Source organism: Oceanobacillus sp. AG (assembly GCF_009746545.1).
Lineage (GTDB): Bacteria > Bacillota > Bacilli > Bacillales > Amphibacillaceae > Oceanobacillus > Oceanobacillus indicireducens.
This window is the reverse complement of the sequence record NZ_WOWT01000009.1, coordinates 57,672-115,342: the sequence shown is the minus strand read 5'-3', so window position 1 is coordinate 115,342 and position 57,671 is coordinate 57,672. Positions and strand designations below refer to the sequence as shown.

Annotated in this window: 55 protein-coding genes, 1 other RNA gene and 1 pseudogene (2 of these 57 cut by a window edge); 6 read left to right on the top strand and 51 right to left on the bottom strand. The window is 40.5% G+C overall.

Features of this window, described 5'->3' with window-relative positions:
• The 6 genes from GN217_RS06160 to GN217_RS06135 all read right to left on the bottom strand — a co-directional run.
• Positions 1-618, bottom strand: the 5' portion of a protein-coding gene (locus tag GN217_RS06160; protein WP_156855787.1) for a PspA/IM30 family protein. The gene continues 21 nt to the left of window position 1, outside the view; only the first 618 of its 639 coding nucleotides appear in the window; the start codon lies at positions 616-618; its stop codon lies off the left edge, out of view.
• A gap of 26 nt (positions 619-644) precedes the next feature.
• The gene (locus tag GN217_RS06155) at positions 645-989 is read right to left on the bottom strand and encodes a lmo0954 family membrane protein (RefSeq protein ID WP_156855786.1); all 345 of its coding nucleotides are present in this window, start codon (positions 987-989) and stop codon (positions 645-647) included.
• Between the two features lie 225 nt (positions 990-1,214).
• On the bottom strand, positions 1,215-1,820 hold the full coding sequence (locus GN217_RS06150; RefSeq protein WP_156855785.1) for a DedA family protein: 606 nt from the start codon (positions 1,818-1,820) through the stop codon (positions 1,215-1,217).
• A gap of 99 nt (positions 1,821-1,919) precedes the next feature.
• Positions 1,920-2,906 (bottom strand): LLM class flavin-dependent oxidoreductase, encoded by a 987-nt coding sequence (locus GN217_RS06145; protein ID WP_156855784.1) that lies wholly within the window; start codon positions 2,904-2,906, stop codon positions 1,920-1,922.
• A gap of 272 nt (positions 2,907-3,178) precedes the next feature.
• Positions 3,179-4,249: a M42 family metallopeptidase gene (locus GN217_RS06140; RefSeq protein ID WP_232334350.1), complete on the bottom strand. Its 1,071-nt coding sequence runs from the start codon at positions 4,247-4,249 to the stop codon at positions 3,179-3,181.
• Between the two features lie 189 nt (positions 4,250-4,438).
• On the bottom strand, positions 4,439-5,008 hold the full coding sequence (locus tag GN217_RS06135) for a DUF1836 domain-containing protein (protein ID WP_156855783.1): 570 nt from the start codon (positions 5,006-5,008) through the stop codon (positions 4,439-4,441).
• A gap of 128 nt (positions 5,009-5,136) precedes the next feature.
• On the opposite strand from GN217_RS06135, the gene trhA reads away from it, so the two are divergent.
• Entirely contained in the window at positions 5,137-5,784 is a 648-nt protein-coding gene (trhA, locus tag GN217_RS06130) for a PAQR family membrane homeostasis protein TrhA (RefSeq protein WP_156855782.1), read from the top strand.
• 42 nt (positions 5,785-5,826) lie between these two features.
• Here the strand turns inward: trhA and GN217_RS06125 are convergent, their stop codons facing one another.
• From GN217_RS06125 to GN217_RS06095, 7 genes are all read right to left on the bottom strand, one after another.
• The gene (locus tag GN217_RS06125; RefSeq protein WP_156855781.1) at positions 5,827-8,079 is read right to left on the bottom strand and encodes a carboxypeptidase-like regulatory domain-containing protein; all 2,253 of its coding nucleotides are present in this window, start codon (positions 8,077-8,079) and stop codon (positions 5,827-5,829) included.
• Positions 8,069-8,383: a hypothetical protein gene (locus GN217_RS06120; RefSeq protein ID WP_156855780.1), complete on the bottom strand. Its 315-nt coding sequence runs from the start codon at positions 8,381-8,383 to the stop codon at positions 8,069-8,071. The genes GN217_RS06125 and GN217_RS06120 overlap by 11 nt, the downstream gene beginning before the upstream one ends.
• Positions 8,373-8,924: an RNA polymerase sigma factor gene (locus GN217_RS06115; RefSeq protein WP_156855779.1), complete on the bottom strand. Its 552-nt coding sequence runs from the start codon at positions 8,922-8,924 to the stop codon at positions 8,373-8,375. The genes GN217_RS06120 and GN217_RS06115 overlap by 11 nt, the downstream gene beginning before the upstream one ends.
• A 148-nt stretch (positions 8,925-9,072) precedes the next feature.
• Positions 9,073-9,468, bottom strand: coding sequence for a transcriptional regulator SpxA (gene spxA / locus GN217_RS06110; RefSeq protein WP_156855778.1), 396 nt, complete (start codon positions 9,466-9,468; stop codon positions 9,073-9,075).
• Positions 9,469-9,657: 189 nt separating this feature from the next.
• Positions 9,658-10,935: an isocitrate lyase gene (aceA, locus tag GN217_RS06105; RefSeq protein WP_156855777.1), complete on the bottom strand. Its 1,278-nt coding sequence runs from the start codon at positions 10,933-10,935 to the stop codon at positions 9,658-9,660.
• Complete coding sequence (gene aceB / locus GN217_RS06100) at positions 10,935-12,539, bottom strand: malate synthase A (RefSeq protein ID WP_156855776.1); 1,605 nt, start codon at positions 12,537-12,539, stop codon at positions 10,935-10,937. The genes aceA and aceB overlap by 1 nt, the downstream gene beginning before the upstream one ends.
• A 383-nt stretch (positions 12,540-12,922) precedes the next feature.
• Positions 12,923-13,405, bottom strand: a complete 483-nt coding sequence (locus GN217_RS06095; protein WP_156855829.1) for a ribonuclease H-like YkuK family protein — start codon at positions 13,403-13,405, stop codon at positions 12,923-12,925.
• Between the two features lie 324 nt (positions 13,406-13,729).
• On the opposite strand from GN217_RS06095, the gene yidA reads away from it, so the two are divergent.
• Positions 13,730-14,545, top strand: coding sequence for a sugar-phosphatase (gene yidA, locus GN217_RS06090; protein ID WP_156855775.1), 816 nt, complete (start codon positions 13,730-13,732; stop codon positions 14,543-14,545).
• Between the two features lie 292 nt (positions 14,546-14,837).
• The gene (gene cypC, locus GN217_RS06085; RefSeq protein WP_156855774.1) at positions 14,838-16,079 is read left to right on the top strand and encodes a CYP152 family fatty-acid peroxygenase CypC; all 1,242 of its coding nucleotides are present in this window, start codon (positions 14,838-14,840) and stop codon (positions 16,077-16,079) included.
• Positions 16,080-16,180: 101 nt separating this feature from the next.
• Here cypC and GN217_RS19175 read toward each other — a convergent pair whose 3' ends face one another.
• The 6 genes from GN217_RS19175 to GN217_RS06060 form a co-directional block, all read right to left on the bottom strand.
• Positions 16,181-16,306 carry a hypothetical protein gene (locus GN217_RS19175; RefSeq protein WP_255454351.1) on the bottom strand — a complete coding sequence of 42 codons (126 nt, stop codon included), beginning with the start codon at positions 16,304-16,306 and terminating at the stop codon, positions 16,181-16,183.
• A 119-nt stretch (positions 16,307-16,425) separates the two neighbouring features.
• The gene (locus GN217_RS06080) at positions 16,426-17,472 is read right to left on the bottom strand and encodes an enoyl-CoA hydratase/isomerase family protein (RefSeq protein WP_156855773.1); all 1,047 of its coding nucleotides are present in this window, start codon (positions 17,470-17,472) and stop codon (positions 16,426-16,428) included.
• A gap of 237 nt (positions 17,473-17,709) precedes the next feature.
• Positions 17,710-18,495: an enoyl-CoA hydratase-related protein gene (locus GN217_RS06075; protein WP_156855772.1), complete on the bottom strand. Its 786-nt coding sequence runs from the start codon at positions 18,493-18,495 to the stop codon at positions 17,710-17,712.
• Positions 18,496-18,512: 17 nt separating this feature from the next.
• Positions 18,513-20,024, bottom strand: a complete 1,512-nt coding sequence (locus GN217_RS06070) for a CoA-acylating methylmalonate-semialdehyde dehydrogenase (RefSeq protein WP_156855771.1) — start codon at positions 20,022-20,024, stop codon at positions 18,513-18,515.
• 107 nt (positions 20,025-20,131) lie between these two features.
• Complete coding sequence (locus GN217_RS06065; RefSeq protein WP_156855770.1) at positions 20,132-21,028, bottom strand: NAD(P)-dependent oxidoreductase; 897 nt, start codon at positions 21,026-21,028, stop codon at positions 20,132-20,134.
• Between the two features lie 142 nt (positions 21,029-21,170).
• Positions 21,171-22,862, bottom strand: a complete 1,692-nt coding sequence (locus tag GN217_RS06060) for an acyl-CoA dehydrogenase family protein (protein ID WP_156855769.1) — start codon at positions 22,860-22,862, stop codon at positions 21,171-21,173.
• Between the two features lie 435 nt (positions 22,863-23,297).
• Here GN217_RS06060 and GN217_RS06055 point away from each other — a divergent pair, with 435 nt between their 5' ends.
• Both GN217_RS06055 and GN217_RS06050 read left to right on the top strand, forming a co-directional pair.
• Positions 23,298-23,540 carry an ROK family protein gene (locus GN217_RS06055; RefSeq protein ID WP_156855768.1) on the top strand — a complete coding sequence of 81 codons (243 nt, stop codon included), beginning with the start codon at positions 23,298-23,300 and terminating at the stop codon, positions 23,538-23,540.
• Positions 23,541-23,649: 109 nt separating this feature from the next.
• Positions 23,650-23,955, top strand: coding sequence for an iron-sulfur cluster assembly accessory protein (locus GN217_RS06050; RefSeq protein WP_156855767.1), 306 nt, complete (start codon positions 23,650-23,652; stop codon positions 23,953-23,955).
• 135 nt (positions 23,956-24,090) lie between these two features.
• Here GN217_RS06050 and GN217_RS06045 read toward each other — a convergent pair whose 3' ends face one another.
• The 20 genes and pseudogenes from GN217_RS06045 to secG all read right to left on the bottom strand — a co-directional run bounded on the left by GN217_RS06045 (position 24,091) and on the right by secG (position 42,490).
• Positions 24,091-24,327 (bottom strand): glutaredoxin family protein, encoded by a 237-nt coding sequence (locus tag GN217_RS06045; protein WP_156855766.1) that lies wholly within the window; start codon positions 24,325-24,327, stop codon positions 24,091-24,093.
• A gap of 131 nt (positions 24,328-24,458) precedes the next feature.
• Positions 24,459-24,818: a rhodanese-like domain-containing protein gene (locus GN217_RS06040; RefSeq protein ID WP_156855765.1), complete on the bottom strand. Its 360-nt coding sequence runs from the start codon at positions 24,816-24,818 to the stop codon at positions 24,459-24,461.
• A 4-nt stretch (positions 24,819-24,822) separates the two neighbouring features.
• Entirely contained in the window at positions 24,823-25,119 is a 297-nt protein-coding gene (locus GN217_RS06035; RefSeq protein WP_156855764.1) for a rhodanese-like domain-containing protein, read from the bottom strand.
• A gap of 99 nt (positions 25,120-25,218) precedes the next feature.
• Positions 25,219-25,998 carry a sulfite exporter TauE/SafE family protein gene (locus tag GN217_RS06030; RefSeq protein ID WP_156855763.1) on the bottom strand — a complete coding sequence of 260 codons (780 nt, stop codon included), beginning with the start codon at positions 25,996-25,998 and terminating at the stop codon, positions 25,219-25,221.
• A 63-nt stretch (positions 25,999-26,061) separates the two neighbouring features.
• On the bottom strand, positions 26,062-26,289 hold the full coding sequence (locus tag GN217_RS06025) for a sulfurtransferase TusA family protein (protein WP_156855762.1): 228 nt from the start codon (positions 26,287-26,289) through the stop codon (positions 26,062-26,064).
• Between the two features lie 56 nt (positions 26,290-26,345).
• On the bottom strand, positions 26,346-27,473 hold the full coding sequence (locus GN217_RS06020; RefSeq protein ID WP_156855761.1) for an MBL fold metallo-hydrolase: 1,128 nt from the start codon (positions 27,471-27,473) through the stop codon (positions 26,346-26,348).
• An 80-nt stretch (positions 27,474-27,553) separates the two neighbouring features.
• A complete protein-coding gene (locus GN217_RS06015) occupies positions 27,554-27,949 on the bottom strand; it encodes a DsrE/DsrF/DrsH-like family protein (RefSeq protein WP_156855827.1) in 396 nt (131 codons plus the stop codon).
• Positions 27,950-27,961: 12 nt separating this feature from the next.
• Positions 27,962-28,513, bottom strand: a complete 552-nt coding sequence (locus GN217_RS06010) for a sulfurtransferase TusA family protein (protein WP_156855760.1) — start codon at positions 28,511-28,513, stop codon at positions 27,962-27,964.
• A gap of 354 nt (positions 28,514-28,867) precedes the next feature.
• Complete coding sequence (locus GN217_RS06005; protein ID WP_156855759.1) at positions 28,868-29,833, bottom strand: metal ABC transporter solute-binding protein, Zn/Mn family; 966 nt, start codon at positions 29,831-29,833, stop codon at positions 28,868-28,870.
• A gap of 315 nt (positions 29,834-30,148) precedes the next feature.
• Positions 30,149-31,006: a metal ABC transporter permease gene (locus GN217_RS06000; RefSeq protein WP_156855758.1), complete on the bottom strand. Its 858-nt coding sequence runs from the start codon at positions 31,004-31,006 to the stop codon at positions 30,149-30,151.
• Entirely contained in the window at positions 31,007-31,750 is a 744-nt protein-coding gene (locus GN217_RS05995) for a metal ABC transporter ATP-binding protein (RefSeq protein WP_156855757.1), read from the bottom strand.
• A 475-nt stretch (positions 31,751-32,225) separates the two neighbouring features.
• Positions 32,226-33,794: a BCCT family transporter gene (locus GN217_RS05990; RefSeq protein WP_156855756.1), complete on the bottom strand. Its 1,569-nt coding sequence runs from the start codon at positions 33,792-33,794 to the stop codon at positions 32,226-32,228.
• Between the two features lie 314 nt (positions 33,795-34,108).
• Positions 34,109-35,956 carry a copper-translocating P-type ATPase gene (locus tag GN217_RS05985; protein WP_370459733.1) on the bottom strand — a complete coding sequence of 616 codons (1,848 nt, stop codon included), beginning with the start codon at positions 35,954-35,956 and terminating at the stop codon, positions 34,109-34,111.
• A 428-nt stretch (positions 35,957-36,384) separates the two neighbouring features.
• A pseudogene (locus GN217_RS18905) lies at positions 36,385-36,500 on the bottom strand (response regulator transcription factor); the annotation flags it as partial.
• Positions 36,501-36,794: 294 nt separating this feature from the next.
• Positions 36,795-37,154, bottom strand: a transfer-messenger RNA (tmRNA) gene (ssrA, locus tag GN217_RS05980).
• Positions 37,155-37,239: 85 nt separating this feature from the next.
• Positions 37,240-37,704, bottom strand: a complete 465-nt coding sequence (gene smpB, locus GN217_RS05975) for an SsrA-binding protein SmpB (RefSeq protein WP_156855754.1) — start codon at positions 37,702-37,704, stop codon at positions 37,240-37,242.
• A 73-nt stretch (positions 37,705-37,777) separates the two neighbouring features.
• On the bottom strand, positions 37,778-38,584 hold the full coding sequence (gene zupT / locus GN217_RS05970; protein ID WP_156855753.1) for a zinc transporter ZupT: 807 nt from the start codon (positions 38,582-38,584) through the stop codon (positions 37,778-37,780).
• 304 nt (positions 38,585-38,888) lie between these two features.
• Complete coding sequence (rnr, locus tag GN217_RS05965) at positions 38,889-41,120, bottom strand: ribonuclease R (protein WP_156855752.1); 2,232 nt, start codon at positions 41,118-41,120, stop codon at positions 38,889-38,891.
• 49 nt (positions 41,121-41,169) lie between these two features.
• The gene (locus GN217_RS05960; protein ID WP_156855751.1) at positions 41,170-41,916 is read right to left on the bottom strand and encodes an alpha/beta hydrolase; all 747 of its coding nucleotides are present in this window, start codon (positions 41,914-41,916) and stop codon (positions 41,170-41,172) included.
• 343 nt (positions 41,917-42,259) lie between these two features.
• A complete protein-coding gene (secG, locus tag GN217_RS05955) occupies positions 42,260-42,490 on the bottom strand; it encodes a preprotein translocase subunit SecG (RefSeq protein ID WP_156855750.1) in 231 nt (76 codons plus the stop codon).
• A gap of 145 nt (positions 42,491-42,635) precedes the next feature.
• Here secG and GN217_RS05950 point away from each other — a divergent pair, with 145 nt between their 5' ends.
• Entirely contained in the window at positions 42,636-43,547 is a 912-nt protein-coding gene (locus tag GN217_RS05950; RefSeq protein WP_156855749.1) for an alpha/beta hydrolase, read from the top strand.
• Positions 43,548-43,811: 264 nt separating this feature from the next.
• Here the strand turns inward: GN217_RS05950 and GN217_RS05945 are convergent, their stop codons facing one another.
• The 12 genes from GN217_RS05945 to GN217_RS05890 form a co-directional block, all read right to left on the bottom strand.
• Positions 43,812-44,387: a nitroreductase family protein gene (locus GN217_RS05945; protein ID WP_156855748.1), complete on the bottom strand. Its 576-nt coding sequence runs from the start codon at positions 44,385-44,387 to the stop codon at positions 43,812-43,814.
• Positions 44,388-44,576: 189 nt separating this feature from the next.
• Positions 44,577-45,863 carry a phosphopyruvate hydratase gene (gene eno, locus GN217_RS05940; protein WP_156855747.1) on the bottom strand — a complete coding sequence of 429 codons (1,287 nt, stop codon included), beginning with the start codon at positions 45,861-45,863 and terminating at the stop codon, positions 44,577-44,579.
• A 34-nt stretch (positions 45,864-45,897) separates the two neighbouring features.
• Entirely contained in the window at positions 45,898-47,436 is a 1,539-nt protein-coding gene (gpmI, locus tag GN217_RS05935; protein WP_156855746.1) for a 2,3-bisphosphoglycerate-independent phosphoglycerate mutase, read from the bottom strand.
• Positions 47,429-48,190: a triose-phosphate isomerase gene (gene tpiA / locus GN217_RS05930; RefSeq protein WP_156855745.1), complete on the bottom strand. Its 762-nt coding sequence runs from the start codon at positions 48,188-48,190 to the stop codon at positions 47,429-47,431. Before tpiA ends, gpmI begins: the two co-directional genes overlap by 8 nt.
• 17 nt (positions 48,191-48,207) lie before the next feature.
• Positions 48,208-49,389: a phosphoglycerate kinase gene (locus GN217_RS05925; protein ID WP_156855744.1), complete on the bottom strand. Its 1,182-nt coding sequence runs from the start codon at positions 49,387-49,389 to the stop codon at positions 48,208-48,210.
• Positions 49,390-49,631: 242 nt separating this feature from the next.
• Positions 49,632-50,642, bottom strand: coding sequence for a type I glyceraldehyde-3-phosphate dehydrogenase (gene gap, locus GN217_RS05920; RefSeq protein WP_156855743.1), 1,011 nt, complete (start codon positions 50,640-50,642; stop codon positions 49,632-49,634).
• 61 nt (positions 50,643-50,703) lie between these two features.
• The gene (locus GN217_RS05915; protein WP_156855742.1) at positions 50,704-51,723 is read right to left on the bottom strand and encodes a sugar-binding transcriptional regulator; all 1,020 of its coding nucleotides are present in this window, start codon (positions 51,721-51,723) and stop codon (positions 50,704-50,706) included.
• 129 nt (positions 51,724-51,852) lie between these two features.
• Positions 51,853-52,101 (bottom strand): glutaredoxin family protein, encoded by a 249-nt coding sequence (locus GN217_RS05910; RefSeq protein ID WP_232334348.1) that lies wholly within the window; start codon positions 52,099-52,101, stop codon positions 51,853-51,855.
• 7 nt (positions 52,102-52,108) lie between these two features.
• Positions 52,109-53,422 (bottom strand): RNA polymerase factor sigma-54, encoded by a 1,314-nt coding sequence (gene rpoN, locus GN217_RS05905; RefSeq protein WP_232334347.1) that lies wholly within the window; start codon positions 53,420-53,422, stop codon positions 52,109-52,111.
• Positions 53,423-54,074: 652 nt separating this feature from the next.
• Positions 54,075-54,938, bottom strand: a complete 864-nt coding sequence (gene nikC / locus GN217_RS05900; protein ID WP_156855824.1) for a nickel transporter permease — start codon at positions 54,936-54,938, stop codon at positions 54,075-54,077.
• A 75-nt stretch (positions 54,939-55,013) separates the two neighbouring features.
• Positions 55,014-56,015, bottom strand: coding sequence for an ABC transporter permease (locus GN217_RS05895; RefSeq protein WP_156855740.1), 1,002 nt, complete (start codon positions 56,013-56,015; stop codon positions 55,014-55,016).
• 107 nt (positions 56,016-56,122) lie between these two features.
• Positions 56,123-57,671: the 3' portion of an ABC transporter substrate-binding protein gene (locus GN217_RS05890; protein WP_156855739.1), read on the bottom strand. It continues 137 nt past the right edge of the window; only the last 1,549 of its 1,686 coding nucleotides appear in the window; the start codon falls outside the window, past its right edge — the gene reads right to left on this strand; its stop codon occupies positions 56,123-56,125.

The window sequence follows — 57,671 nt, the reverse complement described above, 5'->3', positions numbered from 1 at the left end:
TTGTAATTCTTTTTCAAGCTTAGCAATTTTACTATCGAATGTGCTCTTATAATAGGAGCTATTCACCTTGTATTCCAGATTCTCAATATACTGCTCCAGTTCGGCAAACTTCGCAAATGGTTTATCGGATACATCATCAATTACTTGGTTCATTTGCTGATTCGCCCTTGCAATATTTTCTCTACCCATTAATTCCATTCGGCGCATATGCATATCTTTCAGGCGATGCTTCATTTCTTCATATTTATTTTCCAGTGTAACGAGTTGTTCTATTGTTTCTTCCCTGCTTTGTTTTAAGCGGGCTGCACGCTTCTCATACTCTTCATACTCTTTCACTGCAAATTCATATAAATCGGTTTCTCCTGCTTGCTCTGCAATGTCTGCTTGTCTCTTGCGCTTATCTGCTAAATCTTGAGCTTGTAAATATTCACGAGAGAATTCATCTTTCAATTTGTACTGGCGCTCAATCATCTTTCTGACTTTTTCCTTTTCCAGTTCGCTTTGGCGCAAGTATTGATTCAATGCTGCGACTGGATTCTTTTCCTCTTTCTTATCCATTAAATGATGCAAGTCTGCTGAAATATTATCCATGATGCGTGTAAAAATGTTTGTTGACATAATTTATTCTCTCCTTTTAAATTTAATTATTGATGTAAATCTGCCCATTCCCGTTCGAAATTCGTAAATGGATCGTCATCGTTCACCGTGTGGACAACTGGTTCTTCCTTCCAGCTCTTCATGATCAAATACAATACATAAACAGCTGCGACACCAATGATTGCATAGATGTTCGACAAGCTGATGCTTAACACAAGCAATCCAACTACAATCCAGCCGACTTTTGCACCCGTTGAATCCGTTGCGACAAACTTTTTAAACACGATATACAACAACCAGAGACTCAACCCTAAAATAATCATTGGTCCAATATTGGCAAGCAACACGAAAAATGCAATTAATCCCCCAACAAAGAGTAAAAATTTCTTCATGTGACAGCCTCCTTTCTTGATCTTGACTCCATCTTACCGCGGAAAACAAAACCTGATAATGAGCCCCAGACATAAATCCAACTAAGCCCCAAGACGTATTTAGTGGGACACTGGGGTCAGAGGTGTTGTCCCACTGCGACTGGTGGGACATGGGGTCAGTGTAAATGTCCCAGTTATACGCACCTAAAAAATGCACAAAAAAAGAACGGCATATCACCATTCTTTTCATTTTCTCCATTTTTTTATATATATAAATGCCATCAAAATGACGCCTGCTCCAAGCAATGAATAAACAATTGTCGAATAAACGTCCATAATTCCTAGAATAGCTTCCCAGTTCTCACCAAGGAGGACACCCACTGCTACAAGGAGAGCATTCCAAATCAATGTTCCGAGTGTTGTTAACAGGATGAATGCGGAAAATTTCATATTCGACATCCCAGCTGGAATAGAAATAAGACTACGAACGAGCGGCACCATCCGACAGAAAAACACTGTCCAATATCCAAATCTATCAAACCAGGTATCCGCTTTACGAATATCCGCTTTTTCAATTCTAAGAAGATGACCGAAACGTGCCACAATTCTCTCCAAGCGCTCCACATCAATCAGGAGGCCGATGCTATACAGAATCATCGCACCGATAACGGAACCCAATGTCGCTGCTGTCATGACGCCAATTACTGTTAGATTTGCATACGTGGTCATGAACCCTCCAAAGGGAAGAACGATTTCAGATGGGATGGGCGGGAATAAATTTTCCAACGTCATCATAAGAAAAATACCCAAGTAGCCGAACTTTTCCATTATATATGTGACCCAGCTTTGCATGCATACCTCCTGACTTTCAATTTACCTTGCTATTATGGATACTTGTCCATTAAACGCTTCTCTATAATATTTATATACAAACTACCATGAACTTAGAAGCTATAAACCAAATTCACGTGCAATCAGTTCATAAGATTTTTTACGAGCCGCAAAATCATGCGTAATTGTAAGAATCATAAACTCGTCCGTACCATATTCCTCACTTAGTAACTCAAGCGATTTCCGAACAATATCCGGCGTTCCAACAATTTGCCTGTCACCGGATTTACGCAAAAGTTCGAGATCTTCATCTGTAAACTTATATTTATTCACTTCAGTAATAGAAGGAATTTTTCCATTTCCCTTCCCTTTATCCTGCATCCATTTCCATATTTGATTGCTTTTCGCAAGCTGCTCCGCTTCCTCTTTCGTCTCCGCACAAATAACGTTCACCGTAACAATTGCTTCCGGCTCTCCCTCCTGGAAGTTTTCAAAGTAACCGCGCACAATTGACGGACCGTCTGCATCACTCATAAAGTCGCCAAACACATATGGCAGGCCTTTCTCGAGCGCTAACACTGCACTTTTCTTGCTCGTGCCAAGAAGCCACGGGACCGGTTGTTCTTTCGGAACAGGTTGTGCAGAAACCTTAGAGAAAAGATGTTCTTCAGGAAAATCACGGTTCAAGAAATGGAGTAATTCATCCAGTTTTTCCGGATAGTTTTTCACCTGTTCAAGAAAATTATCTACAAGCGCAATCGATGCCTCTGCTGATCCGCCCGGCGCTCGTCCAAGTCCAAGGTCTACTCTTCCGGGATATAAAGTAGCCAGCAGGTTATATCTTTCAGCTATCTGGTACGGCCTATAGTTTGGTAAAAGAACCGCCCCAGAGCCGATGCGAATGCGATTCGTTTTCGAACCGATAATACCAAGAATGATGTCCGGTGCGGGACTTGCTAATCCCGGGAAGTCATGATGCTCGGCAATCCAATAGCGGTGAAATCCTAATTTTTCCGCCGTCACAGCGAGATCAATCGTCGCTTCCAGTGCCTCGTTTGCAGTTTTTCCATTTGGAATGGGAACCTGATCAAGAATACTTAGTTTCATCTTTTATACCTACCTTCCTTGTTCGAACAAAGGCGCAAGCGCCCTTACAGGCTAAGAACGCGATTCTTTACGCGGGCGTCTGGAACTGCGATTACTCGTCCCACCAAAAGATCTGCTAGTTGCTGGGCGCAGAGCCGGACGTGGCTAACCCTGGATACCTAAATTATCACTGCATTTTTATTTTATAGTTTCCTACACTAGAACAAGAGGTGGGACAACGCCTCCGTCCCCAATGTCCCACTGGGACAAGTGCTCTGACCCCGTGTCCCGTTTTATATTTCTACCTGTTTGGATTGGATGTAGTGGTAGAGTAATTGTTCGGTGTTTTTTAGGGAATCTTCGTGGGTGCGTTCGTATGCGTGGGAGGCGTCGATTCCTGGACCGATAAGGCCATGGACGATATCATGCCCGCTTCGGATTGCCGCTGACGCATCGGATGCGTAATAAGGATAGATATCTAACTTGTAGCCGATATGATTTTCCTCGGCTAAATTAGCTAAATTCTTGCGCAATCCATAATGGTATGGTCCGCTACCATCTTTCACACAGATAGAAACCGTGTATTCATCCGTGGACTGACCTTCCCCCATTGCTCCCATATCAACCGCTACATATTCGACCGTTTCCGCTGGAATATTAGAATTTCCTCCATAACCGATTTCTTCATTATTAGATATCAGAAAATGGGTTGTATAAGGTAGACTAAGCTTTTCATCTTTGATTCGTTTCATTAGTTGGATAAGCATCGCAACACTCGCTTTATCATCTAAATGACGTGATTTGATGAAGCCATTATCTGTTATTTCAACACGGGGATCGAAGGAGACAAAATCTCCCACCTCGATGCCAAGCGCTCTTACTGCTTCCGCATTTTCCACTTTGGCATCAATTCGCACTTCCATTTTTTCTTGATTATATTTAGCATCCCGCGCATTTTTATAGACATGTACAGATGTCTCATGATGTAAAATCGTTCCGGTGAAGATTTTCCCTGAAGACGTCTCAATCTCACAATATTCCCCATCGATTGAGTGATACGTAAATCCACCAATTAAATCCAATCGGAGACGACCGTCACGCTTAATTTCTTTCACCATGGCACCTAACGTATCGACATGAGCAGTAAGCATACGATGTTCGTTTTCATTCTCACCTGGAATTGTCGCAATCAAGCCGCCTTTTCTATTTCGCTTATGTTCAATTTGTAAATCTGTTAAAATCTCTTCAATAAAAGAAATTACTTTTCCAGTATTCCCGGAAGGACTCGGAATAGAAACAAGTTGTTTAATTAGGTTTTTCGTCTCTGAAAGATTTGGATAAGTCGCCACATGCATTCTCCTCATTCTTTTTCTTTTATTTTATCATAAAGTGAAACTTCATTCAGTGGGGGATTCATTACCTCTCCACTGAATGTTAGTTGAACAGAATCAGGCATTTATGGACTGTTTATCCCCCACCCTCACATGTTGGACTTCCCTCATGTTTAGAAGTGGGGGTATTACAAACCTTTAATGCGTGATAAACAGTAAAGCTTAGTCCTTTTTCGCTTCTATATCTGCAATCTCATCAACTAAGGCTTCAGCTGCCCTGCGATAATAATTACTCATATTAACAAAGGATAGTACGAGCAGCACCTGATTCAAATAGCTATCATCGAGTTGCCCGGCATCCACCTCGCGCACTATTTTCTTACTGTCTTCGGTAAAACGTTCGAGATTACTTCCCGAAAGCTTTATAAAGGATTCATATAATGGCCCGAGATCAAGTGTTTCTTCCATCATCTGCTGATTAAGTGATTCCAGTGTTGTCTTAATATCCCGTATTGCAAGAATCGTCTTCATTTCATAAATCAAATCAATGAGCATGACATGTTCCGGGGAGTATTTTTTATTTTTTATCGGGAAAAATAATTTCCCCTTGGAATAATTATTGATCATTGTTTTCGTTAAAATCTTTTCATCTGTTGTCCGTTTCGTTTGTTCATACTTATTTTCAAATAATTGGATGACCTGATCCATGTATAAGTCCAATCCAGGTATATCCTGGCTGGATAGTCGTGTATTGAGCTGCAGTTTCTCCAGTAAGTTATCTAAATTATTCACTATATCTAAATTCCTCCACATTTTTATTAGCAGCGGTTGACTGATCGCTATAAACTATGTTATAAATTTATTATAACACTAACACGTAGTTTTAAAAACCACGTGTTACATCGAAAGGGGTTTTCCAGTTGAATCAGTATATTAGAGAACCAATTAACAGCCTAACACATTGGGTAGGTGCAGTTCTCGCTTTATTTGGATTAGTAGCAATGATTATAAAGGCCGTCGCCGAAGGGTATTCAATAATTGGCTTGACAGCCGTCGTTATTTTCGGAGTCAGCATGATTTTACTTTACTCGGCATCCGCAACGTATCATATGGTCATTGCAAAAGATAAGGTGATAGCTTGGCTGCAGCGAATTGATCATTCGATGATTTTCGTTTTAATTGCTGGGACTTACACCCCCTTATGTATCATCGCATTGAATAACACATTAGGTTGGATTCTATTCAGTGTCATTAATGGCCTCGCAATTCTTGGTGTCATTTTCAAACTGACATGGTTCACTTCACCAAGATGGCTTTCCACCATGATTTACATTTTAATGGGGTGGCTCGCTATCTTTTTCACTGGAGAATTAGCCCCAGCACTTGGTACAGGCGGGATGGTCTATCTTATCCTTGGTGGTGTCGCCTATACGATTGGCGGGATTATTTACGGATTTAAACCAGAATTTCTCCGGTTTAAAAATTGGGGCTTCCACGAGATTTTTCATATTTTTATTCTCCTCGGCAGCCTGTTCCATTTCATTTGTATATATTGGTATGTCATTTAACAAAAAAATGCGTAAGGCGGGATATCTGCCTCACGCATTTTTTTAATACACTTCTTCCAAAGCGCGGATAAATTTAGTAAGTGAAGTTTGTTCTGTTTGTTCCTTCCATTCCTGCAGCTCGGTATCCTGCTCTTTGAAAAAGAACATCAGCCCTTCATGCAAGGTATCGATAACCCGAGCGTCATCATGCACCGCTTGTTTTATATCAGAAATAAGAACACTCCAATCCACTACACCGACATTACCAGTCGTATATTCCATATAAGGATATTGTTTTGCTAAATCATACACTTCATCTAAATCAGTACCAAGATAAATTTCCACAGCTAACAGATTTCCGATATTGTGGTTGTCGCTTCCTTCCAGCAGTGCTTCCTTGTGGAGGTTCGCAGCTTCCTCGTATTCACCTTGAAATAAAAGGGCATTGGCATGGATACTTTTTGTATAAGGGTCGATTGTTTCTCCCAAAGCCGCTTTATACTTCTGATACCACTTCTCATATTGCTCCCAATCGCTTGTATCGTAATAATAATGTAACATCTGATTCAGATAAATAGGATCTGCCGTAAGCTCGGCTAGTTGTTCATAATAAGGTTGCTGCAGCTTTTGCGCGGTACTAAAGCTCCCACCCGCTTCGATCCCGATCAACCGTGCAACCATTCGGAGGCTGTGCAAGTCATCTGGGTTTGTTGTTAAAACGTTCCGGTAACCGTCAAGCGCCTGTTCCAATTCACCGGCTAGCAGCAATTCATCTTCTGCTGTAAGTTCCCGTTGTTTTAAATACATAGTCGGCAGATTTCCGATTGTTTCTTCCGCTAACCGGTAACCATTGCTTTGTGTTATAAGATTTCCATCTTCATCAAAAGCCTTCACATTCCAAGAATAATGTCCCTCTGGATTTTCAAAGCCAAGCACCGTTGCCGGGTTGAAGTAATCGTTCTTCGTTTCTGCAATATCAGTAAAGAAATTCAAATAAATATTATAAAGACTCTCTACAGGCAATGAAAGTTGATTTTCTTCCACCTTGCTATCCCAGCTCATCCCATAAGAAACATCGCTTTCTTCTATATGAAAGTCAAGCATGTAATAAGCTGCCTCGTCAACCGCTTCCCAGCTAAAATCAATCGTTTCTTCCTCCAATACGGCTTCGTTTGCAGGAGCGTTTACTTCCAGTAGCGGGGCTAGCGTAATATTATATTGAATATTTTCTGTACCGTCGATTCTTACCCAGTCATTCATATCAACCGGCCAAAAATAGCCATCGATTTGCTCCATTTGGAAACCGGCAAACACTTGATAATCTCCAGGCATAACCCCCGTGAATTCAAAATTCCCAGCAGCATCTGTCTTTGCCTGGTACCATTCATCAGGACGAATCGAACTAGTAACATCGGCAGCATCCCTAAGAAATACACCGGCATCCTTAATCGGCGTCCCGTCCTGTCTGCTAATATTTCCTGATACCTTCGCAACCTCCGCCGCACCATTCGCAGGAGGACCAGTTAGCAAGCGGTTCTCCAATTTCTTCATCTCTTCATAAACACCGCTCTGTTCTATCAGGTCTTCATTCTCTTCTTTTTCCCAAGCAATTCTATATTCTTCCAAACCTTGCTGAACCGTCGCTAAAGCCTCTTCCAGCTGCCCCTTCCTCAATAAAAGGAACGCTTCATATTGCTTCTTTTCTGCCTTAGCATACGCATGGTCCGGAACGTCAATTTGTTCTAATAGACTTTCCGCTTTAGCTAGATTTCCAGCTTGCAAATGGAGCTCGATAAAGGAAAACTTTAGTTCAGGGATTACATAAGAGTGCTCCGACTTTTCCAAACGTTCAACTGCACGATCATAGATCTCCTGAAGTCTAGCGTCATCTCCTTCCCGTATTGCTTCATATGCTAGCTCCATAACCGCCGTTTGTAGATATCCATTAATAGGCCCATTTTCTAGATAATCCTCAATATATGGTTGCTTTTCTTCCCAACTGATGAATGGCCAATCATGATCCGCAGCCACGCTTGTCGTCATAGAAGGCCCGACATATATTGCATAGTCATTCATCCACTCCCCACTTAAGAAATGCTCTTCAATCAGGTGATATTTTTGACTTGGCAGAATATTGTCTTCCAAGAGTTCGAGAATTTTGTCTTTTCCAACCCCACTTCCATTCGCAAGCTTATATTTTACTATACCGAGTTCAAGTTGTGGTATCAGATAAATACTTGCAAGCGGAATAAGGATAAAAATGCCCGTCATAATCATAACCAAATGCTTTATTTTTAACGTAATATTATTCCTCATTCACAAGTCTCCTCTCTACTTCCGCTTTCCAATACGTATTACCTCCGATTTCAATCGTTTCATACGAATATTCATCTTGATTATTGAATTCAGAAATTGTGAAAAATCCGTAACCGAACAAAAGGATGACCACGGCTGAACTTACTGGAAGAATTGGTATGCTGATCTCTTTATTCCATAGTTGATGAAGTTTATCTTTCCACGTTGGCCGGTAAACTTTTTTCAACACATCTGTTTGCTTTGTAAACCGAATATTTTCAAGTTCCTTATTTAGTCGATTCTTTATCTGCTTTTTATCCTCCATTATGCGCACCCTCCTTTAGTAAATGGTCTTTTAACAATTTTTTCGCCCGCTTTAACCGCGACTTGATAGTATTTTCCTTTATATTTGTCGAGGCAGCAATTTCCGCAAGCTTCAATTCGTTAAAATAAAATAACGTGATGACTTCTCGATATTTATAATCCAATGCATGAATTGCAGCCGTGAGATTCTCGTTCCACTCGACTGCCAATAAATCCGCTTCCGGACTATCAATCCTATCCGCTTGTTGTGTGCGCTCGATTGTTTCTATATCTGGGAAAATATGCTTAAAACTCCATTTGCGCATTTGCTGCCGGCAACGATTAATCGTTATCGTTGTCAGCCAGCTCTTTAAATGTTCTTCCTTTTCCAGCTGATTTATTTTTTCAAATGCGGAGATAAATGTATCTTGCACCGCTTCTTCTGCCCGTTGGTGATCCTTGATTAATAGGTAAGCCATTCGGAGCAAATAGTCCCCATATTGATTCATGAGTTCAACTAAAGCAGCCTCTTCTTTTCTTTTTAACCTGTCGACTAGGTTCAACTTGCTCCCTCCCCTTACTACTAAGATGCAGGCAGATGATAAAAAGTTGCGTTTATGAAAAATTCTTTTAGATTGATTGTACAAGAAAATCAAAAAAGTGCTATCTCTCGATTGTTCGAGAAATAGCACTTCAATTATTTTAATATGTTTAGTTAATCATTTTCTGCATTTCTTGCAGATTAAATTCTCTTACCGAACGTGGTAAGAAGCTACGAATTTCGTCTCCGTTATATCCGACCTGAAGACGTTTATCATCAAACATAATTGGGCGTTTTAAGATTCCTGGATTTTCTTCAATCAGTGTCAATAAATCCTGTAATGTTAAATTTTCCAAATCTGGTTTTAATTGTTGGAAAGCTTTTGAACGGGTAGAAATAATTTCCTCCGTACCATTATCCGTCAAGCGTAAAATTTCTTTGATTTCATCCCTTGATACCGGGTCAGACATAATATTCCTTTCTTTAAAAGGAATACCGTTCTCCTGAAACCATTTTCTTGCTTTTCTACAGGAAGTACAGCTAGGTGTGACGTACAGTGTGACCATTCATTTACCCCCATATATATTTAATTAATCATCTATTTCAACAAATTCAAATATGTTTAATTAAATATATCATAACCCAAAAACACAATTACGTCAAGCCCTAACGGGATATAAATGAAATGGGACAGTGGGGTCAGAGGCAATGTCCCACTGGGACGCTTCCTCTGACCCCACTGTCCCGCTCTACAATCAACTTGTAAATTGTTCTGCTTCTGTTGATCCTGCGAGTGCGGTTGTTGATGAGGCTCCACCTGAAATTACCTGGGCTACTTCATCAAAGTATCCTGTTCCGACTTCACGCTGGTGTCTAGTTGCACTGTAACCATGTACTTCGCTTGCGAACTCTGCCTGCTGCAATTCGGAATAAGCAGCCATGCCTTCATCTTTGTATTTCCTTGCAAGTTCAAACATGCTGTGATTCAATGCATGGAAACCTGCTAGTGTTACAAACTGGAACTTATAACCCATCTTCCCGAGTTCTCGCTGGAAATTTGCGATTTCCTTATCGGATAATTTCCGTTTCCAATTAAATGATGGTGAACAATTATAAGCTAGCAGTTTACCTGGATATTGTTCATGAATCGCTTCAGCAAAACGACGTGCCTCTTCCATATCTGGCTCTGACGTTTCACACCAGATTAAATCTGCATACGGCGCATAGGCTAAACCTCGAGCAATTGCTTGATCCAGTCCTGCTCTTGTTCGGAAAAACCCTTCAGAAGTTCTTTCACCTGTAATAAATGGTGCATCAGTCGGATCAACATCACTCGTAATCATGTCAGCGGCATTCGCATCGGTACGAGCAATAATGATTGTCGGCGTTCCCATGACATCTGCTGCAAACCGAGCTGCAATCAAGTTTTTCACCGCTGTTTGCGTCGGCAGAAGAACTTTCCCGCCTAAATGTCCACATTTCTTCTCGGAAGATAACTGATCCTCAAAGTGGACACCAGCTGCACCCGACTCAATCATGCCTTTCATCAACTCAAACACGTTTAATTGTCCGCCAAATCCAGCTTCCGCATCTGCCACAATTGGAGCAAACCAATCAATTTCCGAGTCACCTTCCGAATAATGGATTTGATCTGCACGCTGTAATGCCCGATTAATTCGCTTGACAACATGTGGCACACTGTTCGCTGGGTATAGGCTCTGATCCGGATACATTTCGCCTGACAGGTTCGCATCTGCTGCTACTTGCCAGCCACTTAAGTATATCGCCTTCAAGCCTGCTTTCACCTGCTGTACCGCCTGATTACCGGTTAATGCACCTAAAGCATTAATGTAGTCTTCCTCGTTGATTAAGTTCCACAATTTTTTTGCACCGCGAGTTGCCAATGTATGCTCCACATCGATGGAACCTCTCAGCCGAATGACATCCTCGGCTGAATATTCCCTTCTAATCCCTGACCAACGCTCATTATTTTCCCATTCTCTTTGTAATTGCTCTGCCCGTTCTTGATACATTATTTATTCCCCCTCGTTAATTGTTTGTATGCTGGTAATGTTAAAAATTCTGCAAATTCATCTTCTTTTACTAACGAATCAAAAATCTCCGCAGCTTCTGCAAAATTTCCTTGCTCATAAGCCGCTTCCCCAATCTGTCCCTTTATTTTTTCCAACTCTTCCTGAAGAATTTTGTCGACCAACTCAAATGTCACTTTTCTCCCATCAGAAAGTACCCCCTTTGGATACCGAATCCATTGCCAAACTTGAGCTCTTGATATTTCTGCAGTAGCTGCGTCTTCCATCAAATGATTAATTGGTACAGCACCTCTTCCCGAAAGCCATGCAGCGGTATACTGAATTCCAACACTGACATTCGTCCGAAGACCTTCTTCTGTTATCTCTCCATCTGGCAATTGGACAAGGTCCTCAGCTGTTACCTCAACATCCTCCCGCTTACGATGCAATTGGTTCGGGGTCGGCATGATCTCATCGAACACTTCTTTTACAAGTTCAACCATCCCTGGGTGAGCAACCCATGTTCCGTCATGCCCATCACGTGCTTCCCGCTCTTTATCCTTACGTACCTTATCAAAAGCAATTTTATTTTTCGCTTCATCATTTCTTACCGGGATGTGGGCAGCCATGCCACCGATCGCCATCGCATTTCGTTTATGACAAGTTTTGATAGCAAGCTGTGAATACGAACGCATGAATGGAACTTCCATTGTTACGGTTGCCCGGTCCGGAAGTATCCGTTCTGGGTCTTTATGAAACTTTTTAATATAGCTGAAAATGTAATCCCACCGGCCACAGTTTAGGCCTGCAGCATGGTCGCGTAATTCATATAAAATCTCATCCATTTCAAATGCAGCTGTAATCGTTTCAATCAAGACCGTTGCTTTAATTGTACCTTGTGGAATACCAAGCTCATTTTGTGCAAAAACAAATACCTCATTCCAAAGACGTGCTTCAAGGTGATTCTCTACTTTCGGTAAATAAAAGTAAGGACCTGTTCCTCTTGCTATTAGTTCTGTTGCATTGTGATATAGATACAGTCCGAAATCTACTAAACTGGCAGACATTGACTTTCCGTTGCACCGCAAATGCCTTTCTTCTAAGTGCCATCCTCGCGGCCTGACGATTAATACGGCAGTATCTTCATTCAATTCATATCGCTTGCCATTATCTGCTTCAAAATCAATAGACCTGCGTATTGCATCTTTTAAATTAATTTGCCCGTTCATCATGTTTTCCCAAGTTGGAGATGTTGCATCTTCAAAGTCTGCCATGAATGCCTTTGCACCTGAGTTAAGTGCATTGATAATCATCTTTCTGTCAACCGGTCCCGTTATTTCAACGCGGCGATCTTGTAAATCTTTCGGCAAACGCCCTACTGTCCAGTCACCTTCACGGATATGCTTCGTTTCCTTCAAGAACTGAAGCTGTCTCCCTTCATTCAGCTTTTCTTGAATTTGTTGTCTAATTTCGAGTAAGTTCCTTCGCCGTTCATCGAAGTGCTCATGAAGTTTTCCTAAAAACTCTAAGGCCTGAGGTGTCAAGATTTTCGGAAAGGTTTGTTCGTGTTCAATTTGTACAGAAACAGAAGTTTGATTCGTAAGCATGAATTCACTCTCCCAATATACTGTTGTATTATAGTTTCAAATATTAATATTGTTATATAACAATATTAATAAAAAAAATTAATCTTCCTTTTTTGACAAACAATAATCACATTCCATCGTGTAGCTTCTTGAATCAACTTCCTGCCCACATTCCGGACACGATACTTGTTCATGTTTGTTCATGTTCGCCCCTCCTCTTATATAACAATATTATTTTTTGTTCCCTTGTTATAATACAGTCTATTCGATTTTAAATAATAATGCAACACCTTTTTTAAAAAAGAGTGAAAATTTTTTATTAATGAACTTGCTTTTTCTCAATAAAGCCTTATGTACAAAGCTTTAAAGCGCTATATAATATTTTATTTTTTTCTTTTAAAAAATTATTTTGTATATCGATTCGCGTAAGAGCTTGCCACAAATGCTTCCGGTTTAATCTTTGCTTCAATTCCAAGTGCTTCCATACGTGCAAGCATTTCGTTTACAAAGATTCTCGTTTTATTTTTATTACCTGATCCAATGTCAATATGCCCTTCAATCGTTAATGATGCGCCTCGATAAATATTCGGCAAAATAAGTTCAATCAACTGATTCTTGCGTTCCTCTGTAAACAACCCGACAATTTCTTCCGTCAACGTTGTCTCGTAAGAAATCCGTTCATGAAGATGATCCATTCTTCTTGCAACAATTACTTTCCGAATACAAGCCCATGCTCCTTTTGTTTCACACTGAATAACAATCCCTGTAATAAAACGCGTGTATGTCGGATGGACCTGGGAATCTGTCCCAAACATCAGTTTATAATTGCCATATCGATCCTTCTCCATGAAACTTTTAACATGCTGAAACACTTCTTGAAACGACATATTTTTCCTGCTTAAGTTTTCAAAAGCGAAGTTGTACAACTGGAATTTTTCCAAAATGATAACCTCCTCTTGTTTCTAAAATATGTTCACTTATATTCTTTGATTCAATTATAGTTGCTTATTTTATCACGCATTAACGATCTCTAATACCCGTAAATTCCTGATTCGCTTCAACTAACATTCAGTGGGGGGTAAGGAATTCCCCACTGAATGAAGTTTCACTTTATAAGTAAATTATTCTCTTAATATGAGCAAGTGCGAGAAATGATATTCAGCTAAGTTTATCGTATAATGAAGGTAGCATAAAAAGAATGGAGCGTATAGATGTATAAATTAATTGCAATTGACATGGACGGTACGTTATTAAACGATCATCACCAAGTTTCTAAACAGACACAAGATACATTAAGGGCGGCAAAAGAACATGGAACGAAAATTGTACTATGTTCGGGCAGACCAATTGTTGGGATGCGAAAGTACATAGCCGATTTAGGTTTAAATGAAGAAGACGATTATGCAATCGCATATAATGGTGCTTATACCGAAAATACAAACACTGGAGAAATTGTCTCTGAGTTCTCTCTTGAATATAAGCATCTTGTTGAACTACATGATTTGAGTATGGAATTGAAGATACCGATGCACTACTTTGATCATGAGAAGCTTTATACTCCTAATAAAACAATCAGCAAATACACGGTACTTGAATCCTATCTGAATGATATCACGTTAGAATATTGTCCAATTGATGAATTTCCACAAGAGCAATCGATACCGAATATTATGTTTATCGATGAGCCAGTGAAACTGAGTGAGGCACTTAAACATTTACCAAAAGAGCTCGCGAACAAGTATGCAATGGTAAAAAGCGCACCACATTTCTCGGAATTCACCCATTTAAAAGCAACGAAGGGAAATGCCGTAAAACGATTGGCTGAGAATCTCGGTATTAAGCAAGAGGAAATCATGGCAATCGGTGACAATGGTAATGACAAGTCAATGATTGAATATGCCGGAAGCGGAGTTGCAATGGAAAACGCCATCCCAGAATTAAAAGAAGTTGCTGACTTCCAAACCCTAACAAACAACGAAGACGGAGTAGCCCACGCCATCCAAAAACTCCTCCTCGCCAAAGCATAATCGGGACACGGGGTCAGAGCACTTGTCCCAGTCCGAGCGGGACATGGGGTCAGAGCTTTTGTCCCAATTCTATACCCCAACATAAAAAAAGCGAACCACTTATGGATCGCTTTTTTTATTTCCCTCTGTTATATGAAAGACGTCTCTCTTCCTCCAAAAAGTGCATATAATTCATTTTTCTACCCATAATTTTAAGAGATGGGATAGATTTTGTTTAGCAGGAAGTCTGAAAGGATATTATCAATAATAGAATAAGTTTTTTATTATTATTGCATCTATAGGAGTGATTTACATGAGTCGCGAAATGCCACGTGATACTGGATTGGATAACACACTAAATGTACTGAAAGACGGATACATGTATATTATGGACCGGCAGGATCGTTTTGATTCTGATGTGTTTGAAACCCGTCTGCTTGGCCAGCGCACCATCTGTTTAGTCGGTGAGGAAGCAGCAGAAATTTTTTATGATGAAGGTAAATTTCAACGGGAAGGAGCTGCTCCCAACCGGATAAAAGAAACATTGTTCGGTAAAGGCGGTGTTCAAGGGCTGGACGGAGATGCACATAAACATCGGAAAGCAATGTTTATGTCAAACATGTCCCGCGAAAACCTGCAACATTTCAATCAATTATTTAAACAGCAATTGCAATTAGCATTAGAAAAATGGGAGCAAATGGATGAGGTAATCTTTTATAAAGAAATCGAAGAAGTATTGACACGTACTTCCTGCCTCTGGGCTGGAGTTATTGCGGAAAAGGATATGGAAAAATTGACGGATGAGATCGGGACGTTATTTGAGTCTGCCGCTAGTGTCGGACCCGCACATTGGGCCGGAAGAAGAAACCGAAACAAGTTGGAGAAATGGATGAGCGGTCTTGTAGAAGATGTTCGTGACGGTAAAATCAATCCACCTGAACCTAGCGCTCTATACCAATTTTCTTGGCATCAAGATCTTGAGGGAAACTATTTAGACCCTAAAATAGCGGCAGTTGAAATGCTCAATATCATCCGTCCGATTGTCGCTAATGCAGTTTATATCAATTTTCTTGTTTTAGCACTGTACGAGCATCCGCAAGAACTAGAAAAAATCAAAACTGGCGGCGAAGATTATGCCAAGATGTTTGTTCAAGAAGTCAGGAGAGCCTATCCTTTCTTCCCGGTTGCAGTCGCGGTTGTAAAAAATGATTTCATATGGCGAGATTTTACGTTTAAAGAAGGTACATTAACTTTATTAGATCTCTACGGCACGAACCATCATCCGAAAAGTTGGGATAATCCAGACATATTCAATCCCGAACGGTTTAGGAATTGGAACGACAGTCCTTTCTCCTTCATCCCTCAGGGTGGCGGCGATCATTATCTCGGTCATCGCTGTGCCGGAGAATGGGTGACATTAGAAGTTATGAAAACAAGCCTGGATTTTTTGGTTAACCATATGGATTACAACATTCCAAAGCAAGATTTAAGTTTAAGTGTGAATGATATTCCAAATACACCTGAAATTGCACTGCATAACGTTAGAAAAAAATAGATTCCTTTCTTTAATTGCAACCGCCAAACAGCCTTTCCAAATGCAAGGGCTATTTGGCGGTGCTATCCTTACACTTCATTTCCCCCTAATTCTTATACCGGTTAATTCCATATATCCTTATCATCCTCGTCAAACACTTTAACTCTGAAATTGTCTTCCTGACCTAAATCTTCCCAATCCAAAAAACTGTACCAGCCATCATTGTTTTGGAAAACCTTCCGTGTCATAAATGTCGGATGGTCGTCCACTTGCTGCCACACTACTAAACAGTGTAACAAATACACAAGATATAGGATCTGAAACACTTATATGCGACGAATTAGTATACCTTGAAGGAAAGTCCTCTTTATGATTTCTCGAAAAATTCATTGACCAATTCCTTCGACACGCTAGCTAGCTGCTTGTACTCATATTGCGGATTTTGATCTTTGTCAATAAGTACGGAACGAACACCTTCAAAAAAGTCATTGTGGCGCATAAAGTTTCTCGCGAGTAGCAAATCCGTTTGCAAGCATGCTTCAAGTGTTTTTTCTTCTCCTCTAATTAATTGTTCTAAAGTAACTTTCAGGGAAACAGGTGATTTGGATAACAATGTTGCCCTTGTCTTTACTGCAAACTCACTTGGATCAGCTGCTAACGATTCTACGATTTCTTCTATTGTATAATAAGAAAAATGCTTATCAATTGTTCGTTGTAAAACAGCTAATTCACCATCCGTTTTAGGATAAATAGCTTTAGATTGCAGTAGCTCCCGAAGTGCTTCCTCCTTATTCCGATGATGCCAATTTGTCGCCTCGATTTGACTAAATAACTCTGGTAACCGAGCACTTGGGATAAAATGATCAGCACCGTTTATATAAAGGACATCAGCCGCGCCCAAAATGGTCGCTGTTAATGCCAGATAACGGCCTATGTAGCCTGGAGCTTTATTCAAAAAGTAGGCAGCCCCAACATCTGGAAAAAAGCCAATGTTCATTTCCGGCATGGCCCACTTTGTCCGCTCCGTTACAATACGGTGACTTGCACCATAGGACAATCCAACACCTCCGCCCATAACAATCCCATCCAGACAGGCAATGATCGGTTTAGAATATTGCGCTACAAGTTTATCGGTTTGATACTCCACAGTGAAAAATTGTTCCGCCGCTTGTAATGCATCTGGTTGTTGTTCTCTCGCTTGATACAATGCTTTAATATCCCCACCGGCACAAAAGCCTTTGGAACCAGCACCTTTGAGAATAATGATACAAATCATATCATCCTGTTCCCATGCTAGAAGCTTCTCTCTAATAGCCGCAAGCATATCGTGTGTCAAAGCATTTATTGATTTCGGTTGATTCAATGTAATCGTTGCAACACCGTTCTCATTCATAGAAAATAAAATATTACCCATGCCGTGAACACTCCTTCATTTTCATAGGATAAGAGGACTGCAGACATAAAGTGAAACTTCATTCAGTGGGGAATTCCTTCCCTCCCCACTGAATGATAGTTGAACAGAATCAGGTATTTACGGACTGTATATCCCCTACCTTCACATGTTGGGCTTCCTCCCTATTTAGGGGAGGGGGTATTACAGACCGTTAATACGGGATAAAATAGCACTCAGTTCTCCCCTATCCCTCTTCCCTTATAAATGTTTGAACTTAGGCGTTCTTTTTTCGATGAAAGCTTCAACACCCTCTTTTGCATCTGCCGTTAAGAAAAGTTCTCCGAAATGTTTGCTTTCTCTTGCTAAACCGTCTTCTAAGGTCTCATTATTTCCTTTTATCACACACTCGATTGCTCGTTTTACACTTTCCATACTTTTTCCGTCAACAAACGATTTCGCAACTGTTAATGCGGTGAATAAAAGTTCTTCCGAGGGGACAATAACTTGTATAATATCAAGTGCTTGAGCTTCATCGCTCGTTATTTGTTTACTTGTAAGGATTAAATCTAGAGCTGTCGCTGTACTAGTCATTCTACTCAACCTCTGTGTTCCACCAAATGACGGGATTAAACCAAGTTTCAATTCGGGAAGCCCGAAAACAGCATTTTCTGAAGCAATCCGAAAATGGCATGCCATCGCTAACTCCATACCGCCCCCTAATGCCGGGCCATTAATAGCTGCGATGACAGGTTTCTGTAATGCCTCTATTTCATTACAAAGTGACTGACCTGCTTCTGACATTGTTAATCCTTTTTGTTCATCACCGAGGGCAGGTACGAACTCCTTTATATCAGCACCAGCGACAAAGAAACGCCCGGCACCTGTAATTATAATTCCCTGTATGTCTTCCATACTTGCTAAATCTTTAACCGCTGTACGTAATTCTGTAATACATTTTGTAGATAAAGTATTGGCAGGTGGGGCGTTTATTTCTACCATTGCAATCTTACTTTCGATTGTCAAGGCTAAATGTTGATAATCCATTGAAATATCCTCCCTGTTCAGCTACTTGGAAAATCAAAGTTCGTTTCATTAGTCGTATCTTCCCAATCAAACCATCTTTCCGATACTGTTTTCATTTTTGTAAAGAAACGGGCAGTATCTGGGCCAAACATTTGCCCTTCTCCAAATCTGGAATCTTTCCACCCTCCGAAATTATGATAACCCACTGGAATTGGTATCGGAACATTAACACCAGTCATCCCAACTTCAATTTCTTGTGTGAATATGCGTGCGGATCTTCCATTATTTGTGAATATCGTTGCCCCATTACCTAATTGATGATCATTAATTAATTCTATTGCTTTTTCAAGGGTTTCAACTGGAACGATAACGCGAACCGGACCAAATACTTCTTCTTTATATATGTTCATATCAGGTGTTACATGATCTAACAGTGTTGCATCCAGGTAAAAACCTTCCTTATTTTCTACCTTTGGATTTCTGCCATCTACAACAATATTCGCACCTTCATTTACCGCTTCATCAATCGCACGTAATATTTCCTGTTTGGCATCATTACTAATTAAGGCACCAAAATCAGCATCCTTATCATCATACGAACCTGCCTTTAAAGCTTCTACCTTTGTTCTGAGCTTTTTGGTAAATAACTCAGTCGTTTTCTTTCCTACTGGCATCGCGACGGATATTGCCATACAGCGTTGCCCGGCTGATCCATAAGCGGCTCCAACAAATGAATCAACCACTTTATCAATGTCTGCATCTGGCATGATTACCATATGGTTTTTACCCCCACCAAAGGCAGCAACTCTTTTATGATGTCTCGTAGCCGTTTCATAAATCACTTCTGCCACCTTCGTAGAGCCGACAAAACTAACTGCCTTTACATCTTTGTGCGTAACGATTGCGTTTACAGTATCTTTATTTCCGTTTACGACGTTCCACACACCATCCGGTAACCCTGCTTCTTCCCAAAGTTTGGACAAGAACAAAGCAGAATAGGGTACTTTTTCAGATGGTTTTAAAATCATTGCATTTCCAACCGCAACTGCCATCACACTCATTGCGAGCGGTATCATGACTGGAAAATTAAATGGTGAGATACATGTAACAAGACCTAGTGGCTGTTTCATCGAGTAAGCATTTATATCCCCGCCAACATTAACAGAGTGTTCACCCTTTATTAGATGTGGTGCCCCAATTGCTAAGTCAACCGATTCTATTCCTCTGTCAATTTCACCCTTGGCATCCGAAATTGTTTTTCCATTTTCTTTCCCAATTAATTTTGCTAATTGTTCTGTATGTTCTACTAACAATTCGCGAAACTTAAAAAGGATTTGAATCCTTGTACCAACAGAAGTTGCACCCCATCTTTTAGCCGCCTTTTTGGCCAATTGTACAGTTTCATCTACTTCTTTTATAGAAGCGTAAGGAACTGTTGCAATCCTTTGACCTGTTGAAGGATTATAAACATATCCGAATTTGTCATTTTCCCCTTTAACTTGCTGTCCATTTATATAGTGAGTTACTTCATCGAGTGTTACTATCCCCATTACCCAGTCCTCCTATTATAATTAGAATACTTTATAACGAGTTTTCCAATCCATTATTCATACTACATAATCTTAGGTTAGCATCTCGTTTTCAATCTGATCGCCGTTTATTGCGATATTTTTGTTTCTTGATTTGTTAACAAGAGATATAACGATGAGATATCCTTATCGGTATAGTTACTTATATTTTCTTCCAAATATTTTATAAGCGTGTTTCCAACAGGCAATTTTACACTAAGATTGTCAGATGCTTCCTTGGCAAGTTTTAAATCTTTTAGTAAGAGTGCGTTCGTGAAAGCTCCTTCGCCATATTCGTCTTGAGCAATAAAGTTTTTAAAATTTCGAGTAAAAGCAGCGCTCTGCCCGGTACATTTATCAATAACTTCATATATAATATCATGTTCCAGACCCGCCTGATCAGCTATAGATAAGGCCTCCGCAACGGCCTGTGAATGAATACCAAGCATAAGGTTATTAATTAACTTAACAATCGAACCTGAACCATGATCTTCCCCAACATGAAAGAAACTCTTTCCGATTACTTCAAAATACGGGAGGGCAAAATTATATACCTCTTTTTCTCCACCGGCGATAATAGTCAACGTTGCTGTTTCAGCTCCACTAACACTGCCGCTAACAGGGGCACCCAGATATCGAATTCCTCTCTCTTGTGCAGCCTTTGCAATCTTTTGATTTAAGGATGGTGAAATCGTGCTTAAATCTATTAAAGTCAAAGGTGTAACTGCATTTTGAATCAAACCATCCGGGCCTAAGTAAACACTCTCTACGATTTGAGGTGTTGGCAAACTCGTAAATATTATATTTGTTTTACTTGGTAGTGTTTCCGCGGTATACCCTACCTTACCGCCAACTTGAGAAAATAGTTCCTCACTATTCTTGTTTACATCAACACCATACACGGTGTATCCAGCTTCTAGCAGATTCCTTGCCATTGGAAACCCCATATTCCCTAAGCCTAGAAAACCTATCCTTTCCGTTTCCATTAAAATCACTCCTCATCTTGTATGAAGGCGCTCTAAATTTTATAAACTTTTGCGGATACGATTATTTAAGCTATGTTATAACTCCTTAAAACTTTCCCTATACGACTTTTACAAACTTTCAGGCATTACTCTCAGTTGTTTTTTAAATAAAATAGCCTTGATGATCAACAACTTCCATCGCTAGTTTCCGTTTTTTTGCAAATAAATTTGTATAAAGAGGTACTGGTAAGGCTTTCATTTCATCGAATAATCTTTGTTTAGTTGACTTATCTGACACAATAGATGCAATAATCGATATTGCTGCTCTTTCTATTTTGCGGTACCCTTCTTCACATAAGGTTTCTGTAATCAATTTTTGGATCGACTGATTAGTTGCGGCTTTCTCACAACGTAACACTGCTGCCTTCATCACATATAATTCTTGAATAACATCTGCTAATAGACGCGAACATTCCTGTTCATTTTGAAGCTTTTCTTTATCCAAGTTAAGTAAAGTCTTCATAATAATTAATAGTAAACTTTCTGACAGCTGGACAAAGGATAGATTCCCTTGTTGATCAATTCGTTCCACCTGCTCAATTAGTGACGAATCTTTTTCATATTTATTTAAAAAGAACTTTGTAATGGTTAATCGATTAATTTCATTCGTTCCTTCAAAAATTCGATTGATCCGCACATCTCGGTATAATCGCTCTATCTCGTAATCCTGCATGTAGCCATAACCACCATGGATTTGTAATGATTCATCCACGATCCAATCCAGTGTTTCTGATGCGTATACTTTATTAATTGCACAATCCATCGCAAAATTAGATAATTTATTTACTATATCTTTGCCACCCTCAAGGTGTGAATCAATTTTGTCTAGTAAACTAGCTGTATAGTAAGCAGCGCTTTCCGCACCATATATAGCGACTATCATATTAGCAATTTTCTCTTGAATCATTGTAAAGTTAGTAATGGGTTGTTGAAATTGTTTACGTTCTTTTCCATAGTTAACCGCTAGCTCCAAGGCTTGTTTCGCGGTACCAATATTCGCAAATGCTAGCTTCAACCTAGCTAAATTCATAATATTAAGTGCAATATGATGTCCTTTACCAACCTTTCCTAATACATTTTCTTTTGGGATACGTACATCTTCTAAGATAAGTGTCGCAGTAGAAGAGCCTTTAATTCCCAGCTTATTTTCTTCAGGTCCAATTGAAACACCTGATAACTTTCTTTCTATAATAAATGCCGTCATACCCGCAGCTGTTTTCGCAAATACGACAAAAACATCTGCTACATGGGCATTCGTGATCCATTGTTTTTCACCATTTAAAATCCATTCTTCAGATTCCGTATCCAGTATGGCTGTTGTATTTGCAGCTAAAGCATCTGAACCAGAACCAGGCTCTGTTAAAGCATAAGCACCAATCCACTCACCCGAAGCAAGTTTACTTACATAAGTTTCTTTCTGTACTTCTGTACCGAAATATACATATGGTAATGTGCCAGCACCCGTATGTATATTAAAAGCAACACTAAACGATCCCCCAAAACCCATTTTTTCGGCAATTAAACCAGCAGTTTTTTTCCCCATTGCCAATCCCCCATAGGCTTCTGGGACATCCGCACCAAGCAGCCCTAGTTCACCCGCCTGGGAAAATAACTGTTTTATGGTCTGATAATCATGGACCTCTAAATCATTTAATCTCGGGATTACGTTTTTTTCAAGAAACTGTTCAATTGTTTTAGCAATGAGTGTCTCCTCTTCGCTCTTTTCCGTAAAACAAGATGGCGTCGCATTGGGAAAAATTGATTGACTGTTAGAAAGAGACTGGTTCCTCCCCATTTTCTTCCTCCTCACTTATTCATCTTCCTAGCATAATTGTCTCAGCGGTCATTCCATCGCACAAAAACTGGATGAATATGAATACAGGGGATTGTAACTGCCGAGGTTTTTTTCACTGTTACGCATATCAGCTAAGCCGCAATTGAAAGTCAAGTAAATTCAATCTGGGATTAGTACATATAAAAATATCTTTAATGAACCTAATTCTCCCTCTTTGACCCCTTTCTCGCGTTAGACATACATGAGCTCACTGTAAATGATTATTATATTTGGATAATTCAATTGTATAAGTATATATAAAGTAAAGAAAATATATATTTTTGATTGTTAGCCATAGATTTACTCAATATCACAATGAACACTGAATTCAATCATCGATTGCTAGTGAATAAAATGAAAAGGTTGTACACTATTATGCTGCAAATATAAAAACCATTGCTTGCCCTCACTAAAAAAACATTTAATCCAGATGCCATTATTATTGGTAATCGGATGGTTCGGTTTAAGAATTGGCTCATTAATCCAATTGACCGGATCCTTGAAGAACGATTATCCGTCTATCATCATCAAAATACTGAAATTCGTTTTTCGACCCTTGATAATTTATCAACCGCATTAGGCGCTACTTCGATTGCGATTACCTACTTTTTCTCAGAGAATAAAATAACTAAAGTATAACTGAAAAAAGCTTAAGAATCTTTATCCATCGCTATTATCAAAAACAATGACATCCACTCAATTTTCATGAGATAATAAAAAAACAACTTTAAAGATTGGAGATTTTTCTATGAAATGTAAAATTAATCGTAATGCAGCGAAGGAATTAAATAAGATTCTTGCAACGGAGGAAGCGGAAGGTAAAATGATTCGTGTATACATTACAGAAATGCACGGTAATCATGCTCATTATGGCATCAGCCTTGACACACCAAAAGAACATGATGAAATCGTGAAAACAGATAAGGAAATCGATATTTTACTTGATAGCCGTGAAGATTTTCTCGATGGTATTTTCATTCAATATTTCTATGTCGGCGACCATCCAGGATTTACGATTACGAATCCGAAAAAGGGTGGACACGTCCATCATTAAGAGTAAACAAAGTAGGCACATGAGTGATTCATGCGCCTACGCATACAAAAAAGGAAGTATTGCTAAAATGTAGTTAAGACACTTGAAAAAGATTGTTTTCACTACAGGTATTTTCTTATATACTTAAGTTTCACTTTATTGTTCAATCGCATCTAGGATTCTCTCCGGGTCAAACCCAAGGACCCATTTACCATTGATTTCTGTTTGAGGAACTCCCATTTGTCCCGTTTGTTCAACAACCTTTTGCATCATAGTTGGATCGTTCTCAACATTCACTTCCTTGAAAGGAATTTCTTTTTCATTTAAAAATTCTTTAATCATTTTGCAATAAGGACATTGTGTTGTTGTATACACCGTAATATTAGCTTCCATTATAAAACCTCCATTTTTTAAGTTGCTTCAATACATTTTCTTCTCTTTACATTACTACCTGCTCTTATCAATACAACCGATTAATCTATTAGTAATATCAGCAGCAATTTCCTATAAAGAGTCTTCCTTTTTTAAATCCAAGCACCCATGCCACCTTTAACATTAGATATTTTTTGAAACCCTTTTTTCTTAAGGATTTTTGCTGCTTTTGCACTCCTCATTCCGCTTTGACAGATAACGACTACTTCTTTTTCCTTATCTAACGAACCTGCTTCACTAGCTAGATTAGAGAGCGGAATATTTTGAAACGGTTTGCGGTGATTTGCTTTATATTCACCAGGTGTACGGACATCAATGAATTGCACATTATGATCCTTGAATTTATTCTTAGCTTCTTGAACACTTATATTCATAATACCTTTTACCGGCATAAAGCGAACTCCGAAAAATGCAACAATAACAATTAATATAATCCACTGAATCAAGCTCATTTTATTACTCCACTTCTCCTTCCCAATCAAGCATGCCTCCAACCATATTTGTTACATTGTAGCCGTTCTGGATTAGGAAATCACATGCGCTTCCACTCCTGCCACCGGAACGACAGACCATATAGTAATGCTCATTTTTATTCAATTCATTTAGACGCTCTGGTATTTGTCCTAGTGGAATATGTTTTGCTCCCGGAATGATTCCCATCTCCACTTCTTCATCTTCCCTTACGTCGATGATATTTAACTTTTCACCTGCATCTCGTTTTCTTTCTAATTCCTTTGCTGTAATTTCTTTCATTTAAAATTACCTCCTAAAAAATTTAACGTCGCATGCCCATTTGGGTATACTGCTATTTAAACGTATTTTTATTTAAAGCCTTAGTCATTTTTGTATTTATTAGATTAAAATATCAATCCAAATCTTTATTGCAGTACCTGCGATCATAACCGCCAAAATAACTTGTAAAATTCGAGTATTCATTTTCTTGCCGGCTTTTGCTCCGAGGGGTGCAGCTAAGAGACTTGCGACAATCATAATTAATGCTGGCCAATAATCTACTTGACCGGTAACAAGTTTACCAACACTGCCTCCGATAGAAGATATAAAAGTAACAGCTAAACTTGTTGCTATTGTCATTCGCGTCGGTATATGCAACACTGTCAACAAAATAGGTACTAGCAGGAATCCACCTGCAGCGCCAACGATACCGGATGCTATTCCAACTATTAAAGCCAGTATAACTGCTAATGGTTTATTAAAAGTCACCTCATCAAGTGGCATATCGTCTACTTGCTTCTTCGGTATAAACATCATCACAGCGGCAATAATTGCTAAAACACCGTACACGATATTTACTGTTTGTCCTGATAAAAAGACAGAACCATAACTACCGATTAAACTACCGATTAAGATAGCTCCTCCCATATAGATGATGAGCTGCTTATTTAGATAACCACCTTTACGGTATGCCCATACTCCGGCGATAGATGCGAACAGCACCTGTACGGCACTTATCCCCGACACCTCATGCGCGGTGAAGGCAACTAAACCAAATAACGGAGGAATGTACAAAAGCATCGGATATTTAATGATAGAACCGCCGACCCCTAACATTCCGGATAAAAATGATCCAATAAATCCGATTGCAAATACAACGATGATAAACGTTAAATCCATGGAGCAACCTTCTTTCCTAAACTAGAAAAGCGAGTAAGGATTCTACTCGCTATTTGGTTTTCATTACGCTTTTTGAATATAGAAATAGAGAATATCATCTTCTGTTTTCTGCTCTAGTAAAGTGTGCCCACCGGATTTTGCCCAAGCTGTAATATCACTTAACGCACCTTTGTCTGTTGCAAGCACTTCAAGTATTTCACCAGAGTTAATCGTATCTATAGCTTTTTTTGTTCGAACGACAGGCATTGGACAAGCAAGACCTTTCGCATCTAATGTTTTCGTAATATTCATTTTGTATTTCTCCTTTATTATTTAAGATAGTTTGAAACCAATATCTTCATAAATTCTTACCGAACCGCACAACGATTTGGACCAATTTCCATTTCGGTTTGTTCGTCATTGTCAGGGATGATTTTACCCATATTCACTTGACGAATTCGCTCATGTGAATTTGGTTGTGGTGGTAAGTTATCTGTCACAGTCCGGCGGAACTCTTCTTCGTCTTCGATATTTAAGCCATGGTTTTCTTTAAATAACTCTCCTAAGCGTCTTGCTACGGTACCATTTTCATTTAACTCATCGATGATCATAAAATGTGCAGGTAACACCACTAACTCTTCAGCAAGCTCGCGGTAACGAGAATATAATGTTTCACGTAAATCCCCTACCCAATCTTCCGCTAGTCCGGCTAAATCCGGACGTCCAATAGAGTCGACAAATAAAATATCTCCTGTCAATAAAAACTGATCATCAATGATGAAAGAAGTTGAACCAATCGTATGACCAGGTGTATATAGTGCACTAACGTCAATTTTGGATGCACCAACTTTAACATTTAAACCATCGGTAAGAGCTGTAAAATCAAACACTACTTCCGCCGCATCTTTTGGTGGTAAATAATAAGTTGCGCCTGTTTCAGCTGCAATATGCCGTCCACCTGAAATATGGTCTGCGTGTAAATGTGTATCAAATACGTGTTTGATTTTTGCACCCTTATCTTTTGCAAAGTTTATAAAATCATCGGTGAAGCGCACTGCGTCAACAATCGCTGCTTCTCCTTCAGAGATTACCATGTAAGAGAGGCAACCTTTCCCTAGTCGGACAAACTGGTATAGCTCACCGCCATTATCCAAGTTTGCTACTTTTACAGGTTCTAAATAGCTGCTCCAAGATCTCATTCCACCTTCAAGATAAGCTGCTTCACGGCCCTCTTCCGCTAACATTTCGGCAACCATCACTGAAGACCCTTCTTTCGCACAAACAACTAAAACTTCTTTGTCAGTTGGAAGTTGTGGTAGAATCTCTTCTACACCATCTAACAATTCAAAGTATGGAACATTTAAATATTCGAATTTATGACCTTCAATTTTCCAATCTTGGAACGCATCTTCATTACGTACATCCAAAATAAAAAGCTCTTCATTATCAATAACTTTTCTAGCAACTTTTGCTGCTGTCCACTTTTGTACTGTCATCTTTTTCGTTACCCCCCCTAGGTATAATTTTGTGATTTTTTTGCAGTGGAGAAATTCTCCACTGCATGAAATTTTTCAATTTAGAACGTTAATGTCGGCGCAGCATTTTTAGCGAATTCAATGAATGTTACAGCCCCGCCAACTTCGATTCCATTTACGAAATCTTCTTTTGTAAGTCCCATGACGTCCATTGTCATTTGGCAAGCAATAAATTTAACACCAAGCTCCTGCGCCATTTCCACTAGCTCTGGGATTGTAGGAGTGTTTGCTTTTTCGAATCCTTCAGCAAAATGTTCTTTCCCAGCTGGCATTTCTAAATGGTGCATTCCTTGCTTATGAATTAAGTTTAACCCTTCAAATGTGAAAAAGATTTGAACCTCTTTTTCTGAAGCTGCTGCCGCTGTTGCAATATTAAATACTTTGTACGCATCAAACAATCCACCGTTTGCTGCAATGATCGCTACCTTTTCTGACATCATACATTCCTCCTAAAATTCTTTTGTTATTTTCCCGTTCCATCCATTCATACCCGGAAGAACGTTATACACTTTTGTAAAACCATTGTCAGCTAAAAGCTGTGCCGCTAAATCAGAGCGGTTACCGGTACGGCAAACCACATAAATCTCTTCATCTTTATCCAATTCCTTCATGCGGGATTCTAGTTCTCCCAGCGGAATGGACTTAGCACCCTCTATATGGCCAAACACATATTCCGCTCCTTCACGCACATCTAAAATCAAACCGTCACGTGATTCTAATTCCTCAAAGGAAATAATCCGTTCGAATGCTTTTTCAACTTTTGGCTCATCCGAACCTTTGCGGATGTAATGGTAAAGTACATCATCTTCTTCCACTGTTCCTAAATATTGATGCCCAACAGAACTTGCCCAAGCAGCCAAATCTGCTTTTGATCCTTTATCTGTTGCCTGAACTTCCAAAACAACTCCTTCTTCCAGATCATTTATTGCTTTTTTAGTTTTTACAACCGGCATCGGACAAGCAAGTCCCTTTGCATCCAAATGATGATCTGCTTTAATCATGCATTTACCCCCCTCGGTATTATTTTTTTAAAAATAATAATGCAGACACCTATTTTATACCCTAACAGGTATATTTAATGGTAATAAAATAGTCGTTTTTATAACGACGTTTCGAAGATGTCTTTCATTCATTTCCCGCTGATTTAGCTTAGCGGAAAATCAATTCATGATTCATCATATACCCCGCCGGGTAAAAAGTCAACTCTTTATGCTTTTACTTTTTTAAATCATTTTTCAAGCTTCAACTTCAAACTGATTTAGCAAGATTGATTCGTAGTCAATATACAAAAACCCCAGTCAGCAGCTTCCTTCTCTACTAACTGGGGTTTATTCATCTTTTCAAAGCGATGTTCCTTACTCACTTAATCCATCCGAAATTACCTCAATATTATATTCCAAATATTTAACATACGTATCTGCTTCGCTGCCTTTCTCGCCGATTTCATCTGAATAAATAGGCTTTTCATAAATTGGGATTCCCGTTTCATTTGATACGGTTTCCATTGGCCGCGTGTCCACATTCGACTCGACAAATAGAGTACGAACATCATTTTTTTTAAGATAATCTACAAGTGATGTGATTTGTTGCGGAGTCCCGTTTTCCTCCGTATCTACAGCCCAAATATAAGCTTCTTCTAACCCATAACGGTTTGTCATATATTGGAAGGCTTGTTCGCTTGTCACAAGAATACGTTTTTCTTCGGGTATTTCATTTATTTTTTCCTCATATTTTTTATCGATTTCTTTCAACACTTCGAGATACGCTTCCGCCCGTTCGCTATATTCTTCCGCGTTGTCGGGATCGATTTCGATTAACGCATCCCTCATATCTTCAGCCATATAGATGCCTACAACGGGATCGATAAAGGTATGTGGGTTGACTTCCTCTTCCACACCTTCTTGATCTTTACCGACATACATCGGTTCAACTCGCTCGGTTAAACTAAAGACTTTATCTTCATCCTGATTAACCGAATCAATCATTTTCATAAACCATCCATCACTGCCGCCTTCTAAATTCATTCCATTATAGAATAGGATATCCGCATCTGAAGCCTTCTTAATATCCTCAGGAAGCGGCTCATACTCATGAGGATCAGTTCCTGTTGGGACCAAGTTGTGCACTTCCACGTTATCTCCACCAATTTCCTTCGCTATATCCTCAATAATCGTAAAAGATGTAACAACCTGTAATGGTTTATCGGTGTTTCCTTCCGAATCACCTGCCCCATTTTCTTCTTCACTTCCGCAAGCTGCTAATGCAAATAGAAGCACACTTGCTAGGATTAATCCTAATACCTTTTTTCTTGTCTGTTTCATTTTTTCACATATTCTCCCTTCACATTAGCACAGTTTCCAGTTTGGTAAATGCCAACAAAAGTCCGTGACACGGCTTTACATGGAGAGGCGGGCATCGGAGGGCTTTACGCCTTGTGAAATCGGGGTTTAACCGGTTTCCTCTTTCACAACATTCCATGCCCGCAGAGGCTTCATACCAAGCCACAAACGTATAATTGTAGTGAATTTGTACGTTACACTTGAATTCAGCTGAAATAACATGAAAATATCTGTTCTGATTTGCGATAGATCATCCGTTTTTGGCTCGAATAGTGTGCAACTTTACAATATTAGTTTTTAACTTTTTGCAGTCCTGCTCCTCATTGTCTTCAACATACGCCAGATAAGGCCTTGCTTTGGGGCGAATAAAAATGCTAGGACGAATATTCCTGTCGCCGCTAAAGCGATAATAGGCCCTGACGGCATATTATGCAGGAAGCTTATATATAACCCAATCACAGAAGCTAATGCTCCAAAAAATGCTGCAAGAATAACCATGAACGATAATCGATTTGTAAGTAAATAAGCTGTTGATGCCGGAGTAATCAACATTGCTACGACAAGAATCACTCCAACTGTTTGTAAGGAAGCAACCGTGACTAGGGTTAGTAATATCATAATACCGTAATGGATGATCCGTGTCTTCAATCCATAAGCCTGTGCCATCGTCAGATCAAAACTCGAAACGAGTAATTCTTTAAAAAACAGCAGGACTGCTGCGATAACGATGATACCAACAATTATCGTCATCCACATATCGGTGCTCCGAACAGATAATACATTCCCAAATAGTATCTGTGTTAAATCCGTAGCACTTTGGGCTGCTGTTATTAATACAATTCCCAGTGCAAACGCAGCGGAAAAAACGATCCCTATCGATGAATCAGTTTTAATCCGACTGTGTTGATCGATGAATCCTATACCAAATGCTGCTAATATACCTACCGCGACAGCTCCGTAAAAATAATTAATCCCAAGCATATAAGAAATCGCAACCCCGGGTAAAATGGCATGGGAAATAGCATCTCCCATTAAAGCCATGCCGCGGAGGATAATGAAACTTCCTACAATCCCGCAGATTATTCCTACTACAATCGAAGTGACAAATGCTTTTTGTAAGAACTCGTAGTTTAGTAAATCTTGGATGAACTGCACTTACACTCCAACCTCCAATCCACCAGCCGTCTGAAATTTCGTTTGATAAGCTTTTTTCATTATCTCCTCTTTAAAGACAGCTGTTACAGATCCTGCACCATACAACTCTTTGTTGATGATAATAATCTCATTAAAATAATCTTTTACTTTTGCTAAATCATGATGGACGACAAATATCGTTTTCCCTTCATTTTTTAAACCTTTTAGGATATTGATGATGATTTCTTCACTCGCAACGTCAATCCCGACAAATGGTTCATCTAGAAATAAGAAATCAGCATTCTGTGCTAATGCACGTGCTAAAAACACACGTTGTTGCTGACCGCCAGATAATTCACCAATCTGACTTTTGGCATAATCCTGCATTCCGACTTTTTCCAAACAAGCCATTGCCCATTCTTTATCCGTCTTTTTAGGTCTGTGAAACAATCCTAATTTCGGGTACGTCCCTAATAGCACTGTATCTTTTACAATAATTGGAAAATCCCAATCGATATTCGAACGTTGCGGAACGTATGCAATTTTCTTTCTCTGTTTATGAATTGGCTGTCCATCAATTTCAATCTCGCCAGATTGAGTCGGAACTAATCCAAGCATTGCTTTTACTAGTGTTGACTTGCCTGCACCATTTGGTCCCAATATTCCAATTAGGCTTCCTCCATCAAAAGTAAAACTAATATTCTTCACAACTTCTTTATCTACATAAGATACACTTATATTTTTTACAGAGATTTTATTAGCCATATATTTTCCCTCCGATATATCCATCGACTTAGCCATGGAAACAAAAGTTTCCCGCACGCAACAAATGGGTAAAAAAAAGTAAACTTGCTTTTTTTATATAATTTGACCATCCGATATAATAACTTAATTTTATTATATTCCTTTTGTAGTTTGATGTCAACAACTAATTTTGCCTATGGCAACTTTGGATAAAGTGAAACTTCATTCAGCGGAGGTTTCCTTACCAACCCGACTGAATGTTAGTTGAACCGAATCAGGGATTTACGGACTGTTTTATCCCCCACCTTTACATACCGAGCTTCCCTCATGTTTAGAAGTGGGGGTATTACAGACCGTTAATGCGTGTACAAAAGGGCGCCCATACTTTTGCAAAAACCATTGAATAATATGTTCTTCTGCCGACCCTATGCTTCTCCAGCATTCATTTACAAAGCAGGGACACAGGGACTGCTTCCAATCCCTATGCCCCAACTTTTTATTTATCTTGTTCGTTTTTTGCTTTGTTTATATATTCTCTCCAGCGTTTTTTATCTGGGGTAATGGTTAGCCCCAAGTATTTCCTCTCCTGATTGGCATCTTTATAAAGTGATATCGTCATTAATATAACGACGACACTAAATGGCAGTGCGGAGATGATTGCTGCAGATTGTAATGCATTTAATCCCGTTTCTCCACCGGCTAGCAGCAATATAAAAGCGATTGCCGACAATGCTAGTCCCCATATCACTTTTATAAATCCTGCAGGACTTAACGTTCCAAAGGCTGTCTGCATACCTAGAACGAATATGGCAGAATCTGCAGAAGTAATGAAGAACGATGCTATAAGTATAACCGTAAGAATTGATAAAAGGAGGCTTAAAGGCAGTTCATTTAAAACTCCAAACAACTGAGTCTCCGGTGGCATGTCAAATATCTGCGGTGCAGATTGCGCTACATCAATACCAGTCAAACCAAACGCGCTGAACCAAAGGATACTTACCAACGTTGGAACGAGGAGTACCGCCAATACAAATTCCCGGATTGACCTGCCACGGGAAATCCTTGCAATAAATATACCTACAAATGGACTCCAACTCATCCACCAGCCCCAGTAATAGATCGTCCATGAATGCATCCATTCTCGTTTTTGTGGATCTAATGGTGCAACGTCCAAACTGTTAAATATTAATGAATCAAGATAAGCTCCAGTCGTAGAGGTCATCATATTAAGAATAAATAACGTAGGCCCAAGAATTAAGAAAGCAATAAGTAAGAGAGCAGCTAAGATCATATTTAAATTACTTAAATATTGAATCCCTTTACTGATTCCGCTCCATGCACTATAGATGAATAATACAGTTACAACGGCAATGATGATACCTTGAACCAGCTGATTGTATGGTAAACCAAAGAGATAGTTCAGCCCACCATTAATTTGCATCGCCCCTAATCCTAAAGAAACAGCTACTCCAATAATGGTTACGAATACGGTTAGCACATCAACCATCGTTCCAATTGGACCATCTACCCTATCTCCTAAGACTGGACGCAACGTTTTAGATATTAAACCAACCTCACCTTTTCTAAACTGTGCATATGCTAATCCAAGTGCAACAATGCCGTAAACCGCCCACGGATGAAATCCATAATGCAGAAGAACCGATTTCATTGATTCTGCCAAAGCAGCCGTTGTTTCGGGTTCAGCACTAGGTGGTGCGAGAAAATGGGAGAGTGGCTCAGAAGCGCCGTAAAAGACAAGTCCAATCCCCATCCCTGCACTAAACAACATCGTAAGCCAAGATACCGTATGGAACTCTGGTTCATCATGTGGCTTACCAAGTTTTAGTTTGCCGATCGGGCTAATACCTAAAAATATACAAAAGAATAAAATTACCGTAAAAACGGTCATATAATACCAGCCAAACGTGTCTGAAATCCATGAAGCAACAGCACCAGCAATATTTCCAAATTGCTCAGGGAATACAGCGCCCAAAAGCACTAATATCCCAACAATGATAGATGCATAAGTAAATACACTTGAGAATTGTTTTTGTTTTCCACCCATATTAAAGTTTCATCCTCTTCGAAAACCGGGACAGGGGGTCAGAGCACTTGTCCCAGCTTAAATTAACGATAACAATATATTAACAATTTATATAATCATTCACAAGGTTTTTCCCGCCTATTGTTCATATTGCCCATAATAAAAGAGCCATAAACATTATTTTGCGAATGGCTCTATTTGGTATATTAGATTCTTTGCAGTATGATACAGTAACACGAGAAGTGGTAAGTACAGGGAGGAAAAATCTATCCCCTAACGTACTTTTCAACAATAAGAAAATCGGGCAAAACATTTACTGCTTTGCCCTCCCTTCATTAATCAATCTTAAATAATTGAGCATTAATTGCAACAATTATCGTACTTAATGACATGACGGCAGCTCCAATGGCCGGCGTCACAAGAATACCAAAATTGATTAATACACCTGCTGCTAGTGGAATTGCTACTATGTTATACCCCGATGCCCATCCCAGGTTCTGGATCATTTTTCTATAGCTTGCTTTGGAGAGCTTTACAATATTCAGGATATCAACCGGGCTACTGTTTACTAAAACAACATCTGCCGTTTCGATAGCAACGTCTGTACCCGCTCCTATTGCAATACCCAAATCTGCTTCAGCCAAGGCGGGTGCATCATTGATTCCATCACCAATCATCGCAACTTTATTATTGTCCTCTTTTAATTGTTTCACATTACTGGCCTTCTCATGTGGAAGTACTTCTGCAATAACCGTTGACATGCCAAGTTGTTCACCGACATAGTTTGCAACACGGCTATTATCCCCAGTCATCATCACCGTTTCAATGCCGCTATTATTCAGTTCATTGATGACGTCATAAGAGGATTCCCGAATGATATCGGCTAATGCAATCATGCCTTGTAATTCATTATCCTTTAATATAAAAATTACTGTTTTGCCTTGTTGCGCTAACTTATCGAATGTTTCTTCATCAAAGTCAACTTGATTCTCCCGCATTGCTCCCGGGCTGATCGCTGCAATTTCCGAACCATTCACGTCAGCAGTCAATCCTTTACCGGTTAAGTTTTTATAATTTGTAACGTCGTATAGCTCTAAATTGCGCTCTTTCCCTTCCCTCACAATCCCTTTAGCAATTGGATGGTCGGACTGTGTCTCAACGGAATAGGCCAATTTCAATAATTCTTCTTCACTAACATTGTTGCTTGGGTGAATATCCGTAACACCGAAGTTTCCTTCCGTAAGTGTACCTGTCTTATCGAAAACGACACGATCCAATTTCCAAGCACTTTCAAATGGAATACGGTTCCTAATTAACAAACCTTTCTGCGCAGCAATCGATGTTGATCGTGAAGTAACTAATGGCATTGCAAGGCCAAGTGCGTGCGGACAAGCAATGATCAGAACGGTAACCATTCGTTCTAATGCAAATTCAAAGTCACTTGTAACAGCCCAATATAGAAGCGTGATGATTCCCGACACTACAGCTACATAGAACAACCATTTTGCCGCAGTATCTGCAAATCCTTGTGCTCTTGACTTCGTACTTTCTGCATCACTTACTAGTTGGATGACTTGAGCTAAATACGTATCGTTTCCCGTTTTATTTACTCTGATTTTTATTACGCCATCCCCATTAACCGATCCACCAATTGCATCCATTCCCGGTCCTTTTTCAACTGGAACAGACTCACCTGTTAACATGGACTCGTCGACAGTAGATTCTCCTTCAAAGATTTCTCCATCAAGCGGTATTTTTTCTCCAGATTTCACAAGAATCTCATCTCCAGGGTGTAACTCTTCAACAGATACATCGACAATGTTTCCGGAAGCATCAATCTTATGTGCTTCTTTTGGCATCAGTTTAATCAATTCTTCCAGTGCCTTGGAAGCACCCATGACCGATCTCATTTCAACCCAGTGACCTAACAGCATAATAACGATTAGTGTAGCAACCTCGAAGTAAAAGTCACTTCCTGCGATAAAGAATGCTGTTAACGTACTATAAACGTAGGCAGTTACAATCGCTAAAGAGATTAACAGCATCATTCCAGGTGTTTTTGTTCTTATTTCATCCCACGCTCCAACTAAAAACGGTTTACCTCCATAGAAGAAGACGAATGTTGAAAGGAGAAATAATAATACCATGTTTCCTGTAAAGGTTACTTCGTAGTTGAATAGCATTTGAATCATCGGTGATAGATAGGTTATCGGTATTGCTAAAACTAGGGACACCCAGAACCTTTTCTTAAAATCCTCAATCATATGTTCATGGTGATCCGCATGACCGTGTCCACCGTGACTGTGGCCATGCTGACCGTGATCATCGTGGGCTGTGTGGCCGTGGTTCTCATGTTCTTCATGCAAACTGTGTTCATGATGATGTTTGTTTTTTCCATTACCTTGCTTTTCCACTATTTTCACTCCCCGTCTCGTAGTATTTGAAGACTCTATGCAACTTATTCCATTTTCCTTATCTCAATCATAACATACAATACCCCCCTTTAGTATTCATTAAACAAAATAAGTATCACAAAATTGTGCAGACTTTGCGCATTTTTGTTTTATATAACCAATACCCCCTGTAAAATTAATGTACCACTTATAGCCAATTAGCCAATACCCCAAACGGTTATAAAATAGTCATCGATTGGAAAACCCTCCCCCAGTAGATTTTTCCCCTTACATTCCTTACATGCGAATCAACAGTCTTTCCTTCTGTTTCAGACCCAGAAGATTAGCATCAATGTAACGGATAAATAGTAGTTATAGATGTGTTTATCTTTGCTAATAATCCATGATTTCCGCCACCCTTCTTTGATTGCGCTTACACATTTTTAATCTTAAAACTATTTTAAAATAAGCAAGGTATAAATGAAACCATCATTTCGTAAGGAATGATGGTTTCATTTTCATACTTTATATTGGACGAATCATAAGTTTAGCATTTTATTTTTTCTGTAGTGCACGAATCAAGCTTGAAGTCTTATTTTAAACATAAAAAAACCACCAACTTATGTATTGGTGGAGACGGAGGGAGTCGAACCCTCGTCCAGAGATATTGCCACTCAGGCTTCTACACGTGTAGTTGATATATTCGTATTTCACTATTCACTCAGCCTATCAACAGGCTTTGTGATAGCTAGTCTGATTCATCTCGACTGACGATCCTCAGACGGTGGAAGTCAGTCCAGCCTGTTTGAGTTTGAGACCCTTCTATCTACAACACAGGCGATTGTAGGAAGGATCCTTTAGAACTGCTTAAGCAGCAGCTAAAGAGTAGTTTTCGTTTTTGCCAGTTATAGGCGTTTACGTTTTACGAGCCGTAACCTCGACGCGCAACCTGAGCTCAACCTACCCCTGTCGAATCCGTAACGTCCCCATATAAATGAGAACACTCGGGGAGTCCCAAGCTCTATACTTATTATAACACAGACTTGTAATAATGCAAAGGGACCAATTTAAGCCTACTGATTGTATTCCTTTAACGCCCGGTCCGCATCCCGTTTCATTTGTTTCCGTTTCATATCTTCCCGCTTATCGAACTTTTTCTTCCCTCTACCAAGACCGATTAACACTTTGGCATAGCCATTTTTAATATAAATTTTAAGCGGGACAAGTGTATACCCTTCCTGTTGCGTAAGCCCGATTAATTTATCAATCTGATTACGGTGCAAGAGAAGTTTACGAGAACGGGTTGGATCATGGTTATAGCGATTTCCCTGTTCATACTCTGCGATATGCAGATTAACTAGAAAAACTTCACCGTTGATAATTCTCGCGTGGGCATCTTTAATACTTACCCGCCCAAGCCGGAGTGATTTAATTTCTGTACCTTGAAGGACAATGCCTGCTTCATACGTTTCTTCGATAAAATAATCATGGCGTGCTTTCCTGTTTACTGCAATTGTTTTTCCAGTTCCCTTTGGCATTGAAACACCTCCCAATCACTTGCATAGACCTTTATTTTATCAGATTATCATGTTTTTTCCAATGAGAATTTATTTATTGCAAATAAATCAGACTAATCGCCATAATCGCCATGCCAGCAATAACGCCGTATATCGATAAATGCGCCTCATCATATCGCTTCGCAGCAGGTAATAGTTCATCAAGCGAAATAAATACCATAATTCCGGCAACCATTGCAAATGTGATTCCCAAGACGAATTCATTTAAAAACGGCATTAGGATAAGAAATGCTAGGATCGCTCCAACCGGCTCCGCTAAACCGGAAAGGAAAGAAAGCTTGAACGCCTTTTTCCTACTGCCTGTCGCATAGTAGATTGGCACCGATACGGCAATTCCTTCCGGGATATTATGAATAGCTACGGCGACCGCGATTGCGAAGCCGACAGAAGGATCCTGCAGAGTTGAAATGAATGTTGCAATGCCTTCAGGAAAGTTATGGATCCCAATTGCTATCGCTGTAAATATGCCCATTTTCATCAGTTCCGGGTCTTGGATTGCCTTTCCCGGTTTCTCCATATCTTCTACCTTTTTAATTTCGTGGGGGTTGGAATAAGTTGGGATCAGCTTATCAATCACACCGATCAATAACATTCCGCTAAAAAATGCAAGGACCGTCACCCAATACCCTTCTGTATAACCTAATGAGGATACGAGGGATTCTTTCGCCTTAAAAAAGATTTCTATCATCGAAACATAAATCATCACACCGGCTGATAAGCCAAGTGCAAATGAAAGAAATTTTGTATTTGTTGTTTTTGCAAAAAATGCAAGCAAGCTCCCTACACCGGTAGCAAGCCCTGCAAAAAGAGTAAAAATTAAAGCAAGGGTTACATTATCCATCACAACACCTCCAGCCAATATTCATATTTTATTATACCTAATCGCGTCATAAAAGTTCCATGAAAAGCTTAATAGTAACAAAGGCGGAAAGCAATGTACAAACTGGAGCACTCCGGAATGAGATAAAGGAAACACAACGAACGAGAGTGAGTTGATGTTGACTTATCGATTGGAGGAGTGTGAAGTTTGCTAGTTGCTGGGCGCTGGAGCCGGACGTGGCTTTCCCTGATATCCAAGTTATCCAAAGCATTTATATTTTATAGTTTTCCATGCTATAAAAAACAGTGGAGCCTCCCCACTGTTTTTATTTTTTCTTCTTACCTTTATTTTTTTTTACTTTCGGTTTACCTTTAGATTTGTTCTTTCTTCTTGCCGGGATTTCTTGTTTGTTTCCTTCGCGGCGTCTTTTTTTCGCCTTTGTTTCCAAGAGTTCGAAGTCTACAGCCCGTTCATCTAAGTTTACTTGAGCCACTTTTACTTTCACTTCGTCTCCAACACGATATATTTTGGCAGTATGCTCTCCAATTAATGCATGTGTACGATCATCATAATGATAATAATCATCCGTCAGGTAGCTGACATGAACAAGCCCTTCCACCGTATTTTCCAGTTCTACAAACAATCCGAAGTTCGTTACCGAGCTAATTACTCCTGTAAACTCCTCGCCAATCTTATCTTCCATATACTCCGCTTTCTTTAAGTCATCCGTTTCCCGTTCCGTGTCGACCGCTCTTCTTTCCATTTCGGATGTATGCTTTGCGATTTCCGGAAGAGCTTCCCGCCAATCCGCAATCGTCTTTCTATCCATCTTCTTCTCAAATAGATACGTGCGGATGAGCCGGTGGACAATTAAATCCGGGTAGCGGCGAATCGGTGACGTGAAATGGGTATAAAAGTCTGTCGCAAGTCCAAAGTGCCCGACACTTTCTGGGGCATACTTCGCCTGTTTCATGGATCGAAGCATCAGCTTTGAAACAATCATTTCTTCTGGTTCATCTTTTATCTTGTCAAGAACTTTTTGTAAGGCTTGCGGATGGATTTCATTTGCTGTTCCTTTTACCGAAATACCAAGACCAGCAAGGAATTCAAAGAAACTCTCCAATTTTCCTTCATCCGGATCTTCATGGATGCGGTGAATGAACGGTACATCCAGCCAATGGAAGTGTTCTGCCACCGTTTCGTTTGCAGCGAGCATAAATTCCTCAATCAACCGTTCACCGACTGAACGCTCACGAAGCACGACATCCTTCGCTTTTCCTTCGTCGTCAACAAGCACTTGCGCTTCCTTGAAATCGAAGTCAATCGCCCCTCGGCCCTTTCGCTTTCCACGGAGGATTGCTGCAAGCTTTTCCATCTGCTCGAACATTGGAACAAGTTCGGCATATTTCTCTCGTAACTCTTTATCCTGATCGACGAGAATTTTATTCACGTCGGTATAAGTCATCCGTTCCGTTGAATTAATAACAGCGGGGAAAAATTCATGCTCCACAACTTCTCCGCTCGTCGTAATTTCCATCTCACACCCAATTGTCAACCGGTCGACTTGTGGGTTCAATGAACAGATCCCATTGGAGAGCCGATGTGGAATCATTGGAATAACCCGGTCGACAAGATAGACACTTGTCCCTCTTTCATATGCTTCCTCATCCATCGGAGAGCCTTTGTCAATATAATAACTGACGTCGGCAATATAAACACCTAGTTGGTAATTCCCATTGTCCAGCTTTTTAACCGAAATCGCATCATCAAGGTCCTTTGCATCTGCCCCGTCAATCGTTACAATTTGTTCATTCCGACGATCGATTCTATCTTCAAGCTCCTCGGGCGAAATCTCATCAGGTATTTCTAATGCCTGTTGTAAAACATCATCAGGAAAATCAATCGTTATCCCATGTTTATAAATAATGGATATAATATCAATGCCGGGGTCATTTTTATGACCGAGAATCTCGGTGATTTCAGCTTCTGCACTGCTCCACGCTTCAGGATACTTCGTAATCTGTGCAATGACCTTATGGCCGTCAATTGCCCCGTTCGCTTTTCCTTTCGGGATAAAGATATCATGGGGAATCCGCTTATCATCAGGGATGACGAAACCAAAGTTCTTGTTATCATCGTACGTTCCGACGACTTGAGTAATCGCCCGCTCCAATATCCGGAGCACGACACCTTCCGCACGGTCGCCTGCAAAGGATTGCTTCTCCCGCCTTACAAGCACCTTATCGCCATTCATCGCGGAGTTCAAATCAGATGGATTAATGTAAATATCCTCTACCCCCTCTTCTTCGGGGAGTAGGAAGGCGAATCCTTTATTATGCATTTGAATCCGACCTAAAATGAGATTCATTTTCTCCGGGAGGCCGTAACGGTTCTTTCTCGTGCGGACGAGTTCACCCGAATCCTCAAGACTATTCAATGTTTTAATTAGTTCTTTAAATTCTTCTGCATCTTGAATGCCCAACTTCTCTTCAATTTCATCGACGCTTAACGGCCGGGTCTCCGTTTCATTGAAAAATGTAAGCAATTTTTCTTTCATTCGTCTCACCTACTTTCATTATATTTATTACCGCTCATGACTTTTTTAATCATACATTCCAGTCAAGCTTCTCAAGGAATTGATAAATATCCTCATGCAATTCATCTTTCTGCTTGTCCAACGTGATAACATGGCCGGATTCCTCATACCATTTAATATCCTTCAAATCGGCCTCGACATGATCATAAATATAATTCGCACTTTCTGTATTGATCATCATGTCGTTTCTAGCCTGGACGACAAATGTCGGAGTGTAAATCGTGTCTACATTATCCTTTACTTCTTCAATCGTCTCTTTCAATAAAGAAAACAGTTCAGTAGATTCTTCCATGACAGTTGCTACTTCGCGTTCAATAGTTTTTGCGTCTTTTCGTTCGAGTTGTTTATATTCTTTGGCAAAGAGTTCAAAGCCTTGTGTTAGTTGAGTCTCATTATCAAAAAACATTGGTGCACACATTGAAATTATACCTTTCACCTGGGTTGAATAAGCAAGCTTTAATCCAAGCACGCCTCCAAGTGAAAGTCCGGCAACAGCAATTTCATCATAACCTAGTTCCTTCAAGTGATTTAATGCTAAATTCACATCTTCCCACCACTGATCTGGATTTGACTTAATCAGCTCTTCCGGCGGAACTCCGTGTCCCCGATAAATCGGTGCATGAGATGTGTAACCTTTTTTCTCCAAAAAGCGGCCAAGCATTCTGACGTCCGCTGTATGCCCTGTGAATCCATGTAGTAATAGAACAGCTCTTGGTCCCGCTTCAAATGTAAAGGCTTGTGGCTGTTTAATCTTCATATCTATCTACCCTTTCAATCAATACTCTAAAACGATGTTCAAAAAAGAAGATAAAAAGGACCGCGATCGGCTAAAAACACAATCGTCTTTCTAACGCCGACACTAGCTCATCCTGTGTGTCGATTTCGAGGTGGCTAGAGCTTCCAGGATCGAAATGTACGTTAGTAGGTACATGAGAAACGAGAAAGCAAGCTAACGAGCTTCTCGTGTGTAGTGAGTTCTACGCCCTCCACAAGACGTGGACGGTTTTAGTAGAACCTCCTCTTTCGAAGTGTCACTATTTACCATTTTGAACAACCTGTCTAAAAAACCCCTACCACAAACGTGATAAGGGTAATTATTATTATATAACATATGCACTTAAGAAAGCTAAAAGGAAGAATAGGATTCCTGTTACTACCGTACCACGATGCAGGAATAAATCGAGTCCTTTTGCTTTTTGTTTCCCAAATAATTGTTCAGCTCCACCGGATATTGCTCCCGATAGCCCGGCACTTTTCCCTGATTGCAGAAGAACAAAGACAATCATAATAAGTGCATCGATTACCAATAAAATATTTACTGCCATTTGCATGTTACAATGACACCTCCCGTGACGACAATTACTATTATATACTTTATCACAAGTGTATTTTATATAGCAAGATAATACTTTAGTTTTATTATTTTTTCTTTTCTAATCTAGGCGTTATAATGGGCTTTAGGAGGATGAGGAGAATATGAATGAAGAATTTTGGCTAACCGCAGAAGATGATTGTGAATTATATATCCGAAGCTGGGGTAGTGATATCAAGGATGCAAAAGCAGTTATTCTCATATCCCATGGAATGACAGAACACATCGCAAGGTACAAGCAACTTGCCGCCTTTTTTAATGGCAAAGGGTTCATCGTCTATGGGGATGATCACCGGGGACATGGTAGAACGGGAGAGAAACAAGGTCAACTCGGTTTCATCGCGGAAGCAAATGGCTTTGAATTATTGGTGGAAGACCTACACCTTCTTATACAATATGTGAAAAAACAGCATACAGGATTACCGATTTTTATTTACGGTCATAGTATGGGATCCTTTATAACAAGAAATTACATTCAGAATTATTCCGAGGAAGTTGCCGGAGTACTATTAGCTGGTTCTGGTTTTTTCCCCGAGCGAAGCAGTAAAGTTGGTTTGGAAATTGCCTCTTTTCAAAATCCGAGGAAAGAATCGACTTTCATGAACAATCTTGTATTCGGTAATTATAATAGTAAAATCGTCCAAAAGCTGACTAGTTTTGATTGGCTCACAAGGGACGGCCAAGTTGTAGATGATTATATCGCGGATCCACTTTCCGGTTACGTACCAACTGCCGGTTTTTTTATTGATTTGCTGACTGGTATTTTACAGATGCAGGACCCGGAGCGCAACAAGCGGATCAGAAAGGATTTACCAATGCTTTTCATAAGCGGAGATGCCGATCCGGTCGGTAATTACAGTAAAGGTGTCTTTCAAGCTGCAGAAAGCTACATAGAAGCCGGTCTAAGCGATGTGATTGTCTCCCTCTATCCAGATGCTAGGCACGAATTACACCAGGAAACAAATAAAGAGGAAGTGTTCGCCTTTTTGGAGCAATGGATTAGGAAACAATTATAAAGTGAAACTTCATTCAGTGGGGGTTTCCTTCCCTCCTCCACTAAATGTTCAGTTGAACAGAATCAGGAATTTACGGACTGTATATCCCCCACCTTCACATCTTGGGCGGGCTTCCCTCATGTTTAGATGTGGGGGTATTACAGACCGTTAATGCGTGATAAAGGTGAACTAGAGAAGCGAAGTGGACCAATCCGAAACCGGGAACGGTCCACTTCTTGCTTATTTGCTTGTGGACTTCAGCATTCTTACTATACCGCTATCTTCCTACTCAATCACCTCTATCCACTGATCCACCGGCGTTCTTCCTTTATCCCTTGTTGTCTTATCGGGGTAGCCAATTTGTAAGACAGCGGCGATCTTATGCTTCTCATGATCCAATCCAATTCTCTCGATAAACTGCTCGTCGTGCATATAAGGTGTAATCGTCCAGAGCATGCCAACACCGTATTCCCAAGCAGCAAGCTGGGAGTTCTGAATAAAGGCTGCGACCGATGAATACTCTTCTTCGTTTCGAATCGGGTCGTTGGGGATTTCATAATAAATCAAAGCGTGATGAGGGATGGTGAATAGAAAATCAGCAATCGATGCCCTCGAACGCATTGCCTTCTCGGAATTACCACTTGGTAGCATGCCTGAGCGTTGATAGCTTTCAATAATTGCTCGTATGAGCTGTTCTTTCCCGTCTCCTTGATATAATTTTATCCTCCATGCCTCAGTCATATAATGTGTTGGTGCATAGGAACCGTATGTAAAAATTTCTTTTAACGTAGACAGCTCTATTTTCTCACTCTTAAAACTTAGCGTGGAGCGTCGTTCTTTAATTGTATGTAATAGATTCATTCCGATTCCCCTCCTGTTATTACTTATTATAGCGCTTCAACCAAGCAGAAGACAAAAATATCCTAGACTCAGAACAAGTCTAGGATATTTTTCCCTTTTGTTAATTCATAGGAATCTTAAAATCATATGCTATGGATAACTTTCCGGAGATAGCCACATCCACTCTGCGCCCATCACCGCCTTTGTTTCTTACTTTTTCAAGTTATAGAAAGCATTTTTGCCTGCATATTCAGCGATACCTGCAAGTTCGTCTTCGATACGCAGTAACTGGTTGTATTTCGCAACACGGTCCGTACGGGACGGTGCACCTGTCTTGATTTGACCAGCATTTGTTGCAACTGCAATATCAGCAATTGTTGCATCTTCTGTTTCACCAGAACGGTGGGAGATTACTGCTGTATATCCTGCACGTTTTGCCATTTCAATTGCTTCAAATGTTTCTGTTAATGTACCGATTTGGTTTACTTTGATTAGAATAGAGTTGGCAATACCTTTCTCAATTCCTTCTTCAAGCTTGGATGTGTTCGTTACGAATAAGTCGTCACCAACAAGCTGGACACGGTCACCGATACGGTCCGTTAATAACTTAAAGCCATCCCAGTCATCCTCGTCAAAACCGTCTTCAATAGATACGATTGGGTATTTGTCAACCATTTGCTCATACCATTCAACCATTTCTTCAGACGTACGGACGACACCTTCACCTTTGAAGTTGTATTTCCCGTCTTCAAACATTTCAGATGCGGCAACGTCCATTGCAAGCTGTACTTCTTCACCTGGTTTATAACCAGCAGCTTCAATCGCTTCGATGATTGTCTGTAGGGCTTCTTCGTTAGATCCAAGGTTAGGGGCAAATCCGCCTTCATCCCCAACTGCTGTGTTCAATCCTTTGTCAGCCAGAACTTTCTTCAATGCATGGAAGATTTCTGCCCCGACACGTAATGCTTCTTTAAATGTTGGAGCTGCGACAGGCATAATCATAAATTCTTGGATGTCTACGTTGTTGTCTGCGTGCTCTCCACCATTTAAAATGTTCATCATTGGAGTTGGCAGTACGTTTGCGTTGAATCCGCCAAGGTAATTGTATAATGGGATATCAAGGTAGCTGGATGCTGCATGAGCTGCTGCCATGGATACGCCTAAGACTGCGTTCGCACCTAGTTTTCCTTTGTTTTCTGTTCCATCTAATTCAATTAATAATGCATCGATGATATTTTGTCTTGTAACGTCAAGCCCAATCAGTTCTGGAGCGATAACTTCATTTACGTTATTTACCGCTTTTTCTACACCTTTACCTAGATAACGACTCTTATCACCGTCACGTAATTCTACTGCTTCATATTCACCAGTAGATGCACCACTTGGAACGAGGGCAGAACCGAACCCACCTGATTCTGTCGTAATTTCAACCTCAACCGTTGGATTACCACGGGAGTCTAGTACTTCTCTTGCATAAACATCTGTAATGTATGGCATTTATAATTCTCTCCTTTTATCTATTGTTTTTAATTTACTTTTTTAATAAAGAATTACCGGTCATTTCTTCAGGCTTATTTACGTCCAATAAATCAAGCAAAGTTGGGGCTAAATCTGCTAGAATTCCACCGTCCCGTAATTCCGCACCCTTCTCGGTAACGATTACCGGAACCGGGTTTGTCGTGTGTGTTGTCATCGGATCCCCTTCAAGTGTCATGACTTCATCGGAGTTACCATGGTCAGCAGTAATAATTGCTTTACCACCGAGTTCCAGAATTTTATCGACGATCTTGCCTAAACATTCGTCCACTGCTTCAACTGCTTTAATGGTCGGCTCTAGCATTCCGGAATGACCGACCATATCCGGGTTCGCGAAGTTTAAGATGATTGCTTGCTGGTTACCTTCTTCAAGTTCCTTCAGTAACGCGTCCGTTACTTCATATGCACTCATTTCCGGTTTTAAATCGTAAGTAGCTACTTTTGGTGAATCGATCAAAATTCGTTTTTCACCAGGAAATTCCTCGTGACGTCCACCACTCATAAAGTAAGTGACATGTGGATATTTTTCCGTTTCGGCAATTCGCAATTGATTCAATCCGTTTTCAGATAGAACTTCTCCGACCGTATTCTTCAAATCGGTTGGACCAAACGCAACTGCACTATTTATATCATTACTGTAGTTCGTAAATGTGACGAAATCAATGTCCTGTGGAACATTTTCACCACGTTCGAAGTCACGGAAATCTACATCCGTAAATGTTTTCGTAATTTGAATTGCCCGGTCTGGTCGGAAGTTGAAGAAGATGATCGAATCATTATCTTCAATCAGGCCGACTGGCTCTTTATTTTCATCAATGATGACGGAAGGTTCAACGAATTCATCAAAGATTCCGTGTTCATAGGAATCATAGACGGCATCAAGCGGATGCTGATAAGCTGGACCTTTCCCATGTACCATTGCGTCGTATGTTTTCTTCACACGATCCCAGCGATGATCCCGGTCCATGGAATAATAGCGGCCGGAAACCGTTGCAATCTTCCCGACACCTAATTCCTGCATTTTCTCCTCCGTTTGACGGATATATTCAGCAGCTGTTTTCGGGCCTACATCTCGTCCGTCCAAGAAAGCATGCACATAGACATTTTCCAAATCATTCGCTTTTGCCAGTTTTAGTAAAGCGAATAAATGGCTGATATGGCTGTGAACTCCACCATCTGAAAGTAAACCGAACAAATGGAGTGCTTTTTGTTCTGTCTTGGCTTTATGAATGGTCTGAAGGAAAGCTTCAATCTGGAAGAAGTCGCCTCCCTGAATCGCCATATTCACTCGAGTTAGGCTTTGATAAACGATACGACCAGCTCCGATATTCAAGTGGCCGACTTCAGAGTTTCCCATCTGACCTTCTGGTAATCCAACTGCTTCCCCACTCGCTGTTAATTGATTATGAGGGAATTCATTCCAATACCGGTCAAAGTTTGGTGTGTTTGCTAATTTTACCGCATTTCCTTTCACTTCATCTCGTAAGGCAAAGCCGTCGAGGATGATTAGTGCTGCTAAATTTTCTTTATTCATTAATACCTGCCTCCACAAGGGATAAGAAAGAATCCGCTTCTAGGCTCGCACCGCCAACTAACGCACCGTCTACATCGGACTGGCTTAATAATTCATCAATCGTTGCCGGCTTCACACTACCGCCGTACTGGATAATTACTTTATCCGCAGTTTCTTCTGATGTAAGTTCTTTAATAACATTACGAATTTCACGGCATACTTCATTCGCATCTTCACTTGACGCAGTTTTGCCTGTTCCGATCGCCCAGATTGGCTCATAAGCAATGATCGTCTTAGCAATTTCTTCAGCTGACAAATCTTTCAATGCTGCTGTAACCTGGCTCTGGACAAGCTCTACAGTTTCATTCGCTTCTCTTTGCTCAAGACTCTCCCCAACACAAACAATTGGTGTTAACCCGTGCGCATGAGCTGCTCTTGTTTTTTTGTTTACTGTTTCATCCGTTTCCGCAAATAATTCTCTACGTTCGGAGTGGCCTAAAACGACGTGGGTTACACCAATATCTTTCAGCATAACCGGGCTTACTTCACCAGTAAACGCACCACTGTCTTCAAAGTGCATATTTTGAGCAGAAACTTTAATCTCTGTACCTTCCGTCGCTTCCACTAAAGCTGGTAAATAAGGGAATGGTGCACAAATGATCGCCTCAGCCTTGTCATTTGTCGGAATTTTTTCCCGGATTGCCTCGACAAATTCTCTAGCTTCACTTGCCGTCTTATTCATTTTCCAATTTCCTGCAATTACGTTCTTACGCATGTTTCCACTCTCCCTACTTATTTTTCATCTAAAGCTGCGATACCTGGAAGAACTTTACCTTCCATAAACTCTAAGGAAGCTCCTCCGCCAGTTGAGACATGATCCATCTGTTCAGCGAAACCAAATTGTTCAACAGCTGCAGCAGAGTCTCCACCACCGATAATCGAGAATCCTTCTGTATCTGCAAGAGCTGCGGCAACTTCTCTTGTACCGCCTGCAAAAGAATTCATTTCAAATACACCCATCGGTCCATTCCATAAAATTAATGCAGACTCCTGAATCGTTTTACGATAGATTTCCCGGGTCTCTGGACCAATATCAAGCCCTTCCCAATCTGCCGGTATTTCATTTACAGGTACAATTTTTGTATCTGCTGCATCAGAGAAGTCATTAGCGACTACGATATCAACAGGCATTAAGAAATTGACATTCTTCTCTTTCGCTTTGCTCATGAATTCATTGGCTAGATCAATTTTATCTTCTTCAAGAAGTGAATTTCCAATTTCGTTACCTTGTGCTTTAATGAATGTATAGGCTAGTCCACCACCGATAATTAGGTTGTCGACTTTGTCAAGCAGATTATCGATTACATTAATCTTATCTTTGACTTTCGCTCCACCAATAATTGCTGTGAATGGACGTTTTGGATTTTCCAGTGCATTACCGAGAACTTCAATTTCTTTTTCCATTAAGAACCCTGCGGCTGCCGGCAACTTCTCTGCAACTCCTACCGTTGAAGCATGTGCTCGGTGAGATGTTCCAAAAGCATCATTAACAAAGATATCCGCGAACTTGGTGAATTCTTCTACTAATGCCGGATCGTTTTTCTCTTCACCCGCTTCAAAGCGAACATTCTCAAGCAGAAGAATACCCCCTTCTGGCATTTGGGAAACTGCATCTTCTACTTCTTTTCCAAATACTTTGTCTGCTTTTAATACTTCTTTACCCAGCAGGTTGCTTAAATGTTCAGCAACAGGGTCTAATCTTAAATCTTCTACTACTTCCCCTTTTGGTCGGCCTAAATGACTTACTAAAATTACTTTGGCACCTTGTTCTGTCAAATATTCAATTGTTGGGATAACTGCTTTGATTCTTGTATCATCCGTTACCTTCCCGTCCTGCATTGGAACGTTCAAGTCGACACGGCATAATACCCTCTTCCCTTTTACATCAAAGTCTTTCATCGTCTTTTTATTCAAATCATCAACCTCCCAAATGGTTTTGCAACGTTTTATTGTATTGTTCCATATTTTGCTTTCCATCCATCATTATATACCAGGTGGAAATGAAACGCTTGTGATTCGTTGAGTTTTGTTGAATAATTGGATTTTTTATTTATTTAATATGTACATAGGATTTCACCTGTTTCTAAAATGAAAAAAGCGAAGGAGGATGACTTTTCCTCCTCCGCCCTTTGTACATAAACAATTACGGTTTATAATTATAATCCTTTGCTGTTAAGCAATTCTACAAGGTCAATACAACGAGCTGCATATGCATATTCGTTATCATACCAAGAAACAACTTTTACCATGTTGTCTTCCATAACCATTGTGGATAGACCATCAACGATTGAAGAGTGAGCATTACCAACAATGTCAGAAGAAACGATTGGATCCTCAGTGTACTGAAGCACACCTTTCATTGGACCTTCCGCAGCTGCTTTGAACGCATTGTTCACTTCTTCTTTTGTTACATTTTTCTCCAATTCAGCAACTAAGTCTGTTAATGAACCGTCTGGAGTTGGAACACGCACTGCCATACCGTTCAATTTACCGTTAAGCTCAGGTAATACTTTACCTACCGCTTTAGCAGCTCCCGTTGTTGTTGGGATAATATTCGCAGCTGCTGCACGTGCACGACGGTAGTCTTTGTGCGGTGAGTCAAGCGTATGCTGGTCGTTCGTGTAAGAGTGGATTGTTGTCATCATTCCACGCTTCAAACCAAATGTATCGTTTAACACTTTTGCAAATGGTGCTAGACAGTTTGTTGTACATGAAGCATTTGATACAACGTGGTGGTTTGCTGGGTCATATTGATCGTCGTTAACACCCATTACAATTGTTAAATCATCATCTTGTGCAGGTGCAGAGATGATTACTTTTTTCGCGCCAGCATCGATATGTTTTTGTGCTTGATCACGTTGAGTGAAACGACCTGTAGATTCAATAACAACATCTACACTAAGCTCACCCCAAGGAAGGTCTGCTGGATCTCTTTCAGATAATACTTTAATCTCTTTCGTACCAATGAAGAGGCTTGAACCTTCCGCTTTCACTTCTTCTTTTAGAGATCCATGTACAGAGTCATATTTCAAAAGATGTGCAAGCATATCTGCATCTGTCAAGTCATTTACTGCTACAACTTCCATGTTCTCGCCATGTTCTAATGCATGACGTAATGCAATACGACCAATTCTTCCAAATCCGTTAATACCAACTTTTACTGTCATGTTATTGCCTCCCTAAATTTATAAAAAATATATTGCTGATAAATTTATTTTTAAAAGGCATTTAGCCTTCTAAAATCTCTCTTGCGCAGGCTTCGTCTGTGATTAAAAGATCACTTTTTCCTGCTTCGAAATAGGACGCGATCGCTTTCGCCTTTGACTGACCACCTGCAATCGTCACTACATGCCCAATTTCATTTAGGTCATGCAAATGAAGTCCGACAGTGCGTACCCTGTAAACAGTATTACCATCTTGGTCAAAATAATATCCAAAAGCCTCACTTATTGCTTCATTCTCTTTTAATTTATCGAGAATGTGTTGTGGTGTCTTCCGGCGATTCGCCATTTTGAGTGCGTCCCCAACACCATGCAATACAATGTCTGCCTGTTTAATCTTGGACACGATTGCTTGTATAGACGGCTCTTCCATTAAACTTTTATACGCTGCTTCACTTAATGGATCCGGGACATAGAGTAAGCTGTAATTACCGCGGGACTTCTTTGCCATCTCCTCGGCTATTCTTGTCGCCTGGTTCTCAACTTTTTCACCAAGCGCACCTCGGGCCGGTACGAAAAGATAATCTTCCTCTTTATTAAGAGGTGTCATGACATCGGCAACCGCAGCAATTGTACTGCCACCTGTAACAGCAATCGTATTATTCGCCGTAATAATAGATTTCAAATAGGCGATACAGGCTTTACCCATTTCCTGTTTTACCCATTCCTGCCCATCACTATTCCCTGGTACAATAATTACCTTGTCTAGTGATAGTTTTTCCTTTAAACGTTCCCTTAAAACATGAAGCCCTTTTAATTCACCCATAAAATCTGTCAGTTCTTCCAGTAGCCGTTTCCCTTCCTTCGTAACATACATCCCCTTACTCGTAATTTCGAGCAGGCCTTGTTCTTGAAGAAAGTCAACCTCACTACGAACCTGACGTTCAGTCAATCCTACGTTTTCACTGAGTGCACGTCTTCCGATGGGATGAAAGAGACTGACACTCTGCAGAATTGCGAAACGTTCTTCTAAGACTTGAAGCAGGTCTGGTACAAGTTGTTTCTGCAGATTAACGATTGCTTTCATATCGCTACTCCTTCTTCTGGACACTTTATGTCCACGCTAGTCAAATTACGTCCCTCTACAATATCGATTATATCATAGAGATTTATTTTTACAACTAAAAGGAATTAAAAAGAGAGAAATTAGCTCATCCTAATTTCTCTCTGAATGTTTTTTCAGAAAAGCTTCTATTGTATTGAAGCTGATTTCTTCACAATTCATTTGTTCACCATTAATTTCTATTACCGGAATTTGAAGTTGATACTCCGCAAGCCACTCTTCCCTTGAGTGAATATCCCGTTTTTCTAATGTATGTGGATAGTCCACTTCAAAAGAGGATAGTAATGCCTCAGCATCGTCACATAATGGACAGATTTCCTTCGTATAAAATATAATATGCACCAGATAATTACTCCTTTCTTCGTTTATAGGAAGCGGGAATATTTAGTTCTTGTCTGTACTTCATCACTGTTCTTCTCGCAATGTTCACGGAATATTTCTCCTGTAAACGACTTCTTATCCTCTCGTCGGATAATGGTCGAGCCTTGTCTTCCTCTTCAATCAACCGGTGGACCATGTGTTTTAGGACAATTGTTGTTTTTTTACCGTCATCTTGTGAAACACCAGATTGGAAAAAGAATTTGAGCGGATAAATTCCATGTGGTGTCTCGACATACTTATTGTTAACCGCCCGGCTGATTGTGGATGTATGCAACTCAAGTTTATCCGCAATATCACTTAATGTCATCGACTTTAAATGAAGTAAACCAAATTCAAAGAAGTCGACTTGCCTCTCTACAATCTCACGAATAACAAGTTCAATAGTAGCCGTTCGATATTTAAGTGCTCCTTCCAGCCATCGCAATTGGTCACGCTTGGACTTCAGAAACTTCTCTGCTTCTTTGTCCACCAATTGATTATACGATGAATCAATTACTAGTTTCGGAGCCGACCAATGATAAAATGTAATTTTCCACTTATCTTGATCCTTCCAGATTTTCGCTTCCGGGACTATATATTCCACATCAGTCGTATCGAGCAATTTACCTGGCTTGGGATCACAGGATTGAATAAGCTTGATTAGATCATCCAATTCCCCCTGCGTGATTCCATATGATTCCTGTATAGCAGTCCAATCATAATCAGCAATCCAATCAAGATGATGAAGAAGTAAATCCTCTATAAAGGGGCGATAACCATCCATCTCGCGGAGTTGCAGATAGATACATTCTCCAAGATGTCTTGCCCCAATGCCACGGGGCTCAAGTTGCTGAATAATATGTAGTGCTTTTTCCGTAATGGAATATGTCGTGTTACAGGCACTTGCCCATTCTTCGAGAGTTATTTCCAAATACCCATTTTCATTCAAGGAGTCAATTCCAAATTCGACAGTCGGAAGGAATTCTTCCGGGATTTCTATGGTCAGCAATTGCTCTTTCAACCGGTCGTATAATGTTTTCTCACTGGAATTCATCGCGTCGATGGAGTATGTATCGGACGCTTGATAGGTCTGTTGACGTTCTTCTGCATCATAGACGACTTCTTCGATTAATGGATTTTCCTCAGCTATCTCATTGATGTATTCGTACAATTCAACGGAAGTGAACTGAAGCATTTGTATGGATTGAATGAGTGACTGGTTCAATTTGCGCTGGATTGTTTGCTGTTGGACCAAGTGCTGTTTCACAACGGACAACTCCTTCCCCATAAAGTGAAACTTCATTCAGTGAGGGTTTCCTTGCCTCCCCACTGAATGTTAGTTGAACAGAATCGGTTATTTACGGGACTGTATACCCCACCTTCATATGTTGGTCTTCCCTCACGTTTAGAGGAGGGGCTATTACAGACCGTTAATGCGTGATAAAATATCCCTGTTTCTACTATATAATGATAAATCAATTTATTCAAAGATTGATTGCTTTCATACAGCGTAAGTGTCTGTAATTCTCTTCTGGAGGTCCGCAGTCCAGACACCTCTCGCTTTCCGCAGGCGGCTGGTGAGCCTCCTCGTACGCTTTGCGTACTGCGGGGTCTCACCTATGCCTTTCCTCCTGCAGGAGTCTCGAGGTGTCTGGACTGCTCCCAGGAAAAGCCGGATTTAGAACTCTAATCTATATTCCAGCAGTCAATATTCATAGGGGTTGAATAAGTTCCATTTAGAAAAATCGTCCTCACTAGTTCAGTTGCCCCGGAGGACGGTGACTCCTACGGGAAAAGCACGTGTCCGAAGACCCCGCAGGAAGTGCTTTTCTTCCGAGGAGGCTGAGGCCGTGCCCGTGGAAAGCATCCGTCCTCCGGGGCAACTGAACGGCGGTTAGAGAGCCACTCTGGAGAACGCGCAAAATACTTACGCTGTATGAAGGTAATTAGCTTTTTTAGTTCTTCATTTTCGGGTCGAGGGCGTCGCGGAGGCCGTCGCCGATTAGGTTGAAGCCTAGGACGACGAGGACGATAGCGATTCCCGGGACGATGACGGTCCATGGTGCGAGTTGGATGAAGTCTCTTGAGTCCGCAAGCATCTGTCCCCACTCAGGTGTTGGCGGCTGGGCGCCTAGTCCTAAGAACCCTAAGGCTGCAGCTTCTAATATTGCCGTACCAAACCCGAGCGTTGATTGGACGATGATCGGTGCCACACTATTCGGCAAAATATGCTGAAAAATAATCCTTCCATGCTTCATTCCCTGAGCTTTCGCCGCCATAATATACTCCTCTTCCCGTAGACTTATTACCCGTGACCTAACAAGTCTTCCAAATATCGGTATATTAATAATCGCAATTGCAAGTAATGCATTTTGCAAAGATGGCCCTAGAATCGCAACAATTGCAATTGCTAGTAGAATACTTGGGAAAGCAAGTAGAATATCAAAGATACGGGAAATAATCATATCGACCCAACGGCCAAAATAACCAGCTATAATACCTAGAAAGGTTCCGAACACTAGTGCACCCGAAACAGCAATAAACCCAACCATCAACGATACCCTTGCCCCGTAGACAAGCCTTGTGAAAATATCTCTTCCTAAGTGATCTGTGCCGAGCCAATATTCTCCAGATGGTGGTTGCAGCCGGTTTGCAAGATTTTGTTCATAATACGTGTACGATGTGAACAATGGGGCAAATATCGCTATCAGGACAAAGAATATGATGACGGAAAATCCAATGATCGCCAATCTATTTTTCCGCAGCTCGCGAAATGTATCTTTCCATGGCGAAGTAACTTCCATCTCTTCATGGTCCATCAAGTGACCCTCTGCTGCAGGATTTGGTACAGGCTGCTCTGTATTTTTTTCACTTAGCTTCATGTGCACCACCTCCTAATACTTAATCCGCGGATCAAGTTTTTTATACAAAATGTCAACGACCAAGTTAATCATGACAAAGATGAAGGCGATGACTAAAATTCCTGACTGGATAACCGGATAATCCCGGTAATTAATCGCTTCATATACATATCTGCCTACCCCTGGCCAACTGAAAATTGTTTCCGTTAAAATAGCACCGCCTAAGAGCACACCCGTTTGCAATCCGATTACAGTGATTACTGGTATCATCGCGTTTTTTAACGCGTGCTTATAGATAACAAGAAATTGGCCGGACCCTTTCGCCCGCACTGTACGAATGTAATCCGACTTCATGACTTCTAGCATGCTGGATCTAGTCATCCGTGCAATGATTGCCATCGGGATTGTTCCAAGGGCAATACTCGGTAATATCAAATGCTTCAATATCGTTCCCGCCCTGGCAAAGTCAAGATGAATCAATGAGTCAAGTACATAGAGATGCGTAATTGCAGCAATTGGATCCTTACTGTCTTGTCTGCCATAAGCAGGTAACCAGCCGAGCTCTTGAGCAAATATCCATTGTTCCATTAATGCCAGCCAGAACACCGGCATGGAGACGCCTATTAAAGCAATGAGCATTGCCGCTAAATCAAACCAAGAATTCTGCTTCCAAGCACTAATGATTCCAGCATTGACTCCTACGACAATCGCAAAGATCATAGCAAATAGTGTCAGCTCAAAAGTAGCAGCTATGTAAGGGAGAATTTCACTAGAAATTTCTGCCTTGGAACGAAGCGAGGTGCCCAAATCACCTTGCAAAATATCTAAAATATAATTCCAATATTGAACAAAATAAGGTTCATTTAATCCCATTGTCTTTTCCAAATTAGCAATTGCATCCGCTGTTGCCGTTTCACCTAGAATAACCTGTGCAGGGTTCCCCGGAATAAGATGGACAATTGAAAAGGTTATGAGCGTCATCCCAATTAATACTGGAATGAGCATTAACAGGCGGCGAAGTATATACGTTACCATTTTTTCCCCCTCATTCTGTAAAAACTTTTCGATCCGTCAATAAAGATAGGGATAGCAGCACCAGTCTACTATCCCTTCTGTTTTACCACTTTTCCCTTGCCTGTGAATTACTCAGTCAGTTCTACTTCTGCCAGAGATTCACTTGTAGATGGATGCGGGACATAGTTTTGCACATTACTTGTAGTCGCCATTACTGGTGTAGAGTGTACAAGTGTAACCATTGGCGAGTCTTCCGATATGAGTTCTTGAGCTTGTGCATAAAGGTCAGCCCGCTCATCCTGGTCAATAGCCCGTTTTGCTGCATCCAGCAGTTCATCGACCTCATCATTTTGATAAAATTCACGGTTACTGCTTCCAATGTTAGAGCCATGGAGCAGACTGCTTAAGAAATAATCCGGGTCTCCATTTGTTCCAGACCAGCCAAGCATATACAACTGATGCTCACCTTGGGATGTCTTTTCCAAGTACGGCGCCCACTCTTCACGTACGATATTAGCTGTCACACCAACGTCTTCTAAGTTGTTCTGAACGATTTGTGCAACCGTCTCCGGATCAGGCATATACGGACGCGCGACCGGCATTGTCCACAATTCAATTTCAAGCCCATCCTCAAATCCTGCTTCAGCTAGTAGTTCAATCGCTTTATCCGGGTCATACTCATAAGCCTCGACATCATCGTTATAACCTAAATATACCGGTGGCAGTGGGTTTTTTGCTGTTGTAGCATAACCAGCATACAAAGCATCCGCAATTGCCTCTTTATCAATGGCATAATTGATTGCGTGACGTACTTCCACTTTATCAAGCGGCTCACTCTGTGTATTAAAACCAAGGTAGCCAACGTTGTTTTCTGATCTTGTCAATAGCTCTAAACCTTCCTCCGCCTCTACCCCTTCAGCATCATCTGGATTCAGTCCATCCATAATATCAACTTCACCGGAACGGAGTGCAATTAACCGAGCAGCATTATCAGGAATCACTTCAAAAATAACTCGATCTAGCTTCGGTAAACCATCTACACGATAGTCTTCAAACTTCTCGAGGACTATGGAGTCATCCTTCGTCCAGCTCACAAATTTAAACGGTCCTGTACCTACAGGATTTTCATTAATTTCTGGTCCATACTCTTCCAGTGCAGCTGGAGATGTTATGGCAAAATAGCTCATCCCAAGATTTTGCAGGAAGAATCCAAGCGGCTGATTTAAAATAAATTCAATTTCATGGTCATTTACGACATTAATCTCTTCAATGACATGTCCTTCTTCCCCTTCAAACCCGCCAAACATTGTTCCATACATGGAATAGACATAACCGTCATCAGAGAATGCATATTCATGGTCTGGATCTGCCCATCTTTCAAAATTCGTTTTTACGGCTTCTGCATTGAAGTCCGTCCCGTCATGAAAGGTTACTCCTTCCTCCAGGTAGAACGTATAGGAAAGGCCATCATCAGAAACTTCCCAATCATGGGCAAGCCCCGGCAGTAATTCAAAGGAATCTTTTTCAAAGGTCAATAGTCCTTCCAACACTTGATGGGTAACTCGCGAAGATTCCCCATCCGTCGTGCTTCCAGGATCCAGACTCTCAGAATCTCCCCCTCTAGCAAATACTAATACTTGATCTCCGGCTGCAGTCGCCTCTTCCACTTCAGCATCA

Bases quoted from the DNA above. Each gene is read 5' to 3' on its own strand.
- zupT (WP_156855753.1), bottom strand. From the start codon at position 38,584: ATGGATAATGTAACCCTTGCTTTAATTTTTACTCTTTTTGCAGGGCTT.
- GN217_RS05995 (WP_156855757.1), bottom strand. From the start codon at position 31,750: ATGGCTAATAAAATCTCTGTAAAAAATATAAGTGTATCTTATGTAGAT.
- GN217_RS06095 (WP_156855829.1), bottom strand. From the start codon at position 13,405: ATGTCGTTTCAAGAAGTGTTTCAGCATGTTAAAAGTTTCATGGAGAAG.
- gap (WP_156855743.1), bottom strand. From the start codon at position 50,642: ATGACAGTAAAAGTTGGTATTAACGGATTTGGAAGAATTGGTCGTATT.
- GN217_RS19175 (WP_255454351.1), bottom strand. From the start codon at position 16,306: ATGACACGGAAGGTTTTCCAAAACAATGATGGCTGGTACAGTTTTTTG.
- GN217_RS05895 (WP_156855740.1), bottom strand. From the start codon at position 56,015: ATGGTAACGTATATACTTCGCCGCCTGTTAATGCTCATTCCAGTATTA.
- GN217_RS06060 (WP_156855769.1), bottom strand. From the start codon at position 22,862: ATGGGGAGGAACCAGTCTCTTTCTAACAGTCAATCAATTTTTCCCAAT.
- GN217_RS06065 (WP_156855770.1), bottom strand. From the start codon at position 21,028: ATGGAAACGGAAAGGATAGGTTTTCTAGGCTTAGGGAATATGGGGTTT.
- secG (WP_156855750.1), bottom strand. From the start codon at position 42,490: ATGCAAATGGCAGTAAATATTTTATTGGTAATCGATGCACTTATTATG.
- GN217_RS06040 (WP_156855765.1), bottom strand. From the start codon at position 24,818: ATGAGCTTGATTCAGTGGATTATATTAATTGTTATTGTTGCATTTTTC.
- aceA (WP_156855777.1), bottom strand. From the start codon at position 10,935: ATGTATCAAGAACGGGCAGAGCAATTACAAAGAGAATGGGAAAATAAT.
- tpiA (WP_156855745.1), bottom strand. From the start codon at position 48,190: ATGCGTAAGAACGTAATTGCAGGAAATTGGAAAATGAATAAGACGGCA.
- GN217_RS06125 (WP_156855781.1), bottom strand. From the start codon at position 8,079: ATGAGGAATAATATTACGTTAAAAATAAAGCATTTGGTTATGATTATG.
- GN217_RS06025 (WP_156855762.1), bottom strand. From the start codon at position 26,289: ATGAATATTACGAAAACATTAGATGCGAAAGGTCTTGCTTGTCCAATG.
- cypC (WP_156855774.1), top strand. From the start codon at position 14,838: ATGAGTCGCGAAATGCCACGTGATACTGGATTGGATAACACACTAAAT.
- GN217_RS05985 (WP_370459733.1), bottom strand. From the start codon at position 35,956: ATGCTATTCAACTACGAAGTAACCTTTACAGGAAACATGGTATTATTA.
- GN217_RS06045 (WP_156855766.1), bottom strand. From the start codon at position 24,327: ATGGAAGCTAATATTACGGTGTATACAACAACACAATGTCCTTATTGC.
- GN217_RS06035 (WP_156855764.1), bottom strand. From the start codon at position 25,119: ATGAAAGAAATTACAGCAAAGGAATTAGAAAGAAAACGAGATGCAGGT.
- GN217_RS06015 (WP_156855827.1), bottom strand. From the start codon at position 27,949: ATGTCAGAAAAGGTAGCGATCATTGCAGCAAACGGTGGATTGTTTGAT.
- rpoN (WP_232334347.1), bottom strand. From the start codon at position 53,422: ATGAAGTTTCACTTTATGGGGAAGGAGTTGTCCGTTGTGAAACAGCAC.
- GN217_RS06030 (WP_156855763.1), bottom strand. From the start codon at position 25,998: ATGGATTTAACGTTTATCATCGTTGTATTTGCAATCGGATTTATTGGA.
- GN217_RS06080 (WP_156855773.1), bottom strand. From the start codon at position 17,472: ATGGGTAATATTTTATTTTCTATGAATGAGAACGGTGTTGCAACGATT.
- GN217_RS06075 (WP_156855772.1), bottom strand. From the start codon at position 18,495: ATGGATTATCAACATTTAGCCTTGACAATCGAAAGTAAGATTGCAATG.
- GN217_RS05945 (WP_156855748.1), bottom strand. From the start codon at position 44,387: ATGAATCTATTACATACAATTAAAGAACGACGCTCCACGCTAAGTTTT.
- GN217_RS06005 (WP_156855759.1), bottom strand. From the start codon at position 29,833: ATGAAACAGACAAGAAAAAAGGTATTAGGATTAATCCTAGCAAGTGTG.
- GN217_RS05950 (WP_156855749.1), top strand. From the start codon at position 42,636: ATGAATGAAGAATTTTGGCTAACCGCAGAAGATGATTGTGAATTATAT.
- smpB (WP_156855754.1), bottom strand. From the start codon at position 37,704: ATGCCAAAGGGAACTGGAAAAACAATTGCAGTAAACAGGAAAGCACGC.
- aceB (WP_156855776.1), bottom strand. From the start codon at position 12,539: ATGCTTACGAATCAAACTTCTGTTTCTGTACAAATTGAACACGAACAA.
- GN217_RS06150 (WP_156855785.1), bottom strand. From the start codon at position 1,820: ATGCAAAGCTGGGTCACATATATAATGGAAAAGTTCGGCTACTTGGGT.
- GN217_RS06070 (WP_156855771.1), bottom strand. From the start codon at position 20,024: ATGGGGATAGTAACACTCGATGAAGTAACTCACTATATAAATGGACAG.
- GN217_RS06050 (WP_156855767.1), top strand. From the start codon at position 23,650: ATGAAATGTAAAATTAATCGTAATGCAGCGAAGGAATTAAATAAGATT.
- GN217_RS06155 (WP_156855786.1), bottom strand. From the start codon at position 989: ATGAAGAAATTTTTACTCTTTGTTGGGGGATTAATTGCATTTTTCGTG.
- GN217_RS06140 (WP_232334350.1), bottom strand. From the start codon at position 4,249: ATGAGGAGAATGCATGTGGCGACTTATCCAAATCTTTCAGAGACGAAA.
- GN217_RS05990 (WP_156855756.1), bottom strand. From the start codon at position 33,794: ATGGGTGGAAAACAAAAACAATTCTCAAGTGTATTTACTTATGCATCT.
- GN217_RS05960 (WP_156855751.1), bottom strand. From the start codon at position 41,916: ATGAAGATTAAACAGCCACAAGCCTTTACATTTGAAGCGGGACCAAGA.
- GN217_RS05915 (WP_156855742.1), bottom strand. From the start codon at position 51,723: ATGAAAGCAATCGTTAATCTGCAGAAACAACTTGTACCAGACCTGCTT.
- GN217_RS06020 (WP_156855761.1), bottom strand. From the start codon at position 27,473: ATGACAGTACAAAAGTGGACAGCAGCAAAAGTTGCTAGAAAAGTTATT.
- rnr (WP_156855752.1), bottom strand. From the start codon at position 41,120: ATGAAAGAAAAATTGCTTACATTTTTCAATGAAACGGAGACCCGGCCG.
- GN217_RS06010 (WP_156855760.1), bottom strand. From the start codon at position 28,513: ATGATTAAAGCAGATCATCATTTGGATGCAAAGGGACTTGCTTGTCCG.
- GN217_RS06145 (WP_156855784.1), bottom strand. From the start codon at position 2,906: ATGAAACTAAGTATTCTTGATCAGGTTCCCATTCCAAATGGAAAAACT.
- GN217_RS06120 (WP_156855780.1), bottom strand. From the start codon at position 8,383: ATGGAGGATAAAAAGCAGATAAAGAATCGACTAAATAAGGAACTTGAA.
- eno (WP_156855747.1), bottom strand. From the start codon at position 45,863: ATGCCATACATTACAGATGTTTATGCAAGAGAAGTACTAGACTCCCGT.
- yidA (WP_156855775.1), top strand. From the start codon at position 13,730: ATGTATAAATTAATTGCAATTGACATGGACGGTACGTTATTAAACGAT.
- spxA (WP_156855778.1), bottom strand. From the start codon at position 9,468: ATGGTCACACTGTACGTCACACCTAGCTGTACTTCCTGTAGAAAAGCA.
- nikC (WP_156855824.1), bottom strand. From the start codon at position 54,938: ATGGACCATGAAGAGATGGAAGTTACTTCGCCATGGAAAGATACATTT.
- gpmI (WP_156855746.1), bottom strand. From the start codon at position 47,436: ATGAATAAAGAAAATTTAGCAGCACTAATCATCCTCGACGGCTTTGCC.